Annotated in this window: 50 protein-coding genes (2 of these 50 running past the window's edge); 32 read left to right on the plus strand and 18 right to left on the minus strand. The window is 72.4% G+C overall.

Annotated elements, in window-relative coordinates; genetic code table 11:
• Nucleotides 1-3495 carry the 3' portion of an ATP-binding cassette domain-containing protein gene (locus KVF89_RS17715; RefSeq protein WP_257427408.1) on the plus strand. The gene continues 12 nt to the left of window position 1, outside the view, so 3495 of the gene's 3507 nt are visible here — the last part of the coding sequence; its start codon lies off the left edge, out of view; its stop codon occupies nt 3493-3495.
• Nucleotides 3496-3556: 61 nt separating this feature from the next.
• On the plus strand, nt 3557-4771 hold the full coding sequence (locus KVF89_RS17720; RefSeq protein WP_257427409.1) for an MFS transporter: 1215 nt from the start codon (nt 3557-3559) through the stop codon (nt 4769-4771).
• Here the strand turns inward: KVF89_RS17720 and KVF89_RS17725 are convergent, their stop codons facing one another.
• Nucleotides 4772-5959 (minus strand): hypothetical protein, encoded by a 1188-nt coding sequence (locus KVF89_RS17725; protein WP_257427410.1) that lies wholly within the window; start codon nt 5957-5959, stop codon nt 4772-4774.
• Between the two features lie 85 nt (nt 5960-6044).
• Between KVF89_RS17725 and trpS the strand changes: the two genes are divergently transcribed.
• The 9 genes from trpS to KVF89_RS17770 all read left to right on the plus strand — a co-directional run bounded on the left by trpS (nt 6045) and on the right by KVF89_RS17770 (nt 14065).
• On the plus strand, nt 6045-7142 hold the full coding sequence (trpS, locus tag KVF89_RS17730; RefSeq protein ID WP_257427411.1) for a tryptophan--tRNA ligase: 1098 nt from the start codon (nt 6045-6047) through the stop codon (nt 7140-7142).
• A complete protein-coding gene (locus KVF89_RS17735; protein WP_257427412.1) occupies nt 7142-7648 on the plus strand; it encodes a 2'-5' RNA ligase family protein in 507 nt (168 codons plus the stop codon). Before trpS ends, KVF89_RS17735 begins: the two co-directional genes overlap by 1 nt.
• Nucleotides 7649-7663: 15 nt before the next feature.
• Complete coding sequence (locus KVF89_RS17740; protein WP_257427413.1) at nt 7664-8749, plus strand: YihY/virulence factor BrkB family protein; 1086 nt, start codon at nt 7664-7666, stop codon at nt 8747-8749.
• Nucleotides 8746-8973, plus strand: a complete 228-nt coding sequence (locus tag KVF89_RS17745; protein ID WP_257427414.1) for an SCO4848 family membrane protein — start codon at nt 8746-8748, stop codon at nt 8971-8973. The genes KVF89_RS17740 and KVF89_RS17745 overlap by 4 nt, the downstream gene beginning before the upstream one ends.
• 31 nt (nt 8974-9004) lie before the next feature.
• The gene (locus KVF89_RS17750; protein WP_257427415.1) at nt 9005-9619 is read left to right on the plus strand and encodes a hypothetical protein; all 615 of its coding nucleotides are present in this window, start codon (nt 9005-9007) and stop codon (nt 9617-9619) included.
• Nucleotides 9620-9682: 63 nt separating this feature from the next.
• Complete coding sequence (locus tag KVF89_RS17755) at nt 9683-10240, plus strand: copper chaperone PCu(A)C (protein WP_257427416.1); 558 nt, start codon at nt 9683-9685, stop codon at nt 10238-10240.
• A complete protein-coding gene (locus KVF89_RS17760; protein WP_257427417.1) occupies nt 10240-11520 on the plus strand; it encodes a Dyp-type peroxidase in 1281 nt (426 codons plus the stop codon). Before KVF89_RS17755 ends, KVF89_RS17760 begins: the two co-directional genes overlap by 1 nt.
• Complete coding sequence (locus tag KVF89_RS17765) at nt 11517-12095, plus strand: copper resistance CopC family protein (protein WP_257427418.1); 579 nt, start codon at nt 11517-11519, stop codon at nt 12093-12095. Before KVF89_RS17760 ends, KVF89_RS17765 begins: the two co-directional genes overlap by 4 nt.
• On the plus strand, nt 12092-14065 hold the full coding sequence (locus KVF89_RS17770) for a cytochrome c oxidase assembly protein (protein WP_257427419.1): 1974 nt from the start codon (nt 12092-12094) through the stop codon (nt 14063-14065). The genes KVF89_RS17765 and KVF89_RS17770 overlap by 4 nt, the downstream gene beginning before the upstream one ends.
• Before the next feature lie 105 nt (nt 14066-14170).
• Here KVF89_RS17770 and KVF89_RS17775 read toward each other — a convergent pair whose 3' ends face one another.
• Genes KVF89_RS17775 through KVF89_RS17785 form a run of 3 tightly spaced genes read right to left on the minus strand, consistent with a single transcriptional unit; the run spans nt 14171 to nt 17748 of the window.
• Nucleotides 14171-14914, minus strand: coding sequence for a succinate dehydrogenase/fumarate reductase iron-sulfur subunit (locus tag KVF89_RS17775; protein WP_257427627.1), 744 nt, complete (start codon nt 14912-14914; stop codon nt 14171-14173).
• An 11-nt stretch (nt 14915-14925) separates the two neighbouring features.
• The gene (locus KVF89_RS17780) at nt 14926-16971 is read right to left on the minus strand and encodes a fumarate reductase/succinate dehydrogenase flavoprotein subunit (RefSeq protein ID WP_257427420.1); all 2046 of its coding nucleotides are present in this window, start codon (nt 16969-16971) and stop codon (nt 14926-14928) included.
• A 12-nt stretch (nt 16972-16983) separates the two neighbouring features.
• Nucleotides 16984-17748, minus strand: coding sequence for a succinate dehydrogenase cytochrome b subunit (locus KVF89_RS17785; RefSeq protein WP_257427421.1), 765 nt, complete (start codon nt 17746-17748; stop codon nt 16984-16986).
• Between the two features lie 117 nt (nt 17749-17865).
• Here KVF89_RS17785 and KVF89_RS17790 point away from each other — a divergent pair, with 117 nt between their 5' ends.
• Nucleotides 17866-20169, plus strand: a complete 2304-nt coding sequence (locus KVF89_RS17790; RefSeq protein ID WP_257427422.1) for an FdhF/YdeP family oxidoreductase — start codon at nt 17866-17868, stop codon at nt 20167-20169.
• A gap of 15 nt (nt 20170-20184) precedes the next feature.
• Here the strand turns inward: KVF89_RS17790 and KVF89_RS17795 are convergent, their stop codons facing one another.
• From KVF89_RS17795 to KVF89_RS17830, 8 genes are all read right to left on the minus strand, one after another.
• Entirely contained in the window at nt 20185-21156 is a 972-nt protein-coding gene (locus KVF89_RS17795) for an asparaginase (protein WP_257427423.1), read from the minus strand.
• Complete coding sequence (locus tag KVF89_RS17800; protein ID WP_257427424.1) at nt 21153-21983, minus strand: alpha/beta fold hydrolase; 831 nt, start codon at nt 21981-21983, stop codon at nt 21153-21155. Before KVF89_RS17800 ends, KVF89_RS17795 begins: the two co-directional genes overlap by 4 nt.
• 4 nt (nt 21984-21987) lie before the next feature.
• On the minus strand, nt 21988-22701 hold the full coding sequence (locus KVF89_RS17805) for a maleate cis-trans isomerase family protein (RefSeq protein WP_257427425.1): 714 nt from the start codon (nt 22699-22701) through the stop codon (nt 21988-21990).
• Nucleotides 22702-22759: 58 nt separating this feature from the next.
• Nucleotides 22760-23458, minus strand: coding sequence for a TetR/AcrR family transcriptional regulator (locus KVF89_RS17810; RefSeq protein WP_257427426.1), 699 nt, complete (start codon nt 23456-23458; stop codon nt 22760-22762).
• 123 nt (nt 23459-23581) lie between these two features.
• Nucleotides 23582-24337, minus strand: coding sequence for an ABC transporter permease (locus tag KVF89_RS17815; protein WP_257427427.1), 756 nt, complete (start codon nt 24335-24337; stop codon nt 23582-23584).
• Nucleotides 24337-25191: an ABC transporter permease gene (locus KVF89_RS17820; protein ID WP_257427428.1), complete on the minus strand. Its 855-nt coding sequence runs from the start codon at nt 25189-25191 to the stop codon at nt 24337-24339. The genes KVF89_RS17815 and KVF89_RS17820 overlap by 1 nt, the downstream gene beginning before the upstream one ends.
• Before the next feature lie 87 nt (nt 25192-25278).
• Nucleotides 25279-26274, minus strand: a complete 996-nt coding sequence (locus KVF89_RS17825; protein WP_257427429.1) for an ABC transporter substrate-binding protein — start codon at nt 26272-26274, stop codon at nt 25279-25281.
• Between the two features lie 36 nt (nt 26275-26310).
• Nucleotides 26311-27168: an ABC transporter ATP-binding protein gene (locus tag KVF89_RS17830; RefSeq protein WP_257427430.1), complete on the minus strand. Its 858-nt coding sequence runs from the start codon at nt 27166-27168 to the stop codon at nt 26311-26313.
• 221 nt (nt 27169-27389) lie between these two features.
• Here KVF89_RS17830 and KVF89_RS17835 point away from each other — a divergent pair, with 221 nt between their 5' ends.
• The 14 genes from KVF89_RS17835 (at nt 27390) to KVF89_RS17900 (ending at nt 42455) form a co-directional block, all read left to right on the plus strand.
• Nucleotides 27390-28181, plus strand: coding sequence for an IclR family transcriptional regulator (locus KVF89_RS17835; RefSeq protein WP_257427431.1), 792 nt, complete (start codon nt 27390-27392; stop codon nt 28179-28181).
• 85 nt (nt 28182-28266) lie between these two features.
• Entirely contained in the window at nt 28267-28737 is a 471-nt protein-coding gene (locus KVF89_RS17840; RefSeq protein ID WP_257427432.1) for a (2Fe-2S)-binding protein, read from the plus strand.
• Nucleotides 28734-32126 (plus strand): molybdopterin cofactor-binding domain-containing protein, encoded by a 3393-nt coding sequence (locus tag KVF89_RS17845; protein WP_257427433.1) that lies wholly within the window; start codon nt 28734-28736, stop codon nt 32124-32126. The genes KVF89_RS17840 and KVF89_RS17845 overlap by 4 nt, the downstream gene beginning before the upstream one ends.
• Entirely contained in the window at nt 32123-32341 is a 219-nt protein-coding gene (locus KVF89_RS17850) for a hypothetical protein (RefSeq protein WP_257427434.1), read from the plus strand. The genes KVF89_RS17845 and KVF89_RS17850 overlap by 4 nt, the downstream gene beginning before the upstream one ends.
• A gap of 38 nt (nt 32342-32379) precedes the next feature.
• A complete protein-coding gene (locus KVF89_RS17855; protein ID WP_257427435.1) occupies nt 32380-33330 on the plus strand; it encodes a DODA-type extradiol aromatic ring-opening family dioxygenase in 951 nt (316 codons plus the stop codon).
• Nucleotides 33327-34184 (plus strand): alpha/beta fold hydrolase, encoded by an 858-nt coding sequence (locus tag KVF89_RS17860; protein ID WP_257427436.1) that lies wholly within the window; start codon nt 33327-33329, stop codon nt 34182-34184. The genes KVF89_RS17855 and KVF89_RS17860 overlap by 4 nt, the downstream gene beginning before the upstream one ends.
• A complete protein-coding gene (locus KVF89_RS17865) occupies nt 34181-35200 on the plus strand; it encodes an LLM class flavin-dependent oxidoreductase (protein ID WP_257427437.1) in 1020 nt (339 codons plus the stop codon). The genes KVF89_RS17860 and KVF89_RS17865 overlap by 4 nt, the downstream gene beginning before the upstream one ends.
• Complete coding sequence (locus tag KVF89_RS17870) at nt 35200-36513, plus strand: MmgE/PrpD family protein (protein WP_257427438.1); 1314 nt, start codon at nt 35200-35202, stop codon at nt 36511-36513. Before KVF89_RS17865 ends, KVF89_RS17870 begins: the two co-directional genes overlap by 1 nt.
• Nucleotides 36514-36629: 116 nt before the next feature.
• Entirely contained in the window at nt 36630-37844 is a 1215-nt protein-coding gene (locus KVF89_RS17875; protein ID WP_257427439.1) for an MFS transporter, read from the plus strand.
• Entirely contained in the window at nt 37841-38791 is a 951-nt protein-coding gene (locus KVF89_RS17880; protein ID WP_257427440.1) for a PDR/VanB family oxidoreductase, read from the plus strand. Before KVF89_RS17875 ends, KVF89_RS17880 begins: the two co-directional genes overlap by 4 nt.
• Nucleotides 38792-38840: 49 nt before the next feature.
• On the plus strand, nt 38841-40133 hold the full coding sequence (locus KVF89_RS17885; RefSeq protein ID WP_257427441.1) for a Rieske 2Fe-2S domain-containing protein: 1293 nt from the start codon (nt 38841-38843) through the stop codon (nt 40131-40133).
• Between the two features lie 23 nt (nt 40134-40156).
• Nucleotides 40157-40309, plus strand: coding sequence for a hypothetical protein (locus KVF89_RS17890; RefSeq protein WP_257427442.1), 153 nt, complete (start codon nt 40157-40159; stop codon nt 40307-40309).
• Nucleotides 40306-41133: an alpha/beta fold hydrolase gene (locus KVF89_RS17895; RefSeq protein ID WP_257427443.1), complete on the plus strand. Its 828-nt coding sequence runs from the start codon at nt 40306-40308 to the stop codon at nt 41131-41133. The genes KVF89_RS17890 and KVF89_RS17895 overlap by 4 nt, the downstream gene beginning before the upstream one ends.
• Nucleotides 41130-42455 (plus strand): M20/M25/M40 family metallo-hydrolase, encoded by a 1326-nt coding sequence (locus tag KVF89_RS17900; RefSeq protein WP_257427444.1) that lies wholly within the window; start codon nt 41130-41132, stop codon nt 42453-42455. The genes KVF89_RS17895 and KVF89_RS17900 overlap by 4 nt, the downstream gene beginning before the upstream one ends.
• Before the next feature lie 16 nt (nt 42456-42471).
• Here the strand turns inward: KVF89_RS17900 and KVF89_RS17905 are convergent, their stop codons facing one another.
• The 4 genes from KVF89_RS17905 to KVF89_RS17920 form a co-directional block, all read right to left on the minus strand.
• Nucleotides 42472-43239 (minus strand): crotonase/enoyl-CoA hydratase family protein, encoded by a 768-nt coding sequence (locus KVF89_RS17905; RefSeq protein ID WP_257427445.1) that lies wholly within the window; start codon nt 43237-43239, stop codon nt 42472-42474.
• A gap of 82 nt (nt 43240-43321) precedes the next feature.
• Nucleotides 43322-44371, minus strand: a complete 1050-nt coding sequence (locus KVF89_RS17910; RefSeq protein WP_257427446.1) for a glycosyltransferase — start codon at nt 44369-44371, stop codon at nt 43322-43324.
• Nucleotides 44372-44465: 94 nt separating this feature from the next.
• A complete protein-coding gene (locus tag KVF89_RS17915; protein ID WP_257427447.1) occupies nt 44466-45980 on the minus strand; it encodes a hypothetical protein in 1515 nt (504 codons plus the stop codon).
• A gap of 52 nt (nt 45981-46032) precedes the next feature.
• Nucleotides 46033-47100 carry a hypothetical protein gene (locus KVF89_RS17920; protein WP_257427448.1) on the minus strand — a complete coding sequence of 356 codons (1068 nt, stop codon included), beginning with the start codon at nt 47098-47100 and terminating at the stop codon, nt 46033-46035.
• A 148-nt stretch (nt 47101-47248) separates the two neighbouring features.
• On the opposite strand from KVF89_RS17920, the gene KVF89_RS17925 reads away from it, so the two are divergent.
• The 6 genes from KVF89_RS17925 to KVF89_RS17950 all read left to right on the plus strand — a co-directional run bounded on the left by KVF89_RS17925 (nt 47249) and on the right by KVF89_RS17950 (nt 55547).
• Nucleotides 47249-48973 carry a methylmalonyl-CoA mutase family protein gene (locus KVF89_RS17925; protein WP_257427449.1) on the plus strand — a complete coding sequence of 575 codons (1725 nt, stop codon included), beginning with the start codon at nt 47249-47251 and terminating at the stop codon, nt 48971-48973.
• Nucleotides 48970-51135, plus strand: a complete 2166-nt coding sequence (gene scpA / locus KVF89_RS17930) for a methylmalonyl-CoA mutase (RefSeq protein ID WP_257427450.1) — start codon at nt 48970-48972, stop codon at nt 51133-51135. Before KVF89_RS17925 ends, scpA begins: the two co-directional genes overlap by 4 nt.
• 13 nt (nt 51136-51148) lie before the next feature.
• The gene (meaB, locus tag KVF89_RS17935; protein WP_257427451.1) at nt 51149-52135 is read left to right on the plus strand and encodes a methylmalonyl Co-A mutase-associated GTPase MeaB; all 987 of its coding nucleotides are present in this window, start codon (nt 51149-51151) and stop codon (nt 52133-52135) included.
• A gap of 88 nt (nt 52136-52223) precedes the next feature.
• Nucleotides 52224-53651, plus strand: coding sequence for a hypothetical protein (locus KVF89_RS17940; protein WP_257427452.1), 1428 nt, complete (start codon nt 52224-52226; stop codon nt 53649-53651).
• A 65-nt stretch (nt 53652-53716) separates the two neighbouring features.
• On the plus strand, nt 53717-54898 hold the full coding sequence (locus KVF89_RS17945; protein ID WP_257427453.1) for an amidohydrolase: 1182 nt from the start codon (nt 53717-53719) through the stop codon (nt 54896-54898).
• 52 nt (nt 54899-54950) lie between these two features.
• A complete protein-coding gene (locus KVF89_RS17950; RefSeq protein WP_257427454.1) occupies nt 54951-55547 on the plus strand; it encodes a DUF3060 domain-containing protein in 597 nt (198 codons plus the stop codon).
• Nucleotides 55548-55658: 111 nt separating this feature from the next.
• On the opposite strand, the gene KVF89_RS17955 is transcribed toward KVF89_RS17950, so the two are convergent.
• Nucleotides 55659-56627: a putative endonuclease domain-containing protein gene (locus KVF89_RS17955; RefSeq protein ID WP_257427455.1), complete on the minus strand. Its 969-nt coding sequence runs from the start codon at nt 56625-56627 to the stop codon at nt 55659-55661.
• 171 nt (nt 56628-56798) lie between these two features.
• Nucleotides 56799-57671 carry the 3' portion of an ABC transporter permease gene (locus KVF89_RS17960; protein WP_257427456.1) on the minus strand. Its footprint extends 417 nt past the window's final position, so 873 of the gene's 1290 nt are visible here — the last part of the coding sequence; the start codon falls outside the window, past its right edge — the gene reads right to left on this strand; it ends in the stop codon at nt 56799-56801.

Raw genomic sequence — 57671 nt, forward strand, 5'->3', positions numbered from 1 at the left:
CTGACCCGCACCGTGACCTCCGACCGGCCCCGCGTCAGCGGCGACCCGGCGCGACGCGTCGACTGGCGCCGCCTGCGCACCCCGGCCGCGGGCTTCGCCGTGGGCGCGGTCGCGCTCGCCGCGCTCGGGCAGGCGCTCGGCACGGTCGTGGCCGGCCGGATCGCCGAGCATCCCACGCAGACCCTGGTGGTCTGGCTCGCCGTCTTCGTGGTCGGTGCCGCCGTGGTCGACACGGCCGGCCGGGTGGTGTGGGCCGGTCAGGTCGACCGCGCCGAGGGCCGGCTGCGCGGCGACCTGCTCAGTGCCGCGCTCCAACAGCCGCTGGTCCACCTCACCGAGCAGGCGGTCGGCGAGGTCCTCGACCGGGTCGACGACGACACCCACGAGGTCGGCACGCTGCTGCGCCAGCAGATCTGGATGGCGATGCGCACCGGGTTCGCCTCCGTCCCGATGTGGCTGGTCGCGGGCTTCACCTGGTGGCCGGCCTTCCTGCTGTTCCCCATCGTGGGTGTCGTGACGGTCTGGGTGATGCGCCCGGCGCTGGTCGAGATCGCCCGCCGCAAGGTGATCGAGGAGGCGGCCTGGACCGACCACGCCGCCGCGCTGGAGGAGGGGGTCGCGGGCCGCGACGACCTGCGCACGAGCCTGGGCCAGCCCTTCGCCGTACGCCGTCTCGCGCAGCTGTCCGCCGACGTCCACGAGAAGTTCCGCCGGGTCCTCATGATCGAGGCCCGGCTGGCGATCAAGGTCGGCCTGCTGCTGCACGGCCTGCTGGCCGCGATCGCGCTGTCCGGCGTCGCGCTGGTCAGCGGCGACCATCTCGGCGTCGCGCGCCTGGTGACGCTGTTCCTGGTCACCACCATCTTCGTCGGCCAGATCAACAACCTCGCCCACCAGCTGCCCGACATCCAGGCCGGGCTCGGCGCCGTGTTGCGTCTGCGGCAGCTGCTCGCGGTCGAGGCCGAGCCCGAGGGCGGCGCGTCCGTCCCGTCGGGCGCGCTCGACCTGCGCATCCGCCACCTCGACTTCTCCTACACCGAGGGCTCGTTCGCCCTCCAGGACGTGACGCTGTACGTCGAGGAGGGTCACACGCTCGCGCTGGTCGGCCGCACCGGCTCGGGCAAGTCGACCCTCGCGTCGCTGCTCTCGCGCGCCGCCGAGCCGCCGCCGGGCACGATCTTCCTCGGCGGGGCCGACATCACCACGCTCGACCTCCACGAGCTGCGGCGCCGGGTCGGTGTCGTCACCCAGCGCACCGAGATCCTGGCCGGCACGCTCGCCGACAACATCACCCTGTTCGCGTCCGTCCCGCGTGAGGAGATCGTGGCCGCCGTCGAGGAGCTCGGCCTCACCGAGTGGGTGGCCGGCCTCCCCGAGGGTCTCGACACGCTCCTCGGGCCCGGCGGCACCACCTTGTCGGCGGGGGAGGAGCAGCTGGTCGCGTTCGCCCGGCTGCTGGTCCGCCATGTCCAGGTCGTCGTGCTGGACGAGGCCACCGCGCGGATGGACCCGGTCACCGAGGCTCGCGTCGTGGCCGCCGCCGACCGTCTGATCAGCGGACGCACCGGCATCCTGGTCGCCCACCGGCTCAGCACCATCGAGCGGGCCGAGGCCGTGGCCGTGCTCGACCACGGGCGGGTCATCCAGCACGGTCCCCGTGACGAGCTCGCCCGGGCCGAGGGCCCCTTCCGCCGGCTGCTCGCCGCCAGCGACACCGACGGCTTCACCGATGCCGAGGCCGACGTCGCGACCGGGACCGCGGTCGGCGGTCGCCGCCGCAGCGGAGAGCCGCCCGAGCGACCGGAGGTCGCCGCCGGGTCGACGCTCGCCCGCGGCACCTGGAACGCCTTCTGGGTGCGGCCGTGGTGGGGCGCCTGGTCGGTCATCCTGTTCCTCGGCGGCACGATCTTCGCCCCGCTCGGTGCCATCACCGGGTTCGTGTGGGGCCGGGTCGTCGTGAGCCTCGAGGCGGGGGAGTCCGTCACCGTCCTGATGGCCGTCCTCGTCGGCACCCTGCTGGTCGCGCCGTTCCTGCTGGCCGACGCCTTCCGCCGTTACCCGCGCTGGTGGATCGAGGTCATGCTGCGGGTGCGGATGGCGGTGCTGCTCGGCCAGATCCGCGGTCACCGGCTGCCGCGCACGCCACCCGGCGAGGTCGTCGCCCGCTCGATGGACGCCGACCGCTATGCCCGGTACGCCGACCGCTGGGTCGACTTCGTCAACGGACTCCTCATCGCCGCGATCACCATGGTCGCGGGCGGCACCTGGCTGGCCGGCGGCGTGCTGCTGATCGTGATGGCGACGAGCGCCCTGGCCTCCTCGGTCGGGCGCCCGATCGCGGGCCGCTCGGCGGCGCGCTCCTCGGCGGCGCGGGCCCGGTTCGGTCGCGCGGTGGTGTCGGCCGTCGAGTCGGCCCGGACGGTCAAGCTCGCCGGGCGCACGCCGCAGATCCACGCCCACCTCCGCACGGTGGACGACGGCCGGGTCGAGGCGGCGGTGTTCGAGCACCGGGTGCAGGCGGTCCTCGACGGCGTACCCACCGTGATGGTGCAGGTCGGCGTGGTCGCGGCCTGGGCGCTCTACCTGTGGGACGTGTGGGGGCTGGCCACGGCGCTGCTCGTCGCGACCGCCGTCAACGGCTTCGACTGGTTCGGCCGGGTGGCCGGCGCCGTCGTCACCGAGGCGCCCGGCACCCGCGCCTGGCAGCGGGCCACGGCGCAGTTCGCCGGTGAGACCGACCTGATGGCGCTGCCCGACGGGATCGACCTGGTGAGCGGCGACGCCCCGGAGCCGCCCCCGGTGACCCGGGTCCCGCTCGACCGGCTCGAGCTCTCCGGCTACACCGCGGTCCACGACGACGGCACCATCGGCACCGCCGGCATCGACCTCGCGGTCGAGCGCGGCGAGCTGGTGCTGCTGGTCGGGCAGGTCGGCTCCGGCAAGTCCAGCCTGCTGTCGTCGCTGGCCGGACTGATCGACCACCGCGGCACGCTGCGCTGGAACGGCCGGGAGGTCACCGATCCCGAGACCTTCCTCCGGCCCGGTCAGGTCGCCCACGTCGCCCAGGTGCCGCGCGTGCTCTCGGGGACCTTCGCCGACAACATCCTGCTCGGCCACGACCGGGAGATCGCCCGGCCGGTCGAGACCGCCCGGATGACGGAGGACGTCGCCGACGCCGGTGGCCCCGACGCCGTCGTCGGCCACCGCGGGGTGCGCCTGTCCGGCGGCCAGGTCCAGCGGCTCGCGCTCGCCCGGGCGCTCGCCGCCGACGCCGAGCTGCTGCTCGCCGACGACGTGTCGAGCGCTCTCGACGCCGCCACCGAGATCGAGCTGTGGGCCGCGCTGCGTGAGCGGCACACCACCGTGATCGGCGCCACCTCCAAGCGGGCCGCGCTCGCCCAGGCCGACCGGGTCGTCGTGCTCGTCGACGGCGAGATCGCCGCTGTCGGGCCGTGGTCGACGCTGGCCGGTGACTGGGGTCACCTCGCCGGCTGAGCCACGCGGAGACATCCGACGTCCCGGAATAGCGCCGGGTGCCGCCCGGTTACGATCGTCCGTGACCTCCTCGCCGACGACGACCTCGACCGAGGGGCGCCCGGCGGTGTCCCACCACCGACCCGCGCTGGCGATCCTGGCGCTCGCGGTCGGCGGGTTCACCATCGGCACCACCGAGTTCATGACGATGGGCGTGCTGCCCGAGATCGCGCGCGGCGTCGAGGTGTCGGTGCCGAGTGCCGGCCACGTCATCTCGGCCTACGCGCTCGGCGTGGTGGTCGGCGTACCGATCCTGGCCTTCTTCGGCGCCGCCCTGCCGCGGCGCGGGATGCTCGTGGGCCTGATGGGGGCGTACGCCGCGTTCAACCTGCTCAGCGCCCTGGCGCCGAACTACGAGGTGCTCGCGGTGGCGCGCTTCCTCGACGGACTGCCGCACGGCGCCTACTTCGGCGTCGCCAGCCTCGTCGCCGCGAGCCTGGTCGTCCCCGAGCGGCGGGGCCGTGCCGTCGCGAGCGTGATGCTCGGGCTGTCGGTGGCCAATGTCGTCGGCGTCCCACTGGCCACCTTCCTCGGCCAGCAGGTCGGCTGGCGCTCGACGTACCTCCTCGGCGGTCTGCTCGCCCTCGGCACCGCGGCGATGGTCCTGGCCGTGGTCCCGTCGATCCCGGGCGACACCGAGGCCAGCGGCCGCAAGGAGGCGCGCGAGTTCTTCGGCAGCCTCCAGGTCTGGCTGACCATGGCGGTCGGCGCCGTGGGGTTCGGCGGCATGTTCGCGGTCTACTCCTACATCGCCAAGACGGTCACCGTCGTCGGCGGGCTCGAACGCGGCACGGTGCCGTTCTTCGTGCTCGCGCTGGGCCTCGGGATGGTCGTCGGCACCTGGGCGGCCGGCGAGCTCGCCGCCTGGTCCGTCTACCGCAGCCTGCTGCTCGCCGGCGTCGGCGGCATCGCGTTGATGCTCGTCTACTACGCCGCCGCACCCCACGGCTGGCTGCTGCTGCCGGTGGCCTTCCTGGTCACCGCGACCGGCTCGGTGCTGGTCGTCAACCTCCAGCTGCGCCTGATGGACGTCGCCGGCGGCGCCGTCACCCTCGGCGCGGCCATGAACCACGCTGCTCTCAACATCGCCAACGCCCTCGGCGCCTGGCTCGGTGGCCTGGTCATCGCCGGCGGCTACGGCTACCGCGCGCCCGCTCTCGTCGGCGCCGTCCTCGCGGCCGTCGGGACGGCGATCCTGGTCGTCTCGGCGCTCGTCCACCGTCGGGCGACGGCCTGATCACCAGTCGCGCCTGAAGCGGATCACGACGGTGTGGTCCGGCTCGAGCGACAGCTCGAACGACTCGACCACCTCCGCGTCCGGGGGCGCGGTCACGGTCACGTCGCAGACGTACCCGGGGAAGAACTCCCGCTCACGACACGGCTGATCCAGGGTGATCGCGCCGAAGGCCGGCCCGGACGCCGGGGCCGTCCAGGCGGGGGACGCCAGCCAGGCGTCCAGGTCGGCCGGAGTGAAGGTGTCCGGCACACCGAAGGACTGCTCGTAGTTCTCGCTGGTGGTGACCCCCCGGCCGCCACCGTCGACGGCGAAGCGCACCCAGTCGGCCGGAACGGGCATGAGCGAGGCGCGCTCGAGGGTGGCCTCGGAGACCGCCAGGTCCGGTGGCGCGACGTACTCCTGGTAGGAGATCCGGACCCGCACCTCCGGGTTGCCCGAGGCGGCGCCGTACAGGTCCGCGGTCACGAAGAACTCCGGCTCCTGCCCGGCCGCGGGTACGAGGTGCGCCACGCAGGACGTGCCTGTGTCGCAGCGCTCGACCTGGATCGCGCCGAACGAGCGGCCGTCCGGGTTGTCCGCCCACGTGGGCGCGGACAGCCAGGAGCGCAGCGCCACGGACTCCGGCACCTCGTAGACCTGGAGGACGTAGGCGTTGGGCACCTTCACGTCGTCGTCGACTCCCCGGTCGGTCCGGCTGAGCCGCCAGTCGCCCGGCACCGGCATCGTCGCGGCGCGGTCCGGCAGGCTGCGCATCTCGTCGGTCGGCACCAGGTTGAACCAGCGGACGTCGAGGATCGTGAGGAACAGCGCGGCCAGGCAGCTGCCGGTCGCGACGAACTGCAGGACGGTCCGGAGCAGCCCGAGGCGGAAGCCGGCACGGGGCCCGAAGGAGGAGCTGTACTGCTCTCCGACCCCGCGGCTCAGCCGCAGACCCGCGCCGGTGGGCATCGGCCACGAGCCGAAGACGAAGACCAGCGTGCCGAGGGTCGCCAGGCCGATCACGCCGACCATGGTGATGGCCAACGGTCGGGCCTCCGTGAAGACCGGGGCCAGCCCGAGCGCCCAGCCGGCCCAGCCCAGGAGCGACGCGGGGAGATAGACGGCGACCAGGAGGAGTGCCGCGGGGCCCGGGCGTCCTCGGCTGAGCCGGGCCAGTGGTCTTCTCGTGCGGCCCCGAGGATTCCTCACCCGGCGGACCCTACCCAGGCGACCGGGCGAGAACCTGGCCGATCCTGGTTTCGGCCGGGCGCGGGCGCCTGAGAGAATCGCTCCCATGTCCGCCACCACCGAGCACCCGCCCGCGCCGGAGACCGCGCAGCCGGCCGTGCCCCAGGGGCCCGCGCGACCGCGCGTCCTCTCCGGGATCCAGCCGACGTCGGACTCCTTCCACCTCGGCAACTACGTCGGCGCGGTGCGGCAGTGGGTGGACCTGCAGCACGACCACCAGCCGTTCTTCTTCCTCGCCGACATGCACGCGCTCACGGTGGACTGGGATCCGAAGGTGCTGCGCGAGCGCACGCTGCGCGGCGCCGCCCAGCTGCTCGCAGCCGGCATCGACCCCGCGAAGTCGGCGATCTTCGTGCAGAGCCATGTGCCCGCCCACGCCCAGCTCGCCTGGGTGCTCAACGGCCTGACCGGCTTCGGCGAGGCCCGGCGGATGACCCAGTTCAAGGACAAGTCGGCCAAGGGCGGCGAGGGCGCGGCAAGCGTCGGCCTGTTCGCCTACCCGGTCCTGATGGCAGCCGACATCCTGGCCTACCGACCCCACTACGTCCCGGTCGGCGAGGACCAGCGTCAGCACCTCGAGCTGACCCGCGACCTGGCCCAGCGGTTCAACAGCCGGTTCAAGAAGACCTTCCGGCTGCCGGAGCCCTACATCCTCAAGGCGACCGCGAAGCTCTACGACCTCCAGGAGCCGACGAGGAAGATGTCGAAGTCGGGCTCCTCGCCGGCGGGCATCATCGAGATGCTCGACGACCCCAGGCTCACGGCGAAGAAGATCCGTTCCGCGGTCACCGACTCCGACACCGAGATCCGCTTCGACCAGGACGAGAAGCCGGGGGTGAGCAACCTCCTGACGATCTACTCCGCGCTGACCGGCGAGAGCATCGCGGCCCTCGAGGAGCAGTACGCCGGCAGGATGTACGGCGACCTGAAGAAGGACCTCGCCGAGGTGGTGGTCGGGTTCGTGACCCCGTTCCGGGACCGCACCCTCGAGCTCCTCGACGACCAGGACCACCTGATGCAGGTGCTCGCCCAGGGGGCGGAGACCGCCGGGGCCGTCGCGGAGAGCACGCTGCGCGACGTCTACCAACGAGTCGGGTTCGTGGCCCCGGTGGAGCGTCGTACGGGTCGTTCGGGGGCCCGCTGATGCCGGTGATCGGTGTCGCCATCGCCATCCCGGAGCCCTGGGCCGCCGAGCTGGTCGACTACCGCCACCGGATCGGTGACCCGACCGCCCAGGGCGTCCCGAGCCACATCACGCTGATCCCGCCGACCGAGGTGTCCGGCGCGCTCGCCGAGATCGAGGCGCATCTCGTCGGCGCCGCGAGCGGGGTCGCGCCCTTCCGGGTGCATCTGCGCGGAACGGGTACCTTCCGGCCCGTGTCGCCCGTGGTGTTCGTCGGCCTCGCGGAGGGGATCTCCCAGTGCGAGCAGCTCGCCGACGCCGTACGCCGCGGTCCGCTCGCCGTCGACCTCGAGTACCCCTACCACCCCCACGTCACCGTCGCGCACCACCTCGACGACCCGACCCTGGACCGCGCCTTCGACGATCTGGCCGGTTTCGAGTGCGCCTTCGACGTCACCGACTTCCACCTCTACGTCCACCACGAGCAGGAGGGGTGGCGCTCGACCCGCACCTTCCCCCTGTCCTGAGGAACGGAGGCGCCCATGACGTTGGTCGAACGCGCCAAGGCCACGATCGCCGAGCTCCGTGAGCGGCATCCGACGGTGGATCACGCCGTGCGGATGCAGGAGCACTACAGCGGGGTTCAGGGCAGCCAGCAGGCCGGCGGGGTGACCTACTTCGGGTTCCTCTCGGTCTTCCCGATCCTCGCCCTCGCCTTCTTCGTGGTCGGCTGGATCTCGCGGGTGTTCCCCGACGCGCAGGACGCGCTGATCAAGGCCATCGACGAGGTGCTGCCCGGCCTGGTCGGCGACGGCGACGGGCAGGTGAACCTCGGCGACGTCCAAGCGGCCGCCGGTGCCGTGGGACTGATCGGTCTCGCCGGAGTCCTGTACGCCGGCCTCGGCTGGCTCTCGTCCCTCCAGGCGGCGCTGACGGTGCTCTTCGAGCTGCCGGAGCGGCTGCGACCCAACTTCGTCATCGGCAAGCTGCGGGACCTGCTCACCCTGGCCGTGCTCGGCACGGTCCTGCTGCTCAGCGTGGTCACCTCGGCGGTGCTGACCCGCGCGTCGCGGGCGGTGCTCGACATGGTGGACGTCGGTGCCGAGCTCGGCTGGCTGGTCACCGTCGCCGCCGTCCTGCTCGGCCTGGCCTCCGCGGCGCTGCTGTTCTTCCTCATGTTCCGGCTGCTCGTGCGGACCTCGCTGCCGGCCCGGGCGCTGTGGTCGGGGGCGTGGCTGGGCGCGATCGGGTTCGAGGTCCTCAAGCAGCTCTCCGGCCTGCTGCTGGCGTCGAGCCGTGGTCAGCCGGCGTTCCAGGCCTTCGGTATCGCGCTGATCCTGCTGGTCTGGATCAACTACTTCTCGCGGGTGATCCTCTACGCCGCCGCGTGGGCGCTGACCAGTCCTGCGGCCGAACGCCCGCCGGCCCCGGTCCCGGCCGCCGCGGCGATCGCCGCGGCCGTCGCGCCGGCGGCCGAGCCGTCCGCCGGTCCGGCGCCAGCACCACGACTGCCGGGCCTCACCTCGTTCGCCGCGGGCGGCCTGGTCGGGGCCTTGCTCACACTGGCCGGCCTGCGCCGACGGCCGCGGCGGGGCCGCGTGGAGGGGTCTGGGACACTGTCGAGGTGAAGTTCGAGCGCAAGCACGCCCTCCTGCTCCTGGCGGTCGCCGCCTGGAACGTCTTCTCCTTCGGCAACTTCGCCAAGAACCTCTACCAGGCTTACGACGCGGGCGAGGACCGAGCGACCGGCTACTGGGTCGCCCACAGCGTGCTGATCGTGGTGAACTTCGTGATCGCCGGCCTGCTCGGCTCCCTGGGCTGGAAGGCACTGCGGGCGTCGAAGGACGCCTGAGCCCGCCCCGACCGCCCGACCTGGAGCACTCATGACCACCGGACCCGTAGCCCGCGCGCAGGCGCGGGCCCGGCGCTTCCGGCGGGTCAGGGGCGTGGCCGCCGGAAGCGTGGCGGCCTTCGGCGCGCTGGTCGCCCACGTCGTCGCGGGCGGGTCGCTCGAGCTGGTCCCGGGGCTGGTCGTCACCGCCGTCGTGGTGCCGATGAGCATCGCGCTGACGCCCGGCAACGCGGTCGGGCTGGCCCGGATCGCGGGGACCGCGCTCGTCGCCCAGACGCTCGGCCACCTCTGCCTCATGCTGGCGCCGTCCGGCGCCCCTGCGCACGCGCACGGACACGCCGAGGGCGCCGCGGCGGCGGGCCCGGTGCTGCCGACCCTGACGATGCTGGGGCTCCACGCGCTCGTTGCGGTCGCCACCATCGTGATCGCGGCCGGTCTCGACCGGGCCGCGCTCGACGTCGTCCGGGCCGCTGCCGGGTGGCTGCTGCCCCTGCTGCTGGCCGTGGCGCTTCCGGTGGTCGGCTACCGGACCCGCACGACGAGCCGGGTCCGCCGGCTGCGCGGCAGGCCCGCCGCCCGCCCCGGTCGGCCACGGGCACCGCCGTGGGGGAGCGCACCTCTCGTCCCCTCCTGCGCCATGCGCTGACCGCTCCGGTGGCGCGCATGCGCTCCCTCGCGCGCCGCGGCGCGCCCACCGAACGGAACCCAGATGAAGAAGCACCTCTGCGTAGCGGCACTGACCGCTGCCCTCCTGCCCGCCTTCACCGCCTGCGGCGGCTCCGACGACGCCCGCGATGCGGCACCGGCCACGACGACCGACGCGACCGACGCGACGGGCAGCCCCACCGCCGGCGCTGCCGGCGCGACCGATCTCAGCGTCACCGACCCGTGGGTCAAGGCCGCGCCCGACGGCATGACCGCGGCCTTCGGCACCCTGGCCAACGACGGGACCGACGACCTGACCGTGGTCAGCGCCCACACCGCCGCCGCCACCTCCACCGAGCTCCATGAGACCGTCGAGAACGAGGACGGCTCGATGGCGATGCGGCCCAAGGAGGGCGGCTTCGTCATCCCGGCGGGCGGCAGCCTGACGCTGGAGCCCGGCGGTGACCACCTGATGCTGATGGGCCTGAGCGCGCCGGTCGAGCCCGGGACGACGCTCACCCTCACGCTCACCCTCGGCGACGGCTCGACCGCGACGGTGGAGGCCACCGTCAAGGCCTTCGACGGCGCCGACGAGCAGTACCAGAACGGCGGCGAGCACTGATGTCCGGCGGTCCCCGGTGGGACCGCCGGCGCGTCCTCCGCACCGGCGCCGCCGCCTTCGGCGGCGCCGGTGCCGGGTGGAGCGGGTCCGCCCTCGTGGCGAACGGCTCCGCCACGGCGGCACCCGCCGACGGCCGGACCCCGGTGGTCGGTCCGTCCGCGGGCGCGGAGACCGTGCCGGTCGTCGGCACCCATCAGCCCGGTGTCGACACCGCGCCGCAGGCGCACCTGGCCCTGGTCGGCTGGAGTCTGCGTGCGGGCACGGACGGGACCGGGCTGATCCGGATGATGCGCCTGCTCAGCGACGACGCCGCCCGGCTGGCCACGGGCACCGCGGCCCTGGCCGACACCGAGCCCGAGCTGGCGGCGCATCCGGCCCGACTCACCGTCACCTTCGGCTTCGGACCGCGGGTGCTCCGTGAGCTCGTGCCCGCCGCCCGCCGGCCCGGGCTCACGGACCTGCCGCCCTTCGGCCGTGACCGGCTCGACCCGCGCTGGGGCCAGACGGACGTCGTCGCGCAGATCTGCTGTGACGACCCGACCACGCTGGCCCACGCTCGGCGGATGCTGGTCAAGGACGCCCGCACCTTCGCCGAGGTGCGCTGGATCCAGGCCGGCTTCCGCACCGCGCGCGGCACCGTCCCCGACGGCACCACCATGCGCAACCTGATGGGGCAGGTCGACGGCACGGTCAACCCGGCGCCCGCCGAGCCGGACTTCGCTCCCCTGGTCTGGGCCGAGGGCGACGGGGGCGACGGGGGGTTCGCGGGCGGCACCTTCCTCGTCGTACGACGGATCCGGATGCAGCTCGAGAAGTGGGACCGGGTCGACCGGGTCGGCCGGGAGGTCGTGGTGGGCCGCCGCCTCGACACCGGTGCGCCGCTCACGGGGGAGCGGGAGTTCGACGAGCCCGACTTCGCCGCCACGGACCGGTTCGGCTTCCCGGTGATCGACCCGGCCAGCCACATCGCCCGGGCCCGCAGCGCCGACCCGGGCGAGCGCTTCCTGCGTCGCGCGTACAACTACACCGAGCCGGACCCGGCGCGCAGCAGCGGTGAGGACAGCGGGCTCGTCTTCCTGGCCTTCGCCGCCGACCCGGCCCGCCAGTTCGTCCCGGTCCAGCGCCGGCTCGACCAGCTCGACCGGCTCAACGACTGGGTCGTCACCATCGGCTCGGCCGTCTACGCCGTCCCGCCCGCGGCGCCGCCGGGCGGCTACGTCGGCCAGCAGCTGCTGGAGGGCATCGAGAGCGTCACCACGGGGGAGAGTTCACCATCATGAGGAAGCACGCGCGGTCCGCCGCGCTGGTCGCGGCTGTGGGTACGGCGCTGGTCGCCGTCCTGGCAGCGGGCTGGAGCCTGCCCGCCGCGGCACACGCGTCGCTGGTCGGCAGCGACCCGGACGCAGGACAGCGGTTCGAGCGGCTCCCGGGTCAGGCGCAGCTCGAGTTCAGCGAGCCGATCAGCGCGCCGGCGTACGTCGTGGTCACCGCGCCTGACGGCTCCCGCGCCGACCAGGGTGAGGCCAGGATCGACGGCGGCGTGGTGACCGTCGACCTCGGGGGCGCCGCCCCCGAGGGGACCTACGGCCTGGCCTTCCGGGTCGTCTCCGAGGACGGGCACCCGGTCACCGGCCGGATCGCCTTCGTCGTGGGCGACGGACCGCTGGACGACACCCTGCCGTCGGCGCCTGCGGCCTCCACGACGCCGGACGCCGGGACCGACCGGACCCCGGCCGCGCGCGACGAGGTCGACGACGGGGGGCCGTCGCTGGGCCAGGTCCAGGTCGGCGTCGCGGTCGCCCTGTTCGCCGTCGCCGGCGGGCTGCTGCTGTGGAGCCGCCGGAGGCCGCGATGAGCGCTCCGACGGTGCGGGAGCGCCGCCGCCTGACGCCGGTCGGCGCCGCGCTGGTCCTGGCCGCCGCGGTCGCCTTCGTGATCCTCGTGGCCGGCGGCGGCGCGCCCCAGGAGCCGATCCCCGGCCTGCCCGACCCCGGCCGGCTCACCGGATGGGGGCTGCCCGCGCTGCGGCTGGTCGCCGACGTGCTCGCGGTCGCGGTGGTCGCCGGGCTCCTCGTCGCGCCGCTCACCATGCGGCGCCCGGAGAGCGAGCTCGGCGGGACCGCCTTCCGTGCCCTGCTGCCGGTGCGCCGGCTGGCCGCCGGATGGTGCGCGGTCGCGCTCGCCCAGGTGGTGCTGACCTACTCCGACCAGTTCGCAGTCCCGGTGGGCGACATCCGGTGGCGGGAGCTGCGCGGCTTCGCCACCGGTGTCGACCAGCCCCGCGCGCTGCTGGCCCAGGCCGCGCTCCTGGCGATCCTCGCGATCGCGGCCCGTTGGGTGCTGACCGCCCGGGGCGTGCTCGTCCTCCTCGGCCTCGCGCTCGTCGCCGTCGTGCCGCCGATCCTCACCGGGCACGCGTCCTCGGCCGGCAACCACGACGCCGCGATCGTGGCGATGGTCGTGCACGTCGTCACGGCGGTGGTCTGGATCGCCGGCCTGCTGGCCCTGTGGTGGCACCTCGCGCTCGCGGCCAAGGTGCGCGACCGCGCGCTGCGCCGGTTCTCCGCACTGGCCGGCTGGTGCCTGGGGCTGACCGCGGTCTCGGGTGTGGTGAGTGCCTGGGTGCGGCTCGAGCGGCCCGCCGACCTCCTGTCGACGTACGGCACCGGCGTGCTGATCAAGGCCGCCGTGGTGGTCGTCGTCGGCCTGATCGGCCTCACCCTGCGCCGCCGCGTGGTCGCGAGCGCGGTGCCGGACTGGGTGCTGCTGCTGCGGCTGACCGGGCTCGAGCTGCTCGTCATGGCCGTCGCCGTCGGTGCCGGCGTCGGGCTCAGCCGGACGCCGCCCCCGGCGCCGGAGGACCTCTACACCTCCCTCGCCGAGAGTCTCCTCGGCGGCCCGATGCCTCCCGCGCCGACGCTCGGCCGGCTGCTGTGGTCGTTCACCCCGTCGGGACTGGGCTTCCTCGTCGTCGGTCTCGGCGCCGCGGCGTACCTCGTCGGGATCCGCACCCTGCGCCGCCGCGGGGACCGCTGGCCGGTCGGCCGCACGATCGCCTGGTGCTCGGGTCTCGCCGTGGTCGCCTACGCCACGTTCGGCGGCCTCGGCAGCTACGCCGGCGTCATGTTCAGCGCCCACATGGCCGCCCACATGGCGCTCTCGATGGTCGCGCCGATCCTGCTCGTCTCCGGCCGCCCGATCCAGCTCGCGCTACGCGCGCTGCCCGGCAGCGACGTCCCCGGCGGCACCGGACCGCGCCAGCTCCTCGCCGCCGCCCTCGACTCGCGGGCGGCGCGCCTCGTGCTGCACCCGGTGACCGCCGCGGTGCTGCTCGTCGGCAGCCTGTACGTCGTCTACTTCAGCAGCCTGTTCGACGTCCTGATGCGCAACCACCTCGGCCACCTGGCCATGGAGCTGCACTTCCTGCTGGCGGGACTGGTGTTCTTCGAGGTGCTGCTCGGAGACCGGCCCGGCGCCGGCACGTCGTACGTCGGCCGGCTGATGCTGCTCCTCGTCACGATGCCCTTCCACGCGTTCTTCTCGATCAGCGTGATGGGCTCGGAGCGGGTGATCGGCGGGGAGTACTTCCGGCTGCTCGACGTCCCCTATGTCACGAGCCTGTCCGAGGACCAGCACCTCGCGGGCGCCATGAACTGGGCTCTCGGCGAGGTCCCGATGGTGATGGTCATCGTCGTCCTCCTCATCCAGTGGTGGCGCGACGACGAGCGGGAGGCCAAGCGCCGCGACCGCGCGGCCGACCGCGACGGCGATGCGGAGCTGACGGCGTACAACGCGATGCTGAAGCGAGCCTCCGGCCGCGACTGAGATCCGCGACCCGTCGCAGCTTGAGCCGAGAAACGCGCCGACCCGGCGCAGATTGAATTCAATCTGCGCCGGGTCGGCGCGTTTGGGGATTCAGACTGCGCCGGGTCAGTGGCCGTTCGCCAGCGCGGTGCGCAGGTCCTTGTTGAGCTGCGAGATCACGTCGAGCGGGATCTCCTTCGGGCAGGCCGCGGCGCACTCGCCGATGTTGGTGCAGCCGCCGAAGCCCTCGTGGTCGTGCTGGCCGACCATGTCGACCACCCGGGTCCACCGCTCCGGCTGGCCCTGTGGCAGCTCGCCGAGGTGGGTGATCTTGGCGCCGACGAACAGCGACGCCGATCCGTTCGGGCAGGCGGCGACGCAGGCGCCGCAGCCGATGCAGGTGGCCACGTTGAAGGCGCGCATGGCCTTGTCGCGCGGCGCGGGAACCGAGTTGGCCTCGGGGGCGGAGCCGGTGTTGGCCGAGACGAAGCCGCCGGACTGGATGATCCGGTCGAAGGCGGAGCGGTCCACGACCAGGTCCTTGATGACCGGGAAGGGCTCGGCACGCCACGGCTCGATGGTGATGGTGTCGCCGTCGTTGAACGAGCGCATGTGGAGCTGGCAGGTCGTGGTGACCTCGGGGCCGTGCGCCTCGCCGTTGATCATCAGCGAGCACATGCCGCAGATGCCCTCACGACAGTCGGAGTCGAACGCGACGGGCTCCTCGCCCTTCTCGTTCAGCTGCTCGTTGAGCACGTCGAGCATCTCCAGGAAGCTCATGTCCTGCGAGATCCCCGAGACCTGGTAGGTGTGGATGCCGCCCTTGTCGTCGGGCCCGCTCTGGCGCCAGATCTTGAGGGTGAGGTTCATGTCGCCCGCGCTCACTTGTAGGACCTCTGCTTCATCTCGATGGCGGTGTAGATCAGGTCTTCCTTGTGCAGCACCGGCTGGCCGCCCTCGAGCGAGTCGCCACCCCACTCCCAGGCCGCCACGTAGGCGAACTCGTCGTCGTGGCGCAGCGCCTCGCCGTCCTCGGTCTGCGACTCGCCCCGGAAGTGGCCACCGCAGGACTCGCGCCGGTTGAGGGCGTCGATGCACATGAGCTCGCCGAGCTCGATGAAGTCGGCCACCCGTCCGGCCTTCTCCAGGCTCTGGTTGAGGGTGTCGGCGGAGCCGAGGACCTTCAGGTTGCTCCAGAAGTCGGCCTTGAGCTCGCGGATGAGGTCGATGGCCTTGCGCAGGCCCTCCTCGGTCCGCTCCATGCCGCAGTACTCCCACATGATGTTGCCGAGCTCCTTGTGGTAGCTGTCGGCCGAGCGGGTGCCGTTGATGGAGAGGAACTTGGCGACCCGGTCCTCGACGTTCTGCTTCGCCTCGACGACGGCCGGGTGCGACTCGTCGATCTTCTCGAACGGGCCGTCGGCGAGGTACTCGCGGATGGTGTTCGGGAGGACGAAGTAGCCGTCGGCCAGGCCCTGCATGAGCGCGGAGGCGCCGAGCCGGTTGGCGCCGTGGTCGGAGAAGTTGGCCTCGCCGGAGACGAACAGGCCGGGGACGTTGGACTGCAGGTGGTAGTCGACCCACAGGCCGCCCATCACGTAGTGGACGGCGGGGTAGATCCGCATCGGGACCTCGTACGGGTTCTCACCCGTGATCCGCTCGTACATGTCGAGGAGGTTGTCGTACTTCTCCTCGATGGCGTCCTTGCCGAGACGCTTGATCGCGTCGGCGAAGTCGAGGTAGACGCCGCGACGGAAGTCGCCGACCATCGGGCCGACACCGCGACCCTCGTCGCACATGTTCTTCGCCTGGCGCGAGGCGATGTCGCGGGGGACCAGGTTGCCGAAGGACGGGTAGATCCGCTCCAGGTAGTAGTCGCGGTCCTCCTCGGGGATGTCCCGCGGGTCCTTGTCGCAGTCCTCCTTCTTCTTCGGCACCCAGATCCGGCCGTCGTTGCGCAGCGACTCCGACATCAGGGTCAGCTTCGACTGGTGCTCGCCGGAGACCGGGATGCAGGTCGGGTGGATCTGCGTGTAGCAGGGGTTGGCCATGTAGGCGCCCTTGCGGTGCGCCCGCCACGCGGCGGTGACGTTGGACCCCATCGCGTTGGTGGAGAGGAAGAAGACGTTGCCGTAGCCGCCGGTGGCGAGCACGACGACGTCGGCGAGGTGGGTCTCGATCTCGCCGGAGACCATGTCGCGGGCGATGATGCCGCGCGCGCGAGGTCCGGTGCCGTCGTCGACGACGATCAGCTCCAACATCTCATGCCGGGTGAAGGACTGCACCGTGCCGGCGGCGACCTGGCGCTCCATGGCCTGGTAGGCGCCGATCAGCAGCTGCTGGCCGGTCTGGCCCCGGGCGTAGAAGGTGCGGGAGACCTGCACGCCACCGAACGAGCGGTTGTCGAGCAGGCCGCCGTAGTCACGGGCGAAGGGGACGCCCTGGGCGACGCACTGGTCGATGATGTTGGCCGAGACCTCGGCCAGGCGGTAGACGTTCGACTCGCGCGAGCGGTAGTCGCCGCCCTTGACGGTGTCGTAGAAGAGACGGAACGTCGAGTCGCCGTCCTCCTTGTAGTTCTTGGCCGCGTTGATGCCGCCCTGGGCGGCGATCGAGTGCGCCCGGCGCGGGGAGTCCTGGTAGCAGAAGGACTTCACGTTGTAGCCGGCCTCGCCGAGCGTGGCGGCGGCGGCGCCGCCGGCCAGGCCGGTGCCGACGATGATCACGTCGAGCTTGCGGCGGTTGGCCGGGTTGACCAGGCGGTTCTCGAACTTGCGGGTGGTCCAGCGATCGGCGATCGGGCCCGTGGGGGCGACCGGGTCGACGATGTTCTCGCCGAGCGTGTAGTAGCCGTGCGCGTCGTCGGACTTCTGAACGGACGGCTCGTTGAGCGGGGTGAGCCCGTCGTGGAGGGTGCTGCCAGCCATGGGGGGAGCTCCTTACTTCTCGATGATGCCGACGAGGACGGACAACGGGACCAGCGAGAAGCCGCCGGCGATCACGATCGCCACGATCCAGCCGGTCGCCCGTGCCCGGGCGCGGGAGACCGCGGAGTTGGTGAAGCCGAGTGTCTGCAGCGAGCTGAACGTGCCGTGGTGCAGGTGGAGGCCGAGGGCGACCATCGCGAGCAGGTAGACGATCGTCATCCACCAGGTGTCGAAGGTGTCGACCAGGAGGCCGTAGGGGTTGTCGCCGCCGGTCTCGCCGTTGCTGGGGTTGACCTTCACGATCGTGAAGTTGAGCAGGTGCCACACGATGAAGACCAGCAGCGTCACGCCGCCCCAGCGCATGGTGCGCGAGGAGAGCGACGAGCCGGTGTTCTTCTTGGCGACGTACTTCACCGGCCTGGCGGCGGCGGCGCGGCGCCACAGGGCGACCGCGCACGCGATGTGGACGATGACGGCGACGATCAGGCCGACGCGCATGATCCAGAGGAAGCCCTCGTGCGGGAGCATCGGCTCGCCGAGCTCGCGCAGGTGGTGCGCGTACTCGTTGAACGCCTCCTCGCCGGCGAAGGCCTTGAGGTTGCCGTACATGTGCCCCAGAACGAAGCCGATGAACAGCAGGCCGCTCACGGCCATGAGGAGTTTCAGAGCGATGGTCGAACGGGCTGCACGTGAGCCCTTCACCAGTTCGGGACGCGTCGTCGTTGCCACAGGGGGCCACGCTACCCCCGCTACTGACCAGTAGGTGACCGGGATCATGTGAGATACGCACGTAAGGCGACCCTTAGTGGCCGTGGTAGGGCGAGGAGCCGATCCGTCCGGCGCCATGGTGTGTCGCCGTTTGACGCCGTACCGCCAGGGCGGCACGCTGCGGGGATGAGCAGGAGACGGCCGGACGCGGATCCGCAGGACGACCTGACGGTCACCCCACCGAAGCAGTACGCCGCCGGCGTACCCGCCGTGGCCCACGCGATGGAGTACGCGCTGGCCCAGGCCGGGCCGAAGCGCACGATGCTCACCCTGCTCAGCCTCAACCAGGCCGAGGGCATCGACTGCCCGGGCTGCGCCTGGCCGGACCCGAAGCACCGGCACAAGAACGAGTACTGCGAGAACGGCGCCAAGCACGTCAGCGACGAGGCGACGACGCGGCGGGTGACGCGGGAGTTCTTCGCCGAGCACTCCGTCGCCGAGCTCGGCGCGTCGTCCGACATGTGGCTCAACCAGCAGGGCCGGCTGACCGAGCCGATGGTCAAGCGGCCCGGCGCGACCCACTACGAGCCGATCGGCTGGGACGAGGCGTTCGGCATCATGGCCGACGAGCTCAACGGCCTCGGCTCGCCCGACGAGGCGATGTTCTACACCTCGGGCCGCCTCAACAACGAGGCCGCCTTCCTGCTGCAGCTCTTCGCCCGCGCCTACGGCACCAACAACCTGCCGGACTGCTCGAACATGTGTCACGAGTCGAGCGGCTCAGGGCTGGGGGAGACCCTCGGCGTCGGCAAGGGCAGTGTCTCCCTCGACGACATCCACGAGTCGGACCTGGTCCTCGTCGTCGGCCAGAACCCCGGCACCAACCATCCCCGGATGCTCTCGGCGCTCGAGGAGACCAAGCGCAACGGCGGCCGGGTGATCGCGGTCAACCCGCTGCCCGAGGCCGGCCTGATCCGGTTCAAGAACCCGCAGAAGCCGAGCGGGGTGGTCGGGAAGGGCACGGTCATCGCCGACCTGTTCCTCAAGATCCGGCCCGGGGGCGACCTCGCGCTCTTCCAGATGCTCAACCGGCTGCTGCTCGACGCCGAGGACGCGGCGCCCGGCACGGTGCTTGACCACGACTTCATCGCGGCCCACACCATCGGGTACGACGCCTTCGCCGCTCACACGCGCACCGTCACCTGGGAGCACGTGCTGGAGGCGACCGGCCTGACCGCCGCCGAGATCGAGGCCGTCCACCGCGAGGTGCTGGGGGCCCGGAAGGTCATCGTCTGCTGGGCGATGGGCCTGACCCAGCACCGGCACGGCGTGCCGACCATCCGCGAGATCGTCAGCTTCCTGATGCTCCGCGGCAACCTCGGCCGTCCTGGCGCGGGGGTGTGCCCGGTCCGGGGGCACAGCAACGTGCAGGGCGACCGCACCATGGGCATCTGGGAGCGGGTGCCCGACTCCTTCCTCGACGCGCTCGCCGCGGAGTTCGACTTCACGCCACCCCGCGCGCACGGCTACGACTCGGTCGCCGGGGTGCGGGCGATGCGCGACGGCAGGGCGAGCGTCTTCGTCGGTGTCGCCGGCAACTTCGTGCGCGCGATGTCCGACAGCGACGTGACCGAGGCCGCGCTGCGCAACTGCCGCCTGACCGTGCAGATCTCGACCAAGCTCAACCGCTCGCACACCGTGTGCGGCGACACCGCGCTCATCCTGCCGACCCTCGGGCGCAGCGACCGCGACGTCCAGGCCACCGGCGAGCAGTTCGTGACGGTCGAGGACTCGATGAGCGAGGTGCACCAGTCCCGCGGCCGGCTCGACCCCGCCTCGCCGCACCTGCTGAGCGAGGTCGCGATCATCGGCCGCCTGGCCCGCCGCACCCTGGGCCACGACACCCCCGGTGGCGCCATCCCGTGGGAGGACTTCGAGGCCGACTACGCCCTGGTGCGGGACCGGATCGCGCGGGTGGTGCCGGGATTCGCGGACTTCAACGCGCGGGTCGCCGCGCCCGGCGGCTTCCGGCTGCCCAACCCGGTCAACGAGGGTCGTTTCCCGACCCCGAGCGGCAAGGCGGTCTTCACCTGCAACGAGCTGGACATGATCGCCGCCCCGAAGGGTCATCTGGTGCTGCAGAGCCTGCGCTCGCACGACCAGTGGAACACGATCCCCTACGCCATGAACGACCGCTACCGCGGCATCCACGACGCGCGCCGCGTCGTCATGGTCAACCCCGACGACCTCGCCGAGCTCGGCATCGCCGACCGCGACCTGGTCGACATCGTGAGCATCTGGACCGACGGCACGGAGCGTCGCGCTGCGGGCTTCCGCGTCGTCGCCTACCCGGCCGCCCGTGGTTCGGCCGCGGCGTACTACCCCGAGACCAACGTGCTGGTGCCGCTCGACAGCGTCGCCGACATCAGCAACACGCCGACCTCGAAGGGCGTGATCGTGCGGCTGGAGCCGGTCGCCGCCCGCGTCTGAGGAGAGCGGTGCGGCTCAGCGGGACGCGTCGTCGAGCAGCCGCTGGAGCGCTTCGGTGCTGCGCGGCCGCTCGGTCGCGAGCGCGGTGGCCAGCAGGAGCCGGGCCTTCTGCGGGGTGAGCTCCCGGGCGCACAGGAGGGGGCCTGTCGTCGCCGCGACCGAGCCGTACGGCGTGCGCTGGGCCTGGCACACGACGACGCCGGCAGCCGCCGCGTCCTCGAGGGCACGTCGCTCCGCGCCGGTCGGGAAGCCCGCGCCCGTGCCGGCGGAGACGACTGCCCGCGCGCCGCGGTCGACGGCGGAGCGCACGGCCGCACCGTCGGCTCCGAGGTAGGACGTGACGATCTCGACCGGAGCCAGCCCGGCCGGGACGGGCACGTCGCGCAGCGGTCCGGGCCGGCCCGCGCGGTGCCACCGGGTCACTCCCGCGCGGACGTCGGCGACCGGCGTCGCGCTCGCCCGGAAGGAGTCGAGCCGGGAGCTGTGGCTCTTCATCACCTCGGCAGGATGCAGGACGGCGCCGTCGGAGACCACGAGCACGCCGTGCTCGCTGGCCTCGACGCTGCGCGCGACGGCCAGGGCGTCGACGAGGTTGGGCAGCGCGTCGCTGCCGACCGCGGTCGGGGGTCGCATCGCCGCGGACACGACGACGGGGACGGGGGCGCCGAGCAGCCAGGCCAGGAAGGCGACCTCCTCGAGGCCGTTGGACCCCAGCGTGAGCACCACACCGGTCGCCGCTGCCGGGTCGAGAGCGCGCAGGCGGCGTACCAGGGCGAGCAGGTCCTCCGGTGCAAGATCGTGGCTGGGACGGGAGGCGACGGCCTCGACGGTGACCGGTCCGACCAGGGAGCGGACCGGGTCGAGCACCTCCTCGGGAGTCAGCGACCGCCCGGTCTGCCAGTACCGGTCGACGTCCAGCGGGTCGTGACCCCGGGCCTGCAACGTGCCCCCGAGGCTGAGCCAGTGGACCGGCAGGTCGGTGCTCACCGGCCCGCCGCTCCCTCGTCGAGGAAGGCGCCGACCGCCGCGGCGAACAGGTCCGGGCGGTGGTCGACGGACGGGACCCCGGTGCCGGGCAGCACGGCCGAGGTGGAGCCGGGGACGGCGGCGCAGAGTCGGGGCACGTCGGGCAGGGAGTAGGCGTCCTCCTCGCCGCACAGCACGAGGGTCCGGCTCCGGACCAGCCGGATCCGGTCCTCCATCCGGTACGCGTTCACGGCCCGGTGCCCCTCCTCGACGCGGTCGAGGACCCGGACGCCGTCGGCGACCAGGCGGGCCAGCAGGTCGGGGCGGTCGGCGGGGTAGAACGGGCGACGCCGGTTCCACAGCTCGACGAGGTGGCTCCCGTCAGCGGCGGGCGTGACGTGGTCGATGGGCGGGGCATCCGCGACCCGGGCGCGGCGGGGCGCGTCGACGTACGGGACGCCGGAGAGGACCAGGTTCGCGATGTCCGTGCCGCGTCGCGCGGCGACCTCGATCGCGACGACGCCGCCGGTGTGGTGCCCGACCAGGCTCACGTCGCGCAGTCCGAGGGACTCGATCAGGTCCTCGACGGCGTCGGCGAACAGCTCGATGCGGAACGGCTCCGGCGTCCGGGCCGATGCCCCGAAGCCCAGGGTGTCCATGGCCACGGCGTGCCGGGTCGCGCCGAGGAGCGGCAGCACCTCGCGGTACTCGTCCCACGAGCGCGGCGTCTGGTGCAGCAGGAGCACCGGCGCGCCGGAGCCGCTCTCGGCGTAGTGCAGCTGGCCGAAGCGGGACTCGGCGTAGCCCTTCGCGATCGCCGGTGACCCCGACCTCTGCGCATCGGACATGTTCTCAGGACTCCTCGTTCAGTAGTCGGCCGTAGCCCTGGACCGGTGCCGGCAGGTCGAGCAGGCGCAGGACCTTCCACAGCAGCGCCTGGTTGCTGGCCACCACCGGGATGCCCAGCGCGCTCTCGATCGCCGCGATGCTGCTCGCCACCTGGGCGCCGGCGCAGCTGATCAGGACGGCGTCCGCCCCGCGCGCGTCGACGGCGCCGGCGATCCGCCGCCACTGCGCGGGAGGCAGGCTGCCCTGCTCCACGGGTGTCGCACACTCGGGGCCACCGCGCGCGACGACCTCGAAGCCGGCGGCGGCGAGGTGGGCGACCTCGGCGTCCTCCACCTCTCGCGGGTACGGGTCGAGCAGGACGAGGCGACGTGCGTCGAGGTGTGCCAGGGCGTCGAGGACGGCCTCGATGGTGGTGACACTCGCGATGCCGGTGGCCGCGGTGATCCGCTCGTTGATCCGCGCCGGGCCGAGCAGCATGCTCGCCGCCGTGCAGTTGAACGCGATCAGGTCGACCGCCGCGTCGGCGAGCAGGGCGGCGTGGACCTCCAGCCCCTCGGCCAGGGCGAGGTCGTCGGCGACTCCGGTGCGCCGGAACGGCATCCGGGTGGTGAGGAACTGGACGCCCTCGGGCGCCATCAGCTGCACCTCGTAGTCGCACAGGCCGCCGGAGGGGTAGAGGTGGCCGACGCGCGCGGCGGTGCCGAACCCGATGCTCATCTTGATCCTCCCGCTCGTTTCGTACAGCGTACGGGATCTTGTACGAACCAGGCAACGGTCAGGAGTGCTGGGCGTCGGCCTCCAGCGCGCGGGCGAGCACCTGGACGAGGAGCTCCACGCCCCAGTCGAACTGGTCCTCGGTCGGCAGCATCACCAGCTGGGGCGCGAGCGCGACCACCAGGGGGAACTCGGTCGCCGGCAGGCCGGCCCAGTAGTGCTCCTGCTGGCGGCGCAGCTCCGCGCCGTCGTCGCCGCTCGCGGCGCCCCACTGGCGGGGAGCCTGGTAGGCGGCGAAGCCCAGGGCGAACTGGATGAGCAGGCCGTAGCAGCGCACGGCCGTCTCGGGTGGGATCCCGGTGTTCACGAGCCGCTGGAGCACGTCCTCCATCGCCGCCTTCAACGACGCGTGGGACCGGGTGACCCGGGAGGACAGCAGCCAGGACACGCTCGGGTGCTCGGTCATCAACGTGACGAACGCCTGGGCGACGGCGCGCAGTGCCTGCTCCGGCGTCTCGTCCTCGACCGGTGGCAGCTCGATCCCGCTCATCACGTGATCGGCCATCGCGTCGAGGATCTCGTCCTTGCTCCGGAAGTAGCCGTAGAGCGTCATCGTGCCGGTGCCGAGCTTGGTGGCCAGGCTGCGCACGGTGACGGCATCGAGTCCGGCGCTGGAGTCGGAGACCTCGAGTGCCGCGGCGACGATGGCCTCCCGGCTGATCTTGCCGCGGCTCGCGTTGCGCCGCCCCTGGGGGCTCATCGTGGGCCGTCCGACGCTGTCTCGGTCACGTTTCCCATGTCTCCTCTGCTGTGGTGGCGGCCCCCCGCGCCGGTGTCGTCGTACACAGTACGGCACAGGCTGCCGGCAGGGGGCCGACCGCGGCTACAGGTGCGCCCCCCAGTGCAGCTGCTTGGTCTCGACCCGCACGTAGAGCCAGTTGATCAGGTTGCCGAGCACGCCGAGGATCACCAGGGCGGAGAACATGCCGGCGATGTCGAAGAGCGACTGGGCCTGGGTGAGGTAGAAGCCGATGCCGTTCTTGCCGCCGACGAGCTCCGAGACGACCATCATGATGAGCGCGATCGGCAGGCCGACCCGCAGGCCCGCGGAGATCATCGGCACCGCCGAGGGCAGGATCACCCGGCGGACCACCTGGATCCGGTTGAGGCCGAACATCTCGGCCACGTCGATCCGCTCCTGGCGGCAGCTGCGCGCGCCCGCGGCGGTGTTGACCAGGACGGGGAACAGCACGCCGAACGCGATGATCGAGATCCGCATGCCGTCGCCGAGCCCGAAGAGCAGGATCGCGACCGGCATCACGGCGACGGCCGGCAGCGCCCGCAGGAACTCCAGGGTCGGGCCGGTGTACTGCGCGACCCGGCGGGACGAGCCGATCGCCAGCCCGACCGCGATGCCCAGCGCGCTGCCGGCGACGTAGCCGAGCGCGAACCTCTTCAGGCTGGGCAGCAGGTCCTGCGTGGTGTGGTCCCACATCCAGTCGTCGCGCAGTGCTCTCGCCACCTCGCTGGCGGGTGGCAGGTAGATGCTGGTGGTGTGGCGTCCGGCGTACTCCCAGACGGCGAGCAGCAGCAAGGGCGCGGCCCAGGGCAGCAGGCGAGTAGTGAGTGCCGACCGCATCACCGGTCACCGCCCTCTCGGATGTCGGAGTTCCAGAAGATGACGCGTCGCTCGAGTCCGGCCACGGCCAGGGCGACGATGTAGCCGATCACGCCCACCACGAAGATGCCGGCGTACATGTCCTCGGTGCGGATGGCGACCTGCATCCGCACGATGTAGTAGCCGAGCCCGCCGCTGCGGGTGAGGATCTCGACGGTGATCACCAGGATGAGGGCGATCGCGGAGCTGATCCGGATGCCCGCGGCGATGTTGACCGCCGCGCTCGGGATCTGCACCCGGAAGAACACCTGGCGGCGGCTGAGCCCGAAGATCCGGGCCGACTCGATCGCCACCGGGTTGACCGCGCGCACGCCGTAGTAGGTGTTGAACAGGATCGGCCAGAAGGACGCGAACACGATCATCGCCACCGTCGTGGTGGTGCCGACGCCGAGCAGCAGGATCGAGAACGGGATCAGCGCCACCGAGGGCAGCGGGCGGAGGAACTCGATGAGGATCCGGAAGGTCTGGTACGCCAGCTCGGAGGCGCCCAGGGCCGCGCCGAGGACGACGCCGGCGACGGCCGCGATCGCCAGGCCCTGCAGGTAGGCGCCCAGCGTGATCCCGATGCCGCTCATCAGGTCGCCGCGCTGCAGCTCCGAGACCAGCGCCTCGCCGATCTCCGAGGGACGCGGGACGTAGACGGAGCTCACGACCGTCGCGGTGAGCAGCTCCAGGAGGAGCACCAGCCCGATCGCGAAGACCAGGCCCCGCAGGTTGACGGCGGAGCGCCACCGTCGCGTCGGTCTGGGGCGGGCAGCGATCCCCGTTTCGTCGGCCCCGGGCGCATCGACCCGCTCAGCGGTGGTGGCACTCATCGTTCTTTCCCTCCGGCCTCGGCCAGCTCTTGTCGTTCACGATCGGTGCCGGTGGAGGCCCGCAGCGGGCCCCCACCGGCGTGTGGATCACTTGACGTCGGCGATGATCTCGTCAGCCTCGATCGGGCGGGGGAGCACCTTGAAGTGCTCCATGATGTCGACGACCGGCTGGATCAGCTCGGGCGTCACGTCGTCGCCGAACTGCAGCAGCTGCAGGCCGTCCAGCGTCTCGTCGGCCAGGTCGGTGTAGTCCTGCAGGATCTGCTTGCGCTCCGCCTCGTTGGCCGGGTCGTTGGCCCACGCGTTGGTGTCGCGCAGCGCGTCCTGGAACTTCTTCACGACATCGGGCTGCTTCTCGGCCAGGGAGCCCTGGCCGAACCAGATGGTGTTGTAGAAGTCCTGGCTGTCGTTGACGGCGTCGTACGGCGCCACGATCGCGTGGCCCAGGCCGTCGCCCTCGATCTGGTAGTTGAACGGCGCGGTCACCGTGGCGGCGTCGACCTGGCCGCTCTCGAAGGCCTGGCCGACCTGGGTGAAGTCGAGGGTGACGACCTCGATCGACTTCACGTCGACGCCGGCGTCCTCCAAGGTGGCCAGCGTCGAGAGGTGCGGCATGGTGTTGAGGGCGTTGACGGCGATGGTCTTGCCCTTGAGGTCGGCGGGCGACTCGATGTCGCTGCCCTCGGGGACCATGATCCACACCCCCGGGTTGTCGACGGTGTAGACCGCCCCGCCAGCCACGATGGTGAAGTCGACGCCGGCCGCCTTGGCCGAGGCGATCGAGGTCGGCGAGGTCAGGGCGAACTGGGCGTCGCCCGACTCGACGGCGGCCGCGAGCTCGGGGACGTTCGCGACGATCTTCACCTCCACGTCGAGGCCGTGGTCCTCGAAGAAGCCCTCCTTCTCGGCGACGAACGCCTGCGAGCCGGAGTCCGATCCCACCGTGGCGATGGTGATGGTGGCCGTGCCGTCCTCGTTGGTCTTCACCTCGGAGCCGCCCGAGTCTCCTCCGCAGGCACTCAGGACGGTGGAGGCCGCGAAGGCGAGTGCGACCAGTCCGCCCATCGTCTTGTGGTTGCGCATGGTGTGACCTGCTTTCCTAATCTCTTCAGGGACTTCTCAGTGGGTCGCCGGGGAGCCGCCAGCGCCGCGGCGCTGGTCGGTGAGTCCCATGACGTCGTGGATGTGCGCCCGGATCCGCAGGAACTCCGGGTGGCTGCGCGTCTCGATCTGGTTGCGCGGCTGCGGCAGGTCGATGACCAGCTCCTCGGCGACCATGCAGGGCGGCTTGCTCAGCACCACGATCCGGTCGGCCAGGTAGATGGCCTCGTCGATGTCGTGGGTGACCATCAGCATGGTGTTGCCGGCGCCCTGCATCCGGTCGCGTACGTCGAGCAGGGTGTCCTCGAGCCCCTCCTTGGTGAGGGCGTCGACCGAGGCGAACGGCTCGTCGAGCAGCAGGATCTGCGGCTGGAAGGCCAGCGCGCGGGCGATCGAGACGCGCTGCTGCATGCCGCCCGACAGGGCGCCGGGGTGGTAGGACTCGAAGCCGGTGAGGCCGACGTTGTCGAGGGCGCGCGCGACCCGCTCGGCCTTCTCCGCCTTGGAGAGGGACTTGTCCCTGGCCAGGGGGAAGCGCACGTTGCGCTCGACCGTGAGCCACGGGTAGAGCGAGCGGGTGTAGTCCTGGAACACCAGCGCCATCTCCGGGGGCGGCTTGGTGATCGTGCGTCCGTGCAGGCTCACCGAGCCGGACGTCGGCTTGAGGATGCCGGACATCATCCGCAGCAGGGTCGACTTGCCGCATCCCGACGGGCCGATGATGGCGACGAACTCGCCCTCCCGCACCTGGAACGTGAGTCCGTCGCAGACCAGGGGCCGGTCGGGGGCATACCTCTTGCGCAGCTCACTGACGTCGAGGATCGTGCGCGGCGGAACGCGCTCCTCGACCTGTGTCGGCTCGAGCGAAGTCGTCATCTGTCCATTCCCTTCGGGTCGCGGCCGCGTCCGGCTGCGGGGTCAGCCGCGTGTGACGGCGAGCACTTGCGTACGACGTACGGTACAGTTCTCGGCAACGGAATGGGAGCCCGGCCGGGAAACTTTTCCCAGATGAAACATTTCCGGTGGCCGGCAGGGCCGCCGAACCCGGTGGTGTCGCCACGTCCCCGCCCGAGGGATCGCAGAGAAGGGAACATCCCGTGGAGCGGAAGGAAGCCCGCGACCAGTCGAACATGCTGGAGAAGTGCCTGAGCATCCTCCGGGCGTTCGACGGTGGGGCCCAGCAGCTGCGGCTGTCCGACCTGGCGCGACGCACCTCCCTGCCCCTGTCGACGGTGCACCGGCTGGCCGGCAGCCTGGTCGAGCACCGCCTGCTGGCGCAGGACGACGGCGGCTACCAGCTGGGCATCGGGCTGTTCGAGCTCAGCAGCCTGGTCTCGGTGGAACAGGAGCTCCGGGTGGCGGCCCGTCCCTTCCTCCAGGACCTCTTCATGGCGACGCACGAGACCGTCCACCTCGGGGTCCGGGAGGGTGCCGACGTGGTCTATGTCGAGAAGATCCACGGGCACTCGGACCTCGGTCTGCCGTCCCGGGTGGGCGGCCGGCTGCCGCTGGGCTGCACCGGGATCGGCAAGGCACTGCTGGCCTTCAGCGACGAGGACGTGCGTGCCGACTACCTGGCGCGGCCGCTGCGGGCCATCACCCGCGAGTCCATCGTCGACCCGGGGCGGCTGGAGCGTGAGCTGGCGGAGGTGCGGGCCACGGGTCTGGCGTTCGAGCGCGAGGAGGCGACGGTGGGTCGTGAGTGCGTGGCGGCGCCCGTGCTGGTGCAGGGCGTCGCCGTGGCGGCGATGTCGATCTCGGTGCCGGTCTCGGCCTACCGGATGCCCCAGCTCGCGGCGGCGGTCAAGACCTCGGCTCTCGGCCTGGCCCGGCACCTGGTGATGGCTCGCGAGCACCGTCGGCCACCGCGCGACGAGATGCTCGGCTGAGGGGGCGTCATGCCCGGTACGACGCACGGAGATGCACGCTGAGGACAACCGGTCGCGACGTCCGCGTCGCGGTGAGGAGGATGGGATGCACCGCTTGAAGATCAACGGTGAGCAGGTCGAGGTCGACGTCCGGGGCGCCGAGTCCCTCGCGGCTGTCCTGCGCGAGCGCGTCGGCCTGATCGGGACCAAGATCGCCTGCGAGCGCGGCGAGTGCGGCGCCTGCACGGTCCTGGTCGAGGGCAGGGCGACGATGTCCTGCATCCAGCCGGCGGCCCTCGTGACCGGCGACGTCGAGACGATCGAGGGTCTCGCGGAGGAGATCCTCGACCTGCGAGCGGAGTTCGCCGACCGCGGTGCCTTCCAGTGCGGCTTCTGCACCCCTGGCCAGCTCGTCCGGGCGACGGCGCTGCTGCGGGACGCGGCGCCGCGCGCCGGACTGGATCCGGAGGAGGTCCGGCATCAGATGTCGGGCAACATCTGCCGGTGCACCGGCTACCAGGCCATCGTCGCCGCGGTGGTCGACGTCGCCGAGCGCCGGGCGGGAGTGGACCGATGAGCTATGTCGGCACCTCCCAGCGTCCGCACGACTGGGCGGCGCGGACCGACGGCAGCACGCTCTTCGCCGCCGACCTGCGGCTGCCCGCCCTGCACGCCGCAGTGCTCCGATCGCCCCATCCCTACGCCGACATCGTGGCCCTGGACACCTCGCGCGCCGAGCGGATGCCGGGTGTGGTCGCGGTGATCACCGCGGCCGACTTCGCCCCGGACGCGGTCTACGTCCACCGTGGTGCGCCCCTCTCCGACCGCCCGCCGCTGGCGCGCGGCACCGTCCGGCACGTCGGACAGGAGGTCGCTGCCGTCGCGGCCGAGACCTACGTCCAGGCGGTCGCCGCGCTCGCCGCGATCCGGGTCAGGTATCGCCCGCGGAAGGCCCCGCTGACCCTCGCCGAGGCGACGGCGCCGGGTGCGCGCCGGCTGCACGAGCGCACGACCGACGAGCCCAACGTCTCGGTGCTCTTCGCCACCGAGTGGGGCGACGCGGCGACCGGACGCGCGCACGCGCGCACCGCCGTCGAGGGGCGCTTCGCCTATCCCAGCGTCTCGCACGCCTGCATGGAGACCAACACGACGCTGGCCCGGTGGAACCAGGCGGACGGCACCGTGGAGCTGTGGACGTCGACCCAGGCGCCATGGTTCATCGGGAAGGAGGTCTCGCAGCTCCTCGGGCTCGAGCACGACCAGGTCATCTTCCGCGAGGTCGCCACCGGTGGCGGGTTCGGCTCGAAGTCCAAGGCCTCCGAGCACGAGGTGCTCGCCGCGGCGCTCGCCCGCAAGGCGAACCGGCCGGTGCTGCTGAGCCTGACCCGCGAGGAGGAGATGGGGGCCAACAAGCCGCGGCACCGGTTCGAGACCTGGCTGCGCACGTCGGTCGACGACGACGGCCTGGTCCGGCTCTACGAGAGCGACATCCGGGTCGACAACGGCTCCTACAACCACATGGGCCCGTCGGTGATGCGCGTCGGCGCGATCACCCTGGGGTCGATGTACCGGCCGGACGGCGCGGTCATCGAGGCGCGGCTGATCGACACCGCCACCCAGCCCGGCGGGCAGTTCCGCGGCTACGGCACCCCGCAGGTCTCGCTCGCCGCCGAGTCGCAGCTGGACGAGCTCGCCGACCGCCTCGGGCTGGACCCGCTCGAGATGCGCCTGCGCAACGTCAACCGCGAGTACGCGACGACGCTGTGCGGCTACGACGTCACGACGGCACGGCTCGCCGACTGTCTCGACGCGGTGCGCACGGAGCTGGACTGGGACCGGCGCCGAGCCGACCCTCGGCCCGACCGCGGCGTCGGGGTCGCCGCCGGCAGCCACGGGAGTGGCGCCTATGCCTACGACCTGGCCAACCGAAGCGACGCCGCGATCGACGTCTTCGACGACGGCCGGGTCCGGGTCCGGTACGGCGGCTCCGACGCGGGCACCGGTCAGAGCACCATCCTGGCGCAGATCGCCGCCGACGAGCTGGGGGTCGACCTCGCCGACGTCGAGGTGCTGTCGATGGACAGTGAGCAGACCCCCTTCGAGCTCGGCGCCTGGTCCTCGCGCGGCACCCACATGACCGGCTCCTCCGTCGGCAAGGCCGCCTCCGAGGTGGCCGAGCGGCTGCGCGACCTGGCGCGCGCGAAGCTCGGCACGCAGGACGTCGTCCTGCGCGACGGCCAGGCGGTCGGGGCGGACGACGCCGTCGCGCTCGGCGACCTCGTCCGGCTCAGCGACGACGCCGTTGACGGCGTGCTCTCCCACGAGACGATCTACCTGCTCGAGGGCACCGAGCCTCTCGCGCCGGGGAAGTCGACCGCCAACCTCTCGCCGACCTACGCCTACGCCGCTCACGGCGCCTACGTCGAGGTGGACCGCCGTACCGGCGCCGTCCAGCTGCTCGACTACGTGGCGGCCCACGATGTCGGCCGGGCGATCAACCCGACCGCGGTCGAAGGGCAGATCGCGGGCGGGGCAGTGATGGGGATCGGTGCGGCCCTCGGCGAGGAGCTGGTCCGCGAGGGCGGGCGGATCATCAACACCAGCTACCTGCACTACGCGATGCCGCGCTCGGCCGACGTGCCGTCGGTGCGCCCGGTCATCGTCAACGCCCACGACCCCGCGGGGCCGTACGGCGCCAAGAGCGTGGGGGAGATGTCGATCATCCCGCCCGGCGCGGCCCTGGCCAACGCCGTGCAGGACGCGGTCGGTGTCCGCATCCGTGAGCTGCCACTGACCCCGGACAAGGTGATCAGTGCGCTCGCGGAGAAGGAGGGGCGCCGCCGCCGCCACCGGATCTGGCGGCGGCCCGGCCGCTGGTGGATCGCGCTGATGCGGGCGCTGTACCCGCTGGGGCTGCACCACGTGCTCCACCACTGGGGCACCCGGTTCGGCCGCGGCGTCGGCACCGGCGTCGCCGACCCGGAGTCCGTCACCTCGCTGAGCGCGCCGGACGATCTGGGCACCGTGCTGCACGAGGTGGCCGCCGGGGCCCAGGTGATCGGCGGCGGCAGCGACGCCATGGTCGAGCGGCGCCGCGAGGCCGCGCCCGCCACGGTGCTGATCTCGACCCGCAGCGTGCTCGCCCTGCGGGGGGTGCGCCGGGCCGAGGACGGTGCGCTGCGCATCGGCGCCGCGGTGACCCTGGCCGAGCTCGCCGAGGCCACCCGAGAGACGGTCCCGGTGCTCGCCGAAGCGGTCGACTCCATCGCCTCGGCGCAGATCCGGAACGTGGCGACCGTGGCCGGCAACCTGGTGCAGGAGAAGCGCTGCTGGTTCTTCCGCAACGGCTTCTCCTGCTACAAGCGCAACGGTGTCACCAGCCCCTGCTACGCGGTCCTGGGTGACCATCGGTTCCAGCATGCGGTGATCGACGGGCACCGCTGCCAGGCGGTCACGCCGTCCGACCTGGCGACGGTGCTGACCGCGCTGGACGCCCGCGTCGAGCTGGCCGCCGAGGACGGACGCCGGACGCTGACGATCGAGGAGTTCTTCGTGGGGCCGGGGGAGACCGCGCTGCGTCCGGGGGAGGTCGTCGTGGAGATCGTCGTCCCGGCCGCGGCCGTACGCCGGCGCAGCGCCTTCCGCAAGCTCAACCTGTACACCGGCGACTTCGCCACCGCCTCGGCGGTGATCTCGGGGGACGTCGACGAGTCCGGCACCTGGACCGAGGCCCGCCTGGTGCTCGGTGCCGTGGCGCCGGTGCCGTGGCGCGCCGTCGAGGCCGAGGAGTGGCTGTGTGGGCGGATCGCGCCGACCGCCGCCCAGCTGCGGAAGGTGCTCGACCGTGAGCTCGACCGGGAGGCGCACCCGCTGCCCGGCAACGGCTGGAAGCTGGACGCCGTCGCGGGTCTCGCCGAGCACGTGCTGGAGGCGGTCACCGGTGTGCGGCCGGGGGAGGGGCGGTGAGCGGCCCGCGCTGCAGCGCCGAGACCAACGCCTTCCGGTACGGCGCCGCGGAGTCCGGCAGCTGCCGCGAGAACCTGGTGCTCAGCCTGGCCGGCCACATCGAGCTCCGGGCCGAGCGTGACCTGCTGGTCGCCGTGTCGGCCTGCCCGCAGGAGCGGAACCCGTGCAACGGCTTCACCCCTTCGGCTATCGGCCTGTCGACGTGGCGGCCCTAGTACCGTACGATGTACGGGACGAATGAAGGAGTGGTGCCATGAGCCGGATCGTGCTGGGCGTGGGGGCATCCCACAGCACACTGATGAACACGCACTGGGACGAGGTCGACCACCTGCCGGCCGCCCACGAGTTCCGCGACGGCCTGGGCCGCGCCGCGGACGCCATCGCGGCCGCGCGGCCGGACGCCGTCGTGGTCATCGGCAGCAACCACTTCCGCGGGCTCTTCCTGGACCTGATGCCGTCGATCACGGTCGGCGTCGCCGAGGTGATCGGGGCCGGCGAGGCCGACACCCCGGCCGGGCCGCTGCCGGTCGACCGGGACCTGGCGAAGCACATCGTGGACACCCTGGTCGACAGCTCGTTCGACCCCGCGTTCTCGCTGCGGCTCACGGTGGACCACGGCATCACCCACGGGCTCCAGCACCTGGTGCCCGGGCTCGACGTGCCGATCGTGCCGATCGTGCTCAACATGTTCGCGCCGCCGCTGATCCCGCTCGCGCGGGCCGAGGCGATCGGCCGGACGCTGCGCACCGCGCTGGAGTCCGACGGACAGGACAAGCGGATCGTGGTCATCGCCTCCGGCGGCCTCTCCCACCGGCTGCCCTGGCCGGACTGGTCGCAGACCCTCTCCGACGACGACCGCTTCCTCGTGGAGGCGTGGCTCAACGGTCGCGAGCAGTGGAAGGAGTTCGAGGTCCGGCGCCGCCAGATCATCCGCGCCGCTCCGGCCCAGATCAACCCCGCGTTCGACGAGGACTTCCTCGAGCAGCTCGCCGCGGGCGACCTGTCGCGCACCATCGCGAAGTCGAGCGACGAGATCGAGAAGGAGGCCGGCAACGGCGCCCAGGAGGTCCGCTCCTGGATCGCCATGACGGCCGCCGTCGGCGCCGGCCGCGGCACGACCCTGGCCTACGCCCCCGTGGACGAATGGCTGACCGGAATGGCAGTGGCTCTGTTCGAGCCGACCGACGAAGGAGACCGAGCATGACCCTGTGGACCCAGCTGAGCACGACCGATTACCGCCACGGCTTCATCGACGCGGGCGGGCTCCGCACCCGCTACGTGCGGGCCGGCGCCGGTGACCCGGTCATCATGCTGCACGGGACGAGCGGGCACCTCGAGGCCTTCGTCCGCAACATCACGGTGCTCTCCGACGAGTTCGACTGCCATGCGGTCGACATGGTCGGACACGGCTATACCGAGGGCCCCGACGCCGACTACCGGATCCCGGGGTACGTCGAGCACGTGCTCGCCTACATGGACGCCCAGGGCATCGCGAAGGCGCACTTCGTCGGCGAGTCGCTGGGCGGCTGGGTCGCCGGCCGGCTCGCGGCCGACCACCCCGAGCGCGTCGGCAGCCTGATCCTGGTCGCTCCCGGTGGCACCGTCGCGAACCCGCCGGTCATGGAGCGGATCCGCACGAGCACCCGGGCCGCGGTCGAGAGCGACGACATCGCGCTCACCCGCAAGCGCCTCGAGCTCCTCATGTTCGACGCCGCCAACGTCTCCGACGAGCTCGTCGACGTGCGGCACGCGATCTACCACCGCCCCGAGTTCGTGGCCCGCATCGAGCGGCTGCTGTGCCTGCAGACCATGGAGAACCGGGTCGAGGACCTGCTCTCTCCCGAGCAGATGGCCCGGATCACCGCGCCGACCCGCATCGTGTGGGGTGCCGAGAACCCGTTCGGCGACGTACCCGAGGCCGAGCGCATGCACGCCTCGATCGCCGGCTCGGAGCTGGAGATCTACGGTGAGTGCGGCCACTGGCCGCAGCACGAGCACGCGGACCGCTTCAACAAGGAGGCACGCGAGTTCTTCGGCCGGAGTGGCGCGCTCGCATGAGCCTGCCGATCGGCATCCGGCTGCCTCCCTGCGCACCGGCCACCGACGTGGCCCGGCTGGCCCGCCGGGCCGAGGACCTCGGGTTCGCGCAGGTCTTCCTGCCCGACTCCCAGATGCTGTGGCGCGACGCCTTCCTCACGGCGTACGCCGTGGCCCTGCAGACCGAGTCGATCCGCATCGGCACCGCGGTCAGCAACGTCGTCACGCGGCACCCCAGCGTCGTGGCGGGTCTGACCCGGACCATCGGAGAGGCCGCGCCCGGTCGCTTCGACCTGGGCCTGGGCGTGGGCCACAGCTCCGTCGACCCGGTCGGCCTCCGGTCGAGCCGCCAGGCCGAGCTCCGCGCGGGGGTGGACGTGATCCGCTCCGTCCTCGCCGGCGACACGGTCGACTTCGGTCCGGTCAGCTCCCGGATGCGCGACCCGCATCCGGGAGTGCCGGTGCTCCTCGCCGCGAGCGGCCCGCGCAACCTCCAGCTGGCCGGGGAGATCGCCGACGGCGCGATCCTGCTCAGCGGGGTCTCGGAGTCGGCGGTCGCCCGCTCGCGTGGCCTGGTCGAGGCCGGTGCTCGTGAGGCCGGCAAGGCTCCCGAGGACGTGAAGATCATCGTCTCGGCGCATGCCAAGGTGACCGACGACATCGAGCGCGACGCCCGCATCCTCAAGCCGATCTGCGCCGGCATCGCCCAGCGCGGCGGCAGGACCGCCATGCAGGCCGCCGGCATCGAGGCCGAGGTTCCGGCCGAGGTCCCGGGTGTCTACCCGGATCTCGTGCACGCCGAGGACTGGGACCACGCGGTCGACGTCTGCGGCGAGTGGATCAGCGACGCGGACGCGGTGAGGTTCGCGCAGGAGTTCTGCCTGTTCGGCACCGCCCCCGAGATCGCGGCCAAGCTCGACCTGGTCGAGAAGGCCGGTGCGACCTCGGTGTTCATCCAGCACGTCGGGTCCTACGACCTGCCGCGCGACCTCGTCGAGGAGGTCGGCGCGGAGGTGCTCGGAGCGTCCGGGCGCTGATGACCGGCTCGACGCTCGAGACCCTGGCCCGCCGCGGCACGGCGGTCGCCGCCATGTCGCGTGCGGGCGAGGGGGGAGTGGCCCGCGCGGCCGCGCTGCTGAGCGTCGACACCCTGGCCTGCCTGGTGGTCGGTGCCGACCACCCCACGGTGGGCCGGCTGCTCGGCTCCCAGGACGTGGTCGCCGCCGACAGCGGCTGGACGCCGCTGGCCGCGCCCGGCGCGCAGCGCAGCCGGACGGACGCGCTCGTCGCCGACGTCACGGCGGCGCACGTCGACGAGCTGGACGCCGTGCACCCCGCGTCGGCCACGGTGCCCGGCGCCGTGGTGGTACCGCTCGCGGTGCAGATCGGTGCCCGGACGGACGCCTCCGGGGCGGACCTCCTGGCCGCGGTCGCCGCCGGCTACGAGGTCACCGCGGCCGTCGCCGGGCTGCTGAGTGGTCCGCGGCTCTACCAGGCCTCGTGGTGGCCCGGCGCCGTCGCCGGACGGCTCGGCGCCGCGATGACGGCGTCCTGCCTGCTCGGCCTCGACGAGGAGCGGACCCGCCAGGCACTCGCCCTCGCCGCGGCGTCGGCCGGCGGGCTGCTGAGCGAGGACGTCTTCGCCGACGGGCACTATGTGCTCCTCGGCGACGCGGCGGCCGCGGGCCTGCAGGCGGCCGTGCGCGCCGCGGCGGGGCTGCGTGCCTCGCCGACACTCCTCGACGGCCCGGCCCGTCGCGCCTTCGCCGCCCCGACGGACGGCGCGGTCGGCGGCGCGGTCGAGAGCGCCGTGCCGCGCATCGTCGAGGGGTTGTACAAGGAGTACCCCTGCTCGACCCCGCTGCAGGCAGTGATCCGCGGTCTGGTGAGCCTCGCGGAACGGTCCGACCGCCCGGCGATCGGCACCGCGTCCGTGGTCGAGGTGGCGTTGCCCGCGGCGATGACGGCCTATATCTCGACCGACCGGGACGTGGACGGTCCACCGGAGGCGGCCGCGAGCCTGGCCTACTCCGTGGGCGCGGTCGCCCGGGGGCGTGAGCGGGACGTCGGCTACTTCCGGGCCGCCGACCCCGCAGCCGCCTTCGCGGGCGATCTCGTCCTGGTGGCGGCCCCGTCGGCCGACGTGGTCGAGCTCGCGGTGACCACGCGGTCCGGGGACCTGGTCCGGCATCGCGAGCCGATCCGGCTCGACGTCGATCCGGCCCGCGTCGTCACCCGCAAGCTGGGCGCGCTCTTCGCGGACGATCCGCGCTGGGTGGCCCTGCCCGGTCAGCTCGCCGACGGCCTCACGCCGCGCGCGCTCACCCGCCTGCTCGCCGACCTGCGCTGACAGCGTCACCGACCGTGGCGACGTGCCGGGAGCGCGCCGGTCGCGGCCGCGCGATGGCCTTCCGCAGTCCCGTTGAGTAATGTACGGTACAGCGTACGGCGAAAGGACTCCGCACCATGACCAGCACGATCGAACCGAGCACGACGACCGGCGTACGCGCCGTCGTCGGAGTGCTCGGCACGCTCGTCGCGGTCTCGGTGCCGCCGTTCCTGGTCGGCACGCTGGCGATCCAGATGGGACGCACGATGGCCTTCGGAGCCGGTGACGTCGCCACGGCGGTCGCCGGCTACTACGCGGTCTCCGCGCTGCTCTCGCCCTTCTCGGGGCGATTCGTGGCGTGGTGCGGACCTCAGGTCGCGCTGCGCCTCGCCGCCCTCGGCAGCGCGGTGGGCCTGGTCGGGGTCGCCCTGGCGGGCGACGCGGCCGGGGTGGTCGTCGCGCTCACCTTCATCGGCGTGCCGAACTCGCTGGTGCAACCGGCGTCCAACCAGATCCTCTCGGGCATCGGGCCCGGCCGGGCCCGGGCGATCGCCTTCGGCGCGGTGCAGTCGGCCATTCCCGCGGCGACCCTGATCGCCGGTGCCCTGCTCGCGGTCGTCGGCGGCACCGGGTCGTGGCGGGCCGCGGTCTGGGCGGTGGCCGCGCTGGTGGCGGCGGTGCAGCTGGCGATCCCGTTCGGCCGCGCCGCCGCGCACCGTGTGTCCCGCGTCCCGGTCGGCGCGCTCGCCGACGGTGGCGTGCCGGTGTCCCCGGCCGTCGGCGGACGCCCGCTGGTCGCCGCCCTCGTCGGCGGTGCCTTCCTGGGCTCGATCGCCGCGACGACGCTGCCGTCCTTCCTGGCCGTGACCGGGCAGCACGCCGGGGTCTCGCCGCAGATGGTGGGCGCCGTGCAGATCGCCGGCAGCCTGACCTGCATCGTCGCCCGCGTGATCGCGTCGTGGTCCGGCGGGCGCCACGAGGGAGCCGAGTCGCTGCGCGCCGTCGGGACCATGCTCGCCGGCGGTGCTCTCGGCTACGTGCTGCTGGGCACCGGCTCGGGCTGGGGCTTCCTGGTCGGAGCGCTCGCGGCCTACGGCCTCGGCTGGGGCTGGAACGGCCTGTTCAACCTGAGCGTCACGCAGGCGCGTCCGCACAGCATCGCCGCCGTCACCGGCCTGACCCAGGGCGGCGTCTTCCTCGGTGGCGTCTGTGGACCGCTCCTGTTCGCCGCCGTGGCCGGTCCCGGCCGCTACGGGCCGGCTTGGTACGTCATCGCGATCGCCGCGGCCGCATCCGCCGCGCTGATCGCCCATGCCAGACAACGTTGGGTGAGAAGCGGAGTAGTGACATGACCAACTGGGACGACGAGGGCGTCTTGGACCTGATGATCAGCGCGATGCGGATCGAGGCCGACGGCGTACTGAGTCTCGAGCTCGTCGATCCGGAGGGCGGGATCCTGCCCGCGTGGACGCCGGGGGCACACATCGACGTCGGCCTGCCCGACGTCGTGCGGCAGTACTCCTTGTGCGGCGACCCGGCCGACCGGGACCGCTATGTCGTGGGGGTGCTCGCGGAGCCGCAGTCGCGGGGCGGTTCGAGCTACGTCCACGAGGAGGCCCGACCTGGAGACCTGGTGGAGGTCGGCGGCCCGCGCAACCACTTCGAGCTCGTCCCGGCCAAGCGCTACCTGTTCATCGCCGGTGGCATCGGCATCACGCCGATCCTGCCGATGATCCGCCAGGCCGAGGCCGAGCGGGTCCCGTGGCGGCTGGTGTACGGCGGCCGGACCCGCTCGTCGATGGCCTTCCGCGACCTCCTCGCCGCGCACGGCGACCGGGTGCTGATCCAGCCGGAGGACGAGACCGGACGACTCGACATCGCCGCCATCCTGGCCGACCCCGAGGAGGGCACGGCGGTGTACTGCTGCGGCCCGACCGGACTCATCGACGCGGTCGAGGGCGCGTGCGAGGCCTGGCCGGCGGGTGCCCTCAACGTCGAGCGATTCGCGGGCAAGGACCTCTCCGGGCTGGTGTCCGCGCCGGTGAAGGTGCGGTGCGCGAAGTCAGACGTCACCGTCGACGTGGCCGCCGACGAGAGCATCCTCGACGCACTCGAGACGGTCGGGATCAGCGTCGCGAACGCCTGCCGCGACGGGGTATGCGGCTCGTGCGAGGTGCGCGTCCTGCAGGGCGAGCCCGACCACCGCGACTCGTTCCGGGCGCCGGGGGACAGCGACGTCGCGGCTCTGGCGGTCTGCGTCTCCCGGGCCCGCACGCCCGAGCTCGTCCTCGACATCTAGCGGACATCTCGTCCGGCAACCACCCGAACCTGAAGGAAGGAACACGACGATGAGCCTCACCGAGGACGAGCAGTCGACGACGGACGCGCCCGAGCGCAAGGCGGCCCGGCGACGCGCGCCGGGCGAGGCCCCGCCCGCCGGGCGCCGGCCGGGTGCCGAGCGGAGGCGTCGCGCCTCGCGGCGCCGGTCCACCTCCAACGAGCACGGCAACGACTGGTCGTCGTGGCCCCGGTACGACGACGCGGAGCTCGGCTTCCGGGACTACTGGTACCCGGTCATGTGGGCCGAGCAGGTCGGCAAGAAGCCGGTCCCGGTCGAGCTGCTGGGCGAGCGGATCGTGCTGGTCCGCGAGAAGGACGAGATCTTCGGCCTGCACGACCGCTGCCCGCACCGCGGGGTGCCGCTGTCGCTGGGCCGGCGCCAGTACGAGGGCACGATCAGCTGCCCGTACCACGGCTGGACCTACGAGCTCGACAGCGGCCGGATGTGCGCGGCGCTGACCGACGGCCCGGACTCGCCGATCAACAACAAGGTCTCCGTGACGACGTACCCCGTCGAGCAGCGGCTCGGCCTGGTGTGGATCTACGTCGGCGACGCCCAGGGCGACGACGTGCCGCCGGTCGAGCGGGACATCCCGAACGAGCTGCTCGACAACGACTTCGTGATGGGTGGCCGCTGGGACATCCGTGAGGGCAACTGGCGCTTCGCGGCCGAGAACGGCTTCGACGAGGGCCACGCGAAGTACCTCCACAACACCGCCCTGTGGCGCCTGTTCAAGGTGATGCCCGCGTGGAACATGACGCGCATCGTCGAGGAGGACGGCTGGCTGATCCGGGTCCAGGACGAGGTGCACTGGGAGGCGGAGTTCCCCGGTCTCGGCACCTGGACCAACAGGCGCTGGTGGAAGCGGATGCCGCTGCCCGACGCCCCCGGCAAGGGGAAGCGGGTCAACCCGGTCATCAAGGGCCTGAACATCCCGGGCTTCGTGTCGTTCCGGCTGCCCGGCCTGCTGCGCGTCGCCTACCCGGAGTTCATCCACTTCGAGTGGTACGTGCCGGTCAACGAGGACCAGGTCCGCTACGTGCAGATGATCGTGCGCTTCGAGACCGGCGCGAAGGCGTCGATCTTCAAGGCGAAGTACCTCTCCGCGATCCGGTGGCTCTTCCACGGCCAGTTCACCGGCCAGGACGCCTGGATGGTCGACGTGATGAACGCGCCGCCGGAGAAGCTCTACCGCCCCGACCTGTCCCTGACCGCGATCCGCCGTCACATCGAGCAGGTCGCGCCGACCGTCCAGGTCGACCGGACGCCCGGCTCCAAGCGCCAGCCCCCGGCCGAGTGACCGACCCGAGAGGACTTTCGACGATGAACCTCCACCCCAAGGCTCTGCTCCGCATCGTGGCCGTGCTCGCCGTCCTGGCCGTGCTGCCGCGCCTGGTGCAGGCGGTGCTGCTGCGCCTGACCGGCACGGTCGTGCGCGACGTACGCCGCCAGGACCGCCCCGCATCCCTGCGATGAGCGCCGCCCTGGCCGTCGAACGGCGGGGCGCGGGCACGGCGACGGCGCCGCCGCTCGTGGTCCTGCACGGCGGCGGCCCCGGCTGCCACGCCGCTGCCGACTTCCGCGCGCTGCTGCCCGGGCTGGCTGACCGTGAGCTGTACCTGGTCGACCTGCCCGGGTACGGCGGCTCGCCCCTGCCCACGACCCGTGGGCCGCGGATGACCGGCTGCGCCGACGCGCTGGCCGCGCTGCTCGACGAGCACGGGCTGACCCGTTGCGACGTGCTCACCACGTCGCTGGGCGGGATCGTCGCGATGGTCCTTTCCGCGCGCCATCGGGACCTGGTCGGTCGGCTGGTCGCCTGCGGCAGCCAGCCGCTCCCGGCGCCGCCGGGCATCGCGGCCGACCTCGGACTGGGGCCGCGCGCCCGCGCGGCGTACTACGACTCCGCCGAGCCGACGCCCGAGCGCCTGCGGGAGACCGTGCTCGCCCTCGAGTGGCGCGACCCGAGCCGGATCCCCGGCGAGCTGCTGGCCCTGCGCCATGCGGCGAGCCTGACGCCCGCGAGCCGGGCCGTCGCCGCGGACCCCGGCCTGCTCGGTGACCCCGAGGACCTCACCGGCCTGCTGGGCGAGGTGCGGGCCGAGACCCTGGTGGTGTGGGGCGAGCACGACCCGTTCGGCGAGCCGGCGTACGGCGCCTGGCTCGCGGACGGCCTGCCGCGCGGCTCCGCGGCCGTCGTCCCCGGCGCCGCCCACCACCCGCAGGCCGAGTTCCCCGAGAGCACCGCCGCGCTGGTGCGTGCCCATCTGTCCCAGTCCGCACGAGGAGACCGACGATGACAACCCAGGCCCCAGGCACCGTTCGGACCGCCATCACCGCGGCATGGGACGCGATCGACCGCGACCGGCTGGCCGAGCTGGTCGTCGGTCTCGTCGACATCCCGTCGCCGACCGGTGAGGAGGGCGAGCTCGCGCAGTGGGCCGCCGCGCAGCTCAGCGCGCACGGCGTCGCGGCGCGCACCCAGTGGCTCGACGACCGGCAGGCCAACGCGGTCGGGGAGCTGACGGGCACGGGCGGCGGCGAGGACGTGCTGCTCTACGCGCCCATCGACACCCTGACCGTCGGCGACGCCGCCGAGGACGTCCCGTGGATCGGGCCCGAGCTGCGCGAGGACATGGAGCCCCGGGCCCAGGTGCGGGGCGACCACGTGCTCGGGCTCGGCGCGTCGAACCCCAAGGGCCACGCGGCCTGCGTGATGGCGGCGGCCGAGGCGATCGCCTCCGCCGGGCTGGACCTGCCAGGCAGCGTCCTGGTGGGTCTCGGCGCCGGCGGCATGCCGACGAACGGCCGCATCGAGCGCGGCCTGACCCGGCACAACGCCGGCCAGGGCGCGGGCTGCTCGTTCATGCTCGAGCAGGGTGTCTGGGCCGACCACGCCGTCATCGCCAAGCCGGGGTGGGCGGTGGCTTGGGAGGAGGTGGGCCTGTGCTGGTTCGAGGTCGAGGTCGAGGGCAACTTCTCGTACGTCGGCAGCCGGCACCGGATGCCCTACCGCAACGCCATCGCGGCCGCCTCCGTCGTCGTCCTCGAGCTCGAGGAGTGGTTCACCGGGTATGCCGAGCGGCACACCGACGGCCTGGTCGCGCCGCAGGGGATCGTCTCGGCGATCGAGAGCGGCTGGCCCCGGATGTCGTCGGTGACCCCCGCCCTGTGCCGGTTCTATGTGGACCTGCGGACCAGTCCGCGCACCCCGCTCGCCGACGTCCGGCGTGAGTTCGGCGCGGCCGTCGACGAGATCCGGGCCCGGCATCCGGAGCTCGCGGTGCGCTGGCGGTCGCGGCTGACCATCCCCGGCACGGCGACGCCCGTCGACGCCCCCGTCGTCGCGGCCGCCGTCGCGGCCTGGGAGGAGCTCACCGGCGAGCCGCATCGCCCGATCGTGGCCAACAGCGGCGCCACGGACGCCAACATCCTGCGCCAGAAGGGTCTGGCCACCGCCCGGATCGGGATGGACCGGATCGGTCCGGACGCCCCGCTGCCCCTGGACTTCCCCGCGGGCATGAACGTGGTCGATCTTCGCGAGGCGGAGCGTCTCACCCGGCACCTGGTGCACACGGCCGTCACCCTGGCCAGCCGGCCGGTCGGCCCGGCGCCCGCATAGCCCGGGACGAAGCTCCTCAGATGTCGTCGAAGGACCCGCCGCGTCCCTTGCCGGAGGCGAAGCGGCCGGCGCCGGCGACCCCGTCGGCGGCGAGTGACGCCAGGCCGATGGCGAGCTCGCGGCGCAGCGCGGACTCCTCGGTGTCGGCCCACTGCAGGCGCGCCGAGCGGCGGTCGCCGCGCATGCAGGCCTGCGGCATGCGGGCGATCTCGTGGGCGAGCGCCACTGCCGCCGCACGGGCCGTGCCCGTCGGCACGAGGCGGTTGACCAGCCCGATGTCGAGCGCCTCCCGGGCGTCGACGGGTCGGCCGGTGAGGATCAGGTCCATGGCCCGGCTGTGCCCGATCAGCCGGGGCAGCCGGATCGTGCCGCCGTCGATGAGGGGCACGCCCCAGCGGCGGCAGAACACCCCGAGCGTCGTCCCCTCCTCGGCCACCCGCAGGTCGCACCACACCGCGAGCTCCAGGCCACCCGCCACGGCGTGACCGTGGAGCGCGGCGATCACCGGCTTGTCGAGGTCCATCCGGGTCGGCCCCATCGGGCCGTCGCCCTCGGGTGAGACCCGGTTGGACCGCTCGGTGCCGACCCCCTTGAGATCGGCGCCCGCGCAGAACGATGGCCCGTCGCCCGCCAGCACGGCGACCTTCGCGTCCGACGCCTCGAACGCGCGGAAGGCCGCGGCCAGCTCCGCCGCCATCGGCCCGTCCACCGCGTTGTGTCGCTCGGGGCGGGCCAGCACGATCGTCGTGACGTCGCCGTCGGTCTCGATCCGGATGTCGTCCATCGGCTCTCCTCTCGGACCACGTCGTCGGTCCTGTGCCTGCGAGGATTGTGCCCGGGGAACCGTCCGGGGTCGAGGCGTTCGGTCAGGCCACCACGGGTGCCGGCGCCGGGTAGGCGGTCGCCACGAGCTCGTCGACCGCGTCCACCCAGGTGCGGCGCAAAGCCCGCTCCCGTGCCGCGGCGCCCAGCAGCTGGCGGTGCGGGTCGGCGGCCACCGACGCGACGGCCCGGGTCAGGTCGCGGGAGTCGGCGGCGTCGTACAGGACGCCGGTCTCGAGGTGGGCCACCACGTCGCGGGCGCCACCGGAGCGCGGCGCGACGACGGGGACCCCGGAGGCGCCGGCCTCGCGCACGGTGTGGCAGTCGGTCTCGTGCTCGCCGGGGTGCACCAGGAGGTCGAGGGTCGGCAGCGCGACGGTCAGGTCGCCCACGCCGAGCGGACCGGTGAACCGGGCGTGCGGCAGGCGCCGGGCCAGCCACTCGCGCTCGGGCCCGCCTCCGATCACGACGACGCGGATGCCGGGGACGTCGGCGAGCGCGGTCAGGCGGCGGACGCCCGCCGACTTGTGCAGGCTGCCGGCGTAGCCGACCACGACCCGGCCCTGCCCGGACCTGGCCCGTGACCAGGACCGGTGCAGCCACGGGTCGCGCAGGGTCGGGGTGAACGCGAGCGGATCCACGCCCGGCTCCCACAGCGCCGCGTCGACCCCCAGCTCGGCAGCGCGGCCGACCATCCACGGCGCGGTGACCAGGACCCGGTCGGCGCGCTCGGCGACCTTCGCCCGCCAGTAGTCGGCGGCGAGGTCGAGGACCGGCGACTGCTCGACGACCAGCGTCGGCACCCCCGCTCGCGTCGCGTGCTTGAGTGCCTTGCGGCCGACGGCTCGGGGGGAGTGGACCTGGACGAGGTCGGGCGCGAACCGCTCGATCGCGTCGCGCACCTGCGCACCCGTCGGCTCCAGCGGACGGACCCGGACCACGTCGCAGCCGCGGTAGCTCGCGAGCCCGGGGCCGGGCGCGATGATCCGGACCGTGTGACCGCGGTCGACGAGCCGGTCCGCCGTCGCCTTCAGGGTCGTGGTGGTGCCGTCGAGCGCCGGGTAGAACGACTCGGTGACCAGGGCGATCCGCATGGCACGAGCGTGGCTGCGCCGGCTTGCGGGGACCTTCTCCTGCGATGGACACCCGGTGGCCGATACGCGAACCTTGGGTTCGCGAGGTCGGCGATCAGCTGACGCCCTTGTCCTCCTTCGTCTGGGCCTCGACCTCGTCGGCCAGGCCCTCCAGCTCCTTGCGGATCGCCGCGTCGGTTCCCTTGAAGTCGTTCAGGATGAGGATGCACTTCTCGCCGATGTCGCGCATCTCGTCGCCGTTGTTCTTCAGCAGGGCCACCAGGATGCTGACCATGCCGCTGAAGGACTCGAAGTGGCCGTGGGTGCCGCCCTGGGCTCCGGTGATGCCCCGGGACCACGCCCCCTTCTCAGGAGCGCCCTCCACCTTGGTCGCGATGTCGTGGCAGTGGTCGCCGATGAGCTCGTAGCGTCCGGCGGCGCGCTTCAGGGCCGCATCGGTGACCTGGATGTTGACCCGGTTGCCGTTCACGTCGGTGTAGATGCCGTGCTCGCCGGCGTTGAGGAACTCGGTGGGGTTGACCAGGTCGAACGAGGTCGTGATCACCCGGTTCCTCCCCTCCGGCTGGGTCGCGGCCGTCACTGCGTTGTCGGCGCACGTGGCGAAGGCGGCCTCGGTCTCGTCGACATCGTCGAGAAGGCCGGTGACCGCCTTCCAGAAGGACGTGTCAAGAGCCTGGTAGGACGACCCGTCCAGCGAGTACTGGTAGGGGGCCGGCTCGGCCGGCAGGAACCCATCGACGATCCCGTACAGGGTCGAGGCCTTCCCGATCACGCTGGCGACGCCCTTCGGGAGGGACAGCAGCCCGCTGGCGTCGGCGATCGACTTCACCACGTCGAAGACCTCCCCGGCGCTGACCTCGTTGCCTTCGGAGAAGGCGTGGAAGTCCGCGGTCGCGGTGTCGATCAGCTTGGAGAGGTCACGGTGATAGCGGGCCCACACCTGCGCCTCGCCGGCGACGAGGACACCGGTGACGACGGCCAGGGCGTGCAGGCCGGTCATCACGTCGGAGATGCGGTTGGCTCCGTAGAGCTCGCGGAGCCGGATCACCGCCATCCCGTCCAGGTCGCCCAGCTCGGCCTCGATCTCGGAGATGTACTCGGGAACCAGCACGTTGCCGACCTCGATCGTGGTGTCGGCGTCCTTCCCGGTGGTGCGCACCTCACCGGAGACGGAGAGCTCCTGCATCGCGTGCTGGAGCACGGAGATCTGGCTGTCGAAGTCCTCGGCCTTCGGGGCCTGCCCGCCCTCGCCCTTGCTCAGCATCGGGGTGAGGTAGGTGTCGACCGCCTGCTTGATGGGCTCGTAGACGCCGCCGTCCGCGTCGAAGTAGTCGTAGCCGAGGTCGGGGTCGCCACCGATCAGCCCGCCGTCCTCGGTCCACTGGCCGCCGGGATAGCTGACGTAGAGACGCTTCGCCTGGTGGTTGATGGTGGGGCGCGGTGTGATGATCTCGAAACGGCCTTCCTTGCAGGACCCGTCGACGACGCCGGGCACGCTGCGGCGCATATAGGCGTCGATCATCGCCTCGGCCAGCTTGTCGAGGTCGCCGGAGGTCGTATAGGTGACGGAGTCCTCGAAGTTGCCGAAGTCGACGTCCTCGCCTGTCATGGCTTCTCCTGGAGGTGACGGTGCCCGTGCGGCAGGTGGTGGGAATGCGCGGTCAGCGCTGGAAGGTGAAGGTCGCGTCGACCCCGAACGGGACGGTCGGGGGACCGCTGGCCGCCCCCGGCTCCCGAACCGCGGTCATGGGTGCGGTGACGTGCAGGGAGAGGGGGGAGTCGTCCGCCGCCGAGTCGAAGACCCACGTCCCGCTCCCGTCCGTGGGCTCGTCGTCCGTCCGCGGTCCGCGCACCGGCTCGCCGCCCTCGAGCGAGACGACGACGGCATCCCGCCGGACCTGGTAGCCCACCCCGGTGGGGAGCCAGACGACGCTGCGCGGTGCCGTGACGGTCACGTCGACGATGCTCCAGACGCGCCCTTCCTCGGCCCACCCGAGCTCGGGCAGGTACGGCGTGCGGGTCAGTGGGCCGATCCGGCAGTAGATGGAGCCGGCGCCCGCGTCGATCAGACGGGCCTCCGGGGTGCGCCGGGCGTCGCAGGGATCGCTCGCGCCGTAGGACGCGGGGCCATCGGGGTACAGCGCCGCGGCGCGGCCCGGGTCCACCTTCCCGGAGGCCATGACCACGGTCTGGGTCTGGTCCTCGTAGGTCACCTCGACCTCGAGGTCGTCGCCGTCGCCCGCGACGACCGCGATGAGGGAGCCCTCGGGGAACACGCCGGACTCGGCGGTCTCGTGCAGGTCGATGTCGTGCTCGCCGAGGTCGGTGCGCTCGCCGCCGGCGGTCAGGCCGAGGGAGAACGTCGTGGGATAGCCGAGCAGGTCGTCGTAGGCCAGCGAGGGCCGGAAGCTCCACGCGACCGGCACGATGGCCGCGTCATCCGCGGCCCGGACGGAGCCGTCGCCCTCCTTGCCGACCCGCCGCGCCGCGATCTCGTCGAGCGGCGCGCCCGAGGCGAGGCGCACGACGCCGATCGGCAGCTGGATCTCGGTCTCACGAGTCAACGCCGAGCCAGACGTCCCGTCGGCGACGAAGCCGGGGGCGAGCGAGTCGCCTCCGAGACGGACCACGGCGACCGCGACGCCCGCCCCGATCGCCAGCGCCGCGACGACGGCGACGGCCCACGCGGTTCTCCTGCTCCCGAGCATCGGGCGACCTTCCTGATCCATGCGACCCCATCCGCATCTGCCTGCGTCTCTTGCCTCGTGGCAGGCGCCCCAAACCTGTCACCCGGCCCGGCTCCCGGTTACCTGGGGGTAGGCGGAGATATCTCACACCTCGTCGGCACGGGCGCTGTCACGGATAGGCTTGCCCCTTGTGACTGACTCGCCCCTGACGCTGGCGCAGCCCGAGGACGCGCACACGCGCGCCGAGTGGGAGGCCGCGACCGCCGCCGTGCTGCGCAAGACGCGCAGGCTCGGCGACAACGACCTCGACGGCGCCGTGTGGGACAAGCTGACCCGCACGACCCTCGACGGCATTGGCATCACCCCGCTCGGCCTGCCCGGCGGGCCTGCCACCGCGGTGCGTCCGACCAGGCAGGGGGCCTGGGACATCCGCAGCCTGGTCTCCGGACCCGACGCGAAGCCGGCCAACGAGGCCGCCCTCGTCGACCTCGACGGCGGGGTGACGAGCCTGTGGCTGGCCGCCGACGGGGACACCGACATGGCCGCGACCCTGGCCGGCGTGCTCCTCGACCTCGCGCCCGTCGTCCTGGACGCGCCGTCGGCGACCACGACCGTCGCCGAGGCGTTCCTCGCCCTGCCCGGCGCCAAGCACCCGGACAGCAACCTCGGCATCGACCCCCTCGGTGTCATGCTGCGTGACATCCCGCTGGCCGTCGACGAGGCCGTCGCGGAGCTGCAGACGCTGGCGCGCAAGGCCGGCCAGCACGACATCCGCGCGATCGTCGTGGACGCCACCGCTGCCCACGACCTCGGCGCGAGCGACGCTCAGGAGCTCGGCTGGTCGATCGCCGCCGGCGTCGCCTACCTGCGCTGGCTGACCGACCACGGCCTCTCGGTCGAGGACGCTGCCCGGCAGATCGAGTTCCGCTACGCCGCCACCGACGAGCAGTTCCCGACCATCGCCAAGCTGCGCGCCGCGCGGGTGCTGTGGGCGCGGGTGCTCGAGGTCAGCGGAGTCGAGGAGCCGGTCGCCCAGCGCCAGCACGCCGTCACCAGCCGCCCCATGCTCAGCAAGTACGACCCCTACGTCAACATGCTGCGCGGCACGGTCGCGGCCTTCGCCGCCGGCGTCGGCGGCGCCGATGCGGTCACCGTGCTGCCGTTCGACAGCGCCAACGGCCGCCCCGACGGCTTCGGCCGCCGGATCGCGCGCAACGTCAACCACCTGCTCATCGACGAGTCCCACGTTGCCGCGGTCGCCGACCCCGCCGGCGGCGCGTACGCCGTCGAGCAGCTCACCGCGGACCTGGCGGCTGCGGGGTGGGCCGAGTTCCAGCAGCTCGAGTCCGAGTGGGAGGGCGGCCACGACTTCGACCCGTTCCGCGCCCGGATCGCGGCCGTCGTCGAGAAGCGCGAGGCCGACATCGCCCGCCGCAAGCGCCCGCTCACCGGCGTCAGCGAGTTCCCCAACCTGGCCGAGACCCTGCCCGAGCGCGAGGCGGACCCGCTCAACGACCGGGTCCGCCGCTACGGCGCCTCGTTCGAGGCGCTGCGCGACGGGCCGGCTGCCGAGCCGGTGTTCCTCGCGACCCTCGGCACGATCGCGCAGCACACCGCGCGCGCGACCTTCGTCAGCAACCTGTTCGCAGCCGGCGGCATCGCGGTCGACGTCGCCGGTGCGACCGGCGGCGTCGAGGAGCTGCGCGCGGCGTACCAGGGCCAGAAGGTCGTCTGCCTGGCCGGCACCGACGTGGCCTACGCGGAGTGGGGGGCCGACGCGGCTGCCGCGCTCCGCGAGGCGGGCGCGACCCGGGTGGTCATCGCGGGCAAGGCCACCGACTACTCCGACGACAGCGCGGCGATGGGTGTCGACGCGCTCGCGTTCCTCAACCGCACGCGGGAGGCACTCGCATGAGCATTCCGAAGAGCTTCGCGGGGCTTCCCCTCGCCGCGGACCAGGCCGCGGCCGCCGCGCCGAACCCGCCGAAGGGCGAAGGCTGGAAGAGCCCCGAGGGCATCGAGATCGCGCCGTCCTACGGCCCGGAGGACCTCGAGGGTCTCGACGCGCTCGACACCTACCCGGGCCTGAGCCCGTTCCTGCGTGGCCCCTACCCGACGATGTACACCACCCAGCCGTGGACGATCCGGCAGTACGCCGGCTTCTCCACCGCCGAGGAGTCCAACGCCTTCTACCGCCGCAACCTCGCGGCCGGCCAGAAGGGCCTGTCGGTCGCCTTCGACCTCGCGACCCACCGCGGCTACGACTCCGACCACCCCCGCGTGCGCGGCGACGTCGGCATGGCGGGCGTGGCGATCGACTCCATCTACGACACCCGCACCCTGTTCGACGGGATCCCGCTCGACCAGATGTCGGTCTCGATGACGATGAACGGCGCGGTGCTCCCGGTGCTCGCGCTCTACATCGCGGCGGCCGAGGAGCAGGGGGTGAAGCCGGAGCAGCTCTCGGGGACCATCCAGAACGACATCCTCAAGGAGTTCATGGTCCGCAACACCTACATCTACCCGCCGGCGCCGTCGATGCGGATCATCTCCGACATCTTCGCCTTCACCAGCCAGAAGATGCCACGGTTCAACTCGATCTCGATCTCCGGCTACCACATGCAGGAGGCCGGGGCGACCGCCGACCTCGAGCTCGCCTACACCCTGGCCGACGGCGTCGAGTACATCCGCGCCGGCCTCGAGTCGGGCCTGACCATCGACCAGTTCGCGCCGCGGCTGTCGTTCTTCTGGGCGATCGGCATGAACTTCTACATGGAGGTCGCGAAGATGCGCGCGGCCCGGGCGCTCTGGTCGCGCCTGGTCCGCCAGTTCGACCCGCAGAACCCCAAGTCGCTGTCCCTGCGCACCCACTCGCAGACCTCCGGCTGGTCGCTGACCGCGCAGGACGTGTTCAACAACGTCGGGCGCACGGCGATCGAGGCGATGGCCGCGACCCAGGGCCACACCCAGTCGCTGCACACCAACGCGCTCGACGAGGCGATCGCGCTGCCGACCGACTTCTCCGCGCGGATCGCCCGCAACACCCAGCTGCTGCTGCAGCAGGAGAGCGGCACGACGCAGACGATCGACCCGTGGGCGGGCTCCTACTACGTGGAGAGACTGACCCACGACCTCGCCGAGCGGGCGTGGGCGCACATCCAGGAGGCCGAGGCCGCCGGCGGGATGGCTGCCGCTATCGAGCAGGGCATCCCGAAGATGCGCATCGAGGAGGCCGCCGCCCGCACCCAGGCGCGGATCGACTCCGGCTCGCAGAAGGTCATCGGCGTCAACACCTTCCGACTGGCCGTCGAGGACAAGCTGGACGTGCTCAAGGTCGACAACGACGACGTCTACCGCCAGCAGGTCGCCAAGCTGGAGCGGCTGCGGGCCGAGCGCGACGGCGCCGACGTCGAGGCCGCACTCCACGCGCTCACCCGCAGCGCCGAGAGCGGTGACGGCAACCTGCTCGACCTGGCCGTGGCGGCCGCGCGCGCCAAGGCCACCGTCGGTGAGATCTCCGACGCGATGGAGAAGGTCTACGGCCGGCACCAGGCCGTGATCCGTACCATCAGCGGCGTGTACAGGGACGAGGCCAGCCTGGCCAACGACGGCGAGGGCGACTCGCTCGTCGCGCAGGCGCGCGCCGCTACCGACGAGTTCGCCGAGGCCGAGGGCCGCCGTCCGCGGATCCTGGTCGCCAAGATGGGCCAGGACGGCCACGACCGCGGCCAGAAGGTCGTCGTGTCCGCCTTCGCAGACCTGGGTTTCGACGTCGACGTGGGCCCGCTGTTCTCCACGCCCGAGGAGGTCGCCCAGCAGGCGATCGACGCCGACGTGCACATCGTCGGTGTCTCGTCGCTCGCCGCCGGCCACCTCACCCTGCTCCCGGCGCTGAAGAGCGCGCTGGCCGAGCAGGGCCGGGACGACATCGTGGTCGTCATCGGAGGCGTGATCCCGCCGGACGACGTCCCGACCCTCAAGGAGATGGGCGCCGCGGCGGTGTTCCTCCCCGGCACGGTGATCGCGGAGTCCGCGCTCGACCTGCTGGCGAGGCTGCGCGAGGCCCTCGGCCACTGATGGTCGGGCACTGATGCAGGTCGACGACCTGCTCGACGGCCTGCGTGCCGGTCACCGCGCCACCATGGCGCGAGCCATCACGCTCGTCGAGTCGACCGCGCCCCGGCACCGTGCCGCGGCCCGCGAGCTGCTGCTGGCGCTGGCGGGCGACGCGGCGACCCGGACCCCCGCGGTCCGGGTCGGCATCTCGGGCGTGCCCGGCGTCGGCAAGTCGACCTTCATCGAGGCACTCGGTGGCCAGCTGACCGCGGCAGGGCACAGGGTGGGGGTGCTCGCCGTCGACCCGTCCTCGGTGCGCACCGGCGGCTCGGTGCTCGGCGACAAGACCCGGATGGCCACGCTGTCCGCCGATCCCGACGCCTTCATCCGGCCCTCGCCGTCCGCCGGCACCCTCGGCGGCGTCGCCCGCGCGACCACCCAGGCGATGGCGGTCCTCGAGGCCGGTGGGTACGACGTCGTGCTGGTCGAGACCGTCGGCGTCGGCCAGTCCGAGGTCACCGTGTCCGGCATGGTCGACACCTTCCTGTTCCTCACCCTGGCCCGCACCGGCGACCAGCTGCAGGGCATCAAGAAGGGCATCCTGGAGATCGCCGACGTCATCGCGGTCAACAAGGCCGACCCCGAGGACCCGGCCCGTGAGCAGGAGGCCCGCGTCGCGGCCCGCGACCTGGCCGGCGCGCTGCGCCTGGTCCGCGGCCACGCCGAGTGGGCGCCGCCCGTCGTCACCTGCTCGGGCCTCACCGGCGCCCGGGTCGACGAGGTGTGGGCCCAGGTGCTGAAGCACCGCGACCACCTCGGCGCCGCGGGCCTGGCCCGCAAGCGCGCCGAGCAGCAGCTCGACTTCACCTGGGCACTGGTCCGCGACGAGCTCGACCAGCGGCTGCGGCACAGCGCCGGCGTCAAGGCGGTCCAGGCCGAGGTCCGGGCGGCCCTGATGGCCGGGGAGCTGACCGCGCCGCTAGCGGCGGACCGCCTGCTGGCGGCGTACGACGAGCACTGACCCACGCCGCCGACGGCGTTTCGCCGGGACGGCGAACGGGCATCGGTCCCCGCGTCAGTGATCGGGATCGAGCCTCGGGAGTGTCGTAGTGCAGGATGCAGGTGGCGGTGGCGGTGGGAGCTCGGTCGGGGCCTACAGCAGCCTGATCGCGGCAGCGGCGGCGAAGGCCGAGCTGCTGCATCTGGGGTGGGACTCGACCGGCGACTACACCGCCCGGCGTGAGGTCGAGACCCAGGGCAGCCCCTCGGATCCGGTCGACTACCACGTCCGGATCGACGTCGACACCTACTCGGGCGAGTACACCACGCTGGTGAAGGGCCCGAGTGCCGAGCTCGCCCGCGACAACTGGGTCGAGCAGGCGACGGGGGCCATCGACAAGTGGGGACCGAAGATCGACGGTCTGTTCACGAGGTGGAAGGACCTCCCGAGTCGCTACACCTCCGCTCCGCTGCTCGACTGGGCCGTCCGTGAGCTGAACATCGATCCCGACGACCTGGCGAGCACCGGCGACTCCGCCGGCGGCGTCAACACCCGGCTGGCCGGCGACCTCGAACGGCTCAAGACCCGCACGGGCCAGTTGCAGGGGCGCTACGCGACGACCTTCGCCGACTACTACGTCAACCAGCTGCCGACGACGTTCCAGGCCCAGGGCCTTCTGGTCTCCGCGCTCGCCGTCGCCAGCCGGGCCCAGGGCGAGATCTGGGGACGTACCTCCGACGATCTGGCGACGTTCGAGTACGACGCCCTGCAGGCCATGAAGGACTCGGGGCCGGAGGGCGGCCCGAACTCCGGCCTGGTGCTGGCGCTGACCGTCGTCGCCGCCTTCGGTACGGCGCTGGCCGCGGTCCCGTCGCTGGGTGGGTCCGTGGCCCTGTTCGGCGCGATCAGCGGCGCGGCGGCGATCGGTGCGGGTGTCGAAGCGGCCAAGACGGCGGACCGGTCCTTCGAGGACCTGCCGCTCGGGGCGGGGCATCCCGACGACGTCTTCGCGAACATGGAGGACGCACTCACCGCCCTGGACACCGAGATCACGACCCAGGAGACGGGCGTCCAGCAGTTCCTCGTCGCCGCGAAGTCGTTCGCCGACAGCGGGGACTGCGAGCTCACCCGGCCGAGCCTCAACTCGGCGCCCGCGGGGGAGGTGTTCAGCGAGGTCACCGTCGACCCGGAGACGATAGGCCGGATCACCGAGCTCTGGCTGCCCTCGATCGCCGCGGACCTGCGCGAGGCCGAGAGCAGACTGACCATCACGTCGAGCGACGGCTTCCAGCGGTCCACCGACGTCGGCCTCGCGCCGAACGGCGCCTGGACCGAGTTCAACGCGCTCCAGAACCGCACGTCGAGCCTGCTCACCGGACTCTCGACGGACCTGGAGGACGCCGGCACCAAGCTGGAGGACGCCGCCAAGCTGATCGGCATGGCGGACGAGCAGATCAACCAGCACTACCGGGCGGTCGAGCAGCAGGTGGAGGATCAGAATCTCAACGACCCGGACGACGTCCTCCCGCTCCTGTGAGGCGGGGCGACAGGCACGCCGTCCCCGACGCCGAGACCGGGCGCCGGCAGGCATAGGCTGATGCGGTGGACGCATCGCTGGCCCTGATCGACTCCGTCGTCGCGAAGGACGCCGACGAGCTGGTCGAGCTGCGCCGCGACCTCCACCGGCATCCCGAGGTGTCCTGGCACGAGGAGCGCACCTCGGACCGGGTCGTCGAGCAGCTGGAGCGGCACGGCTGGCGGATCAGCCGGATGCCCCGCAGCGGCGTCGTCGCCGACCTGGGCGAGGGCGGGATGACGGTCGGGCTGCGGGCCGACCTCGACGCCCTCCCGGTGGCCGACCTCACCACGGACCCGTGGCGCAGCGACGTGGAGGGCGTGGCCCACGCGTGCGGGCACGACGTACACACCAGCGCCCTCGTCGGCGCCGGGCACGCCCTCGCCGAGCTGCATGCCCAGGGGCTGCTGCGCGGCCGGGTGCGGCTGCTGTTCCAGCCGGCCGAGGAGGTGATGCCCGGAGGTGCCCGCCACCTGATCAACCACGGCGCCCTCGACGGCATCGACCGGATCTTCGCGCTCCACTGCGACCCGTCGGTCGACGTCGGCGCCGTCGGCCTGCGGTCGGGGCCGATCACCAGCGCGGCCGACCGGATCGACGTGCGCCTCGAGGGCAACGGCGGCCACACCTCCCGGCCCCACCTCACCGGGGACCTCACCTTCGCGCTGGCGAAGATCACCAGCGAGCTGCCTGCCGTGCTGAGCCGCCGGATGGACCCGCGCGCTGGCGTGAGCGTCGTGTGGGGCATGCTCCGCGCCGGATCGGCCGCCAACGTGATCCCGGATCGTGGCATCGCCAGCGGCACCGTGCGGATCCTCGACGCCGAGGCCTGGGCGGCGTGCGAGGCCGTCGTCCGTGAGGCCGTGCTCGACATCGTGCGGCCCTACGGCGTCACCGCCAGCGTCGACTACCTCCAGGGCGTCCCGCCGGTGGTCAACGACCGGATCAGCGTCGCGATGATCGCGTGGGTGGCCGACGAGATGCTGGGCCTGCACCATCGCACCGAGGTCGAGCAGAGCCTGGGCGGCGAGGACTTCGGCTGGTTCCTCGAGCAGGTCCCCGGCGCGATGTTCCGGCTCGGCACCCGCAGCCCCGGCGGCCCCACCTTCGACCTGCATCAGGGCGACTTCCAGGTCGACGAGGCGGCGGTCGGCTACGGCGCCCGGATGCTGGCCGGCATCGCTGTCAGGGCGCTCGCCCAGGGCTGATCCGTCGTCGGCGGGGGTTTCGTGCCGTCCCTCACCGGCAAGGGTGGAGGTCATGACGCCCATCTCGTTCCTGCGCGCCCCTGTCATCTCGCTCGCCGCCGTCGCCCTCGTCGGGGCCACGACCGCCGTCATCGCCGCCCCGGCGCAGGCGGCGGTGACCCTCGACTGCACGACCGGCCCGATCACCCTGGCCGACAGCACCGAGGAGTACGTGCTGACCGGAGCCTGCACCGACGTGACCGTGACCGGGAGCAACGTGGAGGTGTCGCTGGCGAGCGCCACCTCGTTGACGGTGATCGGCGCGAACGTCGACGTGGACGCCACCGGCGTCGTCGGCCCGGTCGTCGTGACCGGCTCCAACTCGTCGGTGGAGGCGGCCGCCGCCCCGGTCGTCCGGGTGCGGGCGAGCAATGTCGACCTAGAGATCGCGGCGCTCGACAAGGCCGTGCTGGTCGGCTCCAACAACGACGTCGAGGCCCGCAAGGGCGTCAAGGCCAAGGTCAAGGGCGCCAACAACGAGGTCACCTACCGCAAGCTGCGCAAGGTCGTCGTCCGCGGCGCCAACAACACGGTCAAGGTCCGCACCGGCACCACCAAGGTCCGGGTCAAGGGCGCCAACAACATCGTGCGCGTGCACCGTCGCGGCTGAGCTCGGCTCGGGCTGCAGGAATCGCCGCTGAAGAGGCGATTCCTGCGCTTCTTGCCCGCTGCAAAGGCCAGGAAGTGGGAAAATCGGTTAAGAGGTCTGGGCAATCGGGCCTCAGGACGCCCGCCGACGAGACCGGTCCTTCGCGATGGACTCGATCAGGCGACGTATCCGGCGTTCGAGAGCATCCGGGTTGGCGAGATCGGCCCACGTGATTCGCAGGCACCGCCAGCCTGTGAGCTCCGCGACGAGCTGTTCGCGGCGCTTCTCACGCAGGACGGCATCCGTCGGTGACTCACCCGGTCGTAGGTGCCGCTCGTACTTCACGCGTCCGTCGAACTCGATCCAGAACCCCAAGTCGGGGAAGGCGAAGTCCAGGCGTGCGATGAGGGCACCGGCGTCGTGAATCTCGTACTGCGCGATAGGGCGAGGAAGTCCCCGTTGGAAGCAGAAGAACTCGGTGCGGGACTCCGCGACCGACTCGACCCTAGGGTTGGCAAGACGTAGGACCAGATCGGTCGGGAGCGAGTTCGGCCAGCGGCCCATGGAGTCGTCGTACCTCGCTCTGAGCGTTTCCAGGTCGAAGTCTCCCCGATGCAAGAAGTGGTTGACGACGACCAGACTTGCTTCGGTGCATCCGAGCATCGTGACCTCGAGCGCCGCCCGGAGGGGGGTCATGACAAGGAGTCGGTGGGTCTCTGTGACGTCGCCAGCGAGGAGTTTGCCGCAGTGGCGTCGTACGCCGCGCTCCTTGCGACCTGCCAGCCCGTCCTCCCGTGTGACGTGAATGTCGCTCAGATCGAACCCCCACAGCGGCGCGTCCGCGAAGGGCAATGCTGATACGTGGCTGAGGATGACGCCCGTGTTCGCTTGCGCAAAGACCGCACGGCATCGAACCGCGTAGCGCTCCTCCTCCGACATCGCCCACCAGGTGGGACCGTCGAAGTACGCGCCCCGTCGCGGTCGCGCCAGATCGCCGCGCCGGACGGCCAGCGCGAGCGACCGGTCGGAGTGACCCCGGCCGATGAGCTCGTGCCGTAGCTGGAGTTGCCGAAGCCGCGGGTCGTCTTGGGGCAGTTGCATGTTGAGCAGAGTGCCCCAGATCGGCGGTTGAGTGGTGCGCCCAGGTGCGCCTCTGTGGATAGGCGGCCGGAGTTCGATACTTCCTGACCGCTGCTTGCACTCCTTGACCTTTGCAGCGGTCGGTATGTGCAGGAATCGCCTCTTCAGCGGCGATTCCTGCAGCCGGCCGGCCTACCCCTTGCGGTAGGGCTCGCCGTCGGCGGCCGGGGGCCGCGAGGCCCCGACCAGGCCGGCGACCGCGATGATCGTGACGACGTACGGCAGCATCAGCATGAACTGGCTGGGCACGGGGGAGCCGAGCACCGACAGCACCCCGGACAGGTTGGTCGCGAAGCCGAAGAGCAGCGCCGCCAGCGTGGCCCGCACGGGGTCCCAGCGGCCGAAGATCACGGCGGCGAGGGCGATGTAGCCCGCGCCGTCGGTCATCTCCTGGCCGAACTGGGGCACGGAGACCAGGGTGTACGTCGCGCCGCCCGCGCCGGCGATCAGGCCGGCGATGAGCAGCGTGGTGTAGCGGGTCCGGTTGACCTTGATGCCGACCGTGTCCGCGGCCTTCGGGTGCTCGCCGACCGCGCGGACCCGCAGCCCCCACTTGGTGCGGTAGAGCGCCCACGCGACGACCACGACGGCGGCGTACATGAGGTAGACCAGGATCGTCTGGCGGAACAGCACCGGGCCGATGACCGGGATCTGTCCGAGCAGCGGGATCGGGATCCGCTCGAAGTGGTCGGGCGCGTTGAGCTGCTGGGGATGCTCGGCGAGCACCTGCCCGAACAGGAAGCTGGTCAGGCCGATCACGAGCACGTTGAGGACCACGCCGACGATGATCTGGTTGACGAAGTAGGTGATCGCGAAGAACCCGAGCACCAGGGCGACCAGGGCACCGGCCAGCATCGCGGCGACCAGTCCGCCCCACGGCGAGCCGACCACGGTGCCGAAGATCGCGGCGGCGAAGGCACCGAACAGCAGCTGACCGTCGATCGCGATGTTGACGACGCCCGCGCGCTCACCGAGGACGCCGCCGAGGGCGCCGAAGACGAGGGG

This window comes from Nocardioides carbamazepini (assembly GCF_024614185.1).
Classification (GTDB): domain Bacteria; phylum Actinomycetota; class Actinomycetes; order Propionibacteriales; family Nocardioidaceae; genus Nocardioides; species Nocardioides carbamazepini.

Coding starts and splice junctions, on each gene's coding strand:
- KVF89_RS17920 (WP_257427448.1), bottom strand. CDS start 47,100: ATGGATCAGGAAGGTCGCCCGATGCTCGGGAGCAGGAGAACCGCGTGG.
- KVF89_RS17810 (WP_257427426.1), bottom strand. CDS start 23,458: ATGAGCCCCCAGGGGCGGCGCAACGCGAGCCGCGGCAAGATCAGCCGG.
- KVF89_RS17865 (WP_257427437.1), top strand. CDS start 34,181: ATGAGCCTGCCGATCGGCATCCGGCTGCCTCCCTGCGCACCGGCCACC.
- meaB (WP_257427451.1), top strand. CDS start 51,149: ATGCAGGTCGACGACCTGCTCGACGGCCTGCGTGCCGGTCACCGCGCC.
- KVF89_RS17755 (WP_257427416.1), top strand. CDS start 9,683: ATGAAGAAGCACCTCTGCGTAGCGGCACTGACCGCTGCCCTCCTGCCC.
- KVF89_RS17765 (WP_257427418.1), top strand. CDS start 11,517: ATGAGGAAGCACGCGCGGTCCGCCGCGCTGGTCGCGGCTGTGGGTACG.
- KVF89_RS17915 (WP_257427447.1), bottom strand. CDS start 45,980: ATGACAGGCGAGGACGTCGACTTCGGCAACTTCGAGGACTCCGTCACC.
- KVF89_RS17905 (WP_257427445.1), bottom strand. CDS start 43,239: ATGGACGACATCCGGATCGAGACCGACGGCGACGTCACGACGATCGTG.
- KVF89_RS17950 (WP_257427454.1), top strand. CDS start 54,951: ATGACGCCCATCTCGTTCCTGCGCGCCCCTGTCATCTCGCTCGCCGCC.
- KVF89_RS17880 (WP_257427440.1), top strand. CDS start 37,841: ATGACCAACTGGGACGACGAGGGCGTCTTGGACCTGATGATCAGCGCG.
- KVF89_RS17895 (WP_257427443.1), top strand. CDS start 40,306: ATGAGCGCCGCCCTGGCCGTCGAACGGCGGGGCGCGGGCACGGCGACG.
- KVF89_RS17740 (WP_257427413.1), top strand. CDS start 7,664: ATGACGTTGGTCGAACGCGCCAAGGCCACGATCGCCGAGCTCCGTGAG.
- KVF89_RS17825 (WP_257427429.1), bottom strand. CDS start 26,274: ATGCGCAACCACAAGACGATGGGCGGACTGGTCGCACTCGCCTTCGCG.
- KVF89_RS17760 (WP_257427417.1), top strand. CDS start 10,240: ATGTCCGGCGGTCCCCGGTGGGACCGCCGGCGCGTCCTCCGCACCGGC.
- scpA (WP_257427450.1), top strand. CDS start 48,970: ATGAGCATTCCGAAGAGCTTCGCGGGGCTTCCCCTCGCCGCGGACCAG.
- KVF89_RS17800 (WP_257427424.1), bottom strand. CDS start 21,983: ATGTCCGATGCGCAGAGGTCGGGGTCACCGGCGATCGCGAAGGGCTAC.
- KVF89_RS17885 (WP_257427441.1), top strand. CDS start 38,841: ATGAGCCTCACCGAGGACGAGCAGTCGACGACGGACGCGCCCGAGCGC.
- KVF89_RS17890 (WP_257427442.1), top strand. CDS start 40,157: ATGAACCTCCACCCCAAGGCTCTGCTCCGCATCGTGGCCGTGCTCGCC.
- KVF89_RS17875 (WP_257427439.1), top strand. CDS start 36,630: ATGACCAGCACGATCGAACCGAGCACGACGACCGGCGTACGCGCCGTC.
- KVF89_RS17790 (WP_257427422.1), top strand. CDS start 17,866: ATGAGCAGGAGACGGCCGGACGCGGATCCGCAGGACGACCTGACGGTC.
- KVF89_RS17870 (WP_257427438.1), top strand. CDS start 35,200: ATGACCGGCTCGACGCTCGAGACCCTGGCCCGCCGCGGCACGGCGGTC.
- KVF89_RS17750 (WP_257427415.1), top strand. CDS start 9,005: ATGACCACCGGACCCGTAGCCCGCGCGCAGGCGCGGGCCCGGCGCTTC.
- KVF89_RS17855 (WP_257427435.1), top strand. CDS start 32,380: ATGAGCCGGATCGTGCTGGGCGTGGGGGCATCCCACAGCACACTGATG.
- KVF89_RS17735 (WP_257427412.1), top strand. CDS start 7,142: ATGCCGGTGATCGGTGTCGCCATCGCCATCCCGGAGCCCTGGGCCGCC.
- KVF89_RS17910 (WP_257427446.1), bottom strand. CDS start 44,371: ATGCGGATCGCCCTGGTCACCGAGTCGTTCTACCCGGCGCTCGACGGC.
- KVF89_RS17845 (WP_257427433.1), top strand. CDS start 28,734: ATGAGCTATGTCGGCACCTCCCAGCGTCCGCACGACTGGGCGGCGCGG.
- KVF89_RS17775 (WP_257427627.1), bottom strand. CDS start 14,914: ATGAACCTCACCCTCAAGATCTGGCGCCAGAGCGGGCCCGACGACAAG.
- KVF89_RS17900 (WP_257427444.1), top strand. CDS start 41,130: ATGACAACCCAGGCCCCAGGCACCGTTCGGACCGCCATCACCGCGGCA.
- KVF89_RS17860 (WP_257427436.1), top strand. CDS start 33,327: ATGACCCTGTGGACCCAGCTGAGCACGACCGATTACCGCCACGGCTTC.
- KVF89_RS17830 (WP_257427430.1), bottom strand. CDS start 27,168: ATGACGACTTCGCTCGAGCCGACACAGGTCGAGGAGCGCGTTCCGCCG.
- KVF89_RS17805 (WP_257427425.1), bottom strand. CDS start 22,701: ATGAGCATCGGGTTCGGCACCGCCGCGCGCGTCGGCCACCTCTACCCC.
- KVF89_RS17820 (WP_257427428.1), bottom strand. CDS start 25,191: ATGAGTGCCACCACCGCTGAGCGGGTCGATGCGCCCGGGGCCGACGAA.
- KVF89_RS17780 (WP_257427420.1), bottom strand. CDS start 16,971: ATGGCTGGCAGCACCCTCCACGACGGGCTCACCCCGCTCAACGAGCCG.
- KVF89_RS17770 (WP_257427419.1), top strand. CDS start 12,092: ATGAGCGCTCCGACGGTGCGGGAGCGCCGCCGCCTGACGCCGGTCGGC.
- KVF89_RS17815 (WP_257427427.1), bottom strand. CDS start 24,337: ATGCGGTCGGCACTCACTACTCGCCTGCTGCCCTGGGCCGCGCCCTTG.
- trpS (WP_257427411.1), top strand. CDS start 6,045: ATGTCCGCCACCACCGAGCACCCGCCCGCGCCGGAGACCGCGCAGCCG.
- KVF89_RS17785 (WP_257427421.1), bottom strand. CDS start 17,748: ATGATCCCGGTCACCTACTGGTCAGTAGCGGGGGTAGCGTGGCCCCCT.
- KVF89_RS17840 (WP_257427432.1), top strand. CDS start 28,267: ATGCACCGCTTGAAGATCAACGGTGAGCAGGTCGAGGTCGACGTCCGG.
- KVF89_RS17955 (WP_257427455.1), bottom strand. CDS start 56,627: ATGCAACTGCCCCAAGACGACCCGCGGCTTCGGCAACTCCAGCTACGG.